Genomic DNA, 56401 nt, shown 5'->3' on the forward strand with positions numbered 1-56401 from the left:
ATTGCGCGACTCGGCGCGGCGGCGCGACATTTCCGTCACACTGCCTCCACGCGTCCGGGACCTCGTGGCCTCGGCCCGCGCACACGACACCGGCTCCGCGATCAACGACAGGCCCTTCCGGCAGATGCGCAATCACAAACGGACCGGGTTCGCGCCCCTCCTGCGGGTGCCCGCACAGCATGACGCGCGGGCCAGGGCTCCGCCGTCCCCACGGGGGACCGCCTGTAAAGGCGGCCTTGCCGTCACAGGCCCCGCTCTTCCAGCACCTTGCGCGCGTGGCGAAAGCATTCCAGTCCCTGCGGCACCCCGCAATAGATCGCCACGACATGAACGATGGCGCGAATCTCCTCCTTGGTGACGCCATTGTTCAGCGCCCCGCGACAGTGGATCTCGAATTCGTTCATCTTGCCCAGCGCCCCGATCATGCTCAGGTTCATCATGCTCCGGGTCTTGGCGTCGATCACCTCGTCGCCCCAGCCGAATCCCCAGCACCAGGCGGTCATCGCCTCCTGGAACGGCCGGGTGAAATCGTCCGCGGCGGCAAGGTTCTTCTCCACGTACTCGGCCCCCAGCGTGGCCTTCCTCTGCTCCAGCCCTTTCAGAAACAGGTCCTCATCGAACAGGCTCATTGACTATCCTTTCCGTTACAGGTCGATCGGACGCAGGGCATACAGGTCCTGCGCCGCCGTTTTGATCTTGTCATGGTCGTAAAGGCGCGCGCGCCACTCCTCGGGTATACCGCCATAGCCGTAAAGACGCCCGGCCATCTGCCCCACCACGGCGCCCACCGTGTCGGCGTCGCCGCCAAGGTTCACGCCGGCCAGCACGACATCGCGGAACGTATCGCCCTGCGTCAGCGCCCAGAACGCCGCGTGCAGCGTCTGCACAACGTAGCCGCTGGCCTCGTCCGGTGGCGCCTCCGGGCGCGGCAACAGGCTTCGGTCCCCCGTCACCAGGAACTCCGCCATGTTCGCCGCCGCCCGCTGACACAGCGGGCTGGCGTGGGTCAGGCGGCTTTGCAGGCGCGCCACCGCCATCGCGCTTTCCTTCGCCGCGCCGTAGGCGATCACCACCGGCGCCAGCCGCATGATGCCGCCGTTGCCACTCTTTTCGTCCTCCACCGCTCCGGAATACGGATTCCCTGTCTGCTGAAACCGGGTCAGGGCCGCGTCGGTCTGCATGCCGATATCGAAACACACCCGGGTCGACGACAGATAGCCGTTGTCGCGCCAGTTCACGAACCGCTTCATCGCATCTTCGGCATCCCAGCCATTGGCCGAGCGCAACATCTGCGCCAGGCACATCGCCATCGAGGTGTCATCGGTCCACTTGCCGGGGTCGAGGTTGAACGGTCCGCCGCCCACCATGTCCGTGATCGGCGCGAAGGTGCCGCGTTCGCGGAATTCCAGTGTCGTTCCAACCGCGTCGCCCACGGCCAGCCCCACCAGCATCCCCACGGCTTCGTCTTCGCTGAACGGCTTTTGCATCATGACCGTGGAGCCTCGCTGACACGAGGTTCGTGGATCGCGCAGCAGACGGCCCGCAACACCTCGCGCCCGCTTATTGACTGTCGCAATCCCGTCATGCCGCCTCCCTGTCACTCAGGACATACCCGTATTGGTGACCGGCGCTGCGGGAACGTGCAAGCCCCCTGCCTCCGGCAACTCTAAAAAGACGGAGCCTCATCGTTCCCGGAAAGCGGAACCGATTCCGTTCACCCTGCGTGGTGTAGCCGATCAAATCGGTGCCACCCAAAAACAGCGCCGCATGGCATGACGCGACCGAACGATTTCCGAAGCTGCAAACCAGCGCCTCCCAACAGATTTTTTTCTTCACGGGAATTTTTTATTCACTGCGTGATTTTTTTAATAGCAAAATGCCCAATGATTACGCATCCTGCCTTTACCCGGGCGGTCAAAAAGTCAGGCCCCACCGGACATCGGCCCCGTTCAAGAGCGGCCGGCAAATGAAATAGGTGCACCCGCCGGCGCCATCCTCCTGTCGCCTAACGGGTCGCACCACACTGGGAGGACAGTAAATTGGATACCGATATCGGTGCACTTACGGTGATCTTCACCGAGTTCTATTATTGGGTGACCGTACCGCTCATGTTCCTGATCCACGTCGGGTTCTGCATGTACGAGGTCGGCGCCAGCCGCCACAAGAACCACATGCATACCGTGATGAAGAACACCATGCTCATGCCGCTGGTGACCATCACCTTCTTCTTCTTCGGGTGGTGGATCTACTTCGCCTTCCCCAACGGCCCCGGCATCACCGGCGGCCTCACGCAATCCGACAATGCCGTGCCGTGGTCCGAACTGATGGGCACCCACCTTGGCGGCCCCGGACCGGCGCTCGAAAGCGCGCAAGGCTACGGCGCCGAACTGGGCAACGGCTTCTGGAACCGCCTGAACGGTGTATTCTGGGCGGCCTTCCTGCTGTTCAGCTGGACTGCCGCCTCGATCGTGTCGGGCGCCACCATCGAACGCATCCGGCCCACCGCCTTCTGGATCCTGGCCGTGGTCATTGGCTCGGGCACCTGGATTATCGACGCGGCCTGGGGCTGGCACCCGGATGGCTGGATGGTCACACAGTTGGGCTATCACGATGCCTATGCGTCGGGCGTGATCCACGCCATCGCGGGAGGATTTGCCCTTGGCGTGATTGTCGTGCTGGGGCCAAGGATCGGCAAGTTCGCCCCAGACGGCACCCCGCGCAACATCAACCCGCACAACAAGTGGCTGGTCACGATCGGGCTCTTCCTGATCTATTGCGGCTTCTGGGGCTTCTACGTCGCCTGCAACGTGCCGATCATCGACCACGGCACGCTGGGCGGCGCCGAAGGCGTGGTGAACTTCACCGCGACAACTATCTACCTCACGCCTACAACCCTGTCGGCCATCGTGTTCAACTTCCTGATGTCGCTCTCGGGTGGGCTTCTGGCAGGCTACGTCGTATCGAAGGGCGAAGCGTTCTGGACCTACTCCGCTGGCCTAACCGGGGTCATTACGGCCTCTGCCGGCAATGACCTCTACCACCCGATCCAGGCCATGCTGATCGGCGCGGTCGGCGCTGTCTGCGCCTACAAGCTGCATTTCTGGGTCGAACGCCGCTTCAAACTCGACGATCCGGTGGGGGCGGTGGCCGTGCACGGCTACGCGGGCTTCATCGGTCTGGTCATCTGCGGCTTCATGCTCTGGGGCCACCCGGCCACGGCGGCCTATCATGAAACAGTCGCGGTCATCACGCCCTGGGGCCAGTTTGCCGGCGCGGTCATCATGTTCGGCGTACTGGGCTTTCTGCCCGCCTTCATCGTGTCCAAGATCCTGATGGGCATGGGCATGCTGCGCGTACCACCCGCGGTCGAACTTGTCGGGCTCGACATGTCCGAGGAGATCGCCGAGGAAATGGATGCCATAGAGGTGTCCGAAGCCGACATCGCCGAGGCCAAGCGCCTTGGCCTGCTGACTTGAGGAGGGTCACGACATGTCAACGACAGCTGTAGAAACCTGGGCAGGCGCGGACCTGGCGCAGATCGGCCCGATCTATCCCATGGTCGGCACCGAAATGATTCTCGTGATCGTCGGCGTCCTGTTCTGGCTTGGGTTCCATGTCCTGCAGGCCAGGATCGAACGCCGTGAACTCGACGGCGACGAGGCGGCGGCCCGCAGTCCTGACCGCATAAAGCGGGTCTTCGAAGAGGAAGCGCGGGAGTAACACCTCCTCCGCACAGGCTGAACGCCGGCCCCTCCCAGGGCCGGCGTTCTTGGGTTTCGGGACAGACGCAATACCGACGGCGCGCCGACGCCTATGGACACCTTCCCGACCCTCTGCCACTGATCGCGCCATGACATCCCGGACCGCCCTGCCCGACGACATCCAGAACCGCACGCTCGGGCTTTTCGCCGCCTTCGGCGTCCTGGTGATCTGGTCCGGCTTCATTGTCTTCTCGCGCGCCGGCGTGCAGACGGCGCTGACGCCCGGCGATATCACCGCGCTGCGCTTCATGGTGACCGGAGTGCTGACCCTGCCCGTCGCATGGGCGTGGTGGCCGCGCCACCTGGGCCTCACCCCGATCGTTCTTATCGTGCTCTGCGGCTCCGGTGCGCTTTACGCGATGCTGGTCTACATGGGCCTCAGGTACAGCTCCGCGGCCTATGCGGGCGTTTTCACCAACGGGGCGCTGCCGTTCTTCACCGTGCTGCTGGTCACCGTCTTCACGGGGGCATTGCCCAATCGGCTGCAACTGGTCAGCCTCGTGATCGTCACCCTGGGCGCAGTCCTCGTTGCGGTCACCGGCATCCGGACCACCGGCGACGGCGCCGCGCTGGGGATCGTGCTTTTCCTGACCGCTGCGGCGATCCAGTCGATTTATATCTTCGGCGTCCGCCGCTGGCGGCTGACACCGCGACAGGCGCTGGTCGTCATCAACGTGCCCAACGCGATCGTCTTTCTGCCGTTGTGGTATTTCCTTCTACCATCCGGCCTGGCGCAGGCCGACACCGGCACAATCCTGTTCCAGGCCGCCTACCAGGGCCTGGGTCCGGGCATCCTCGCCATGGTGTGCTTCGCCATTGCCGCCAACCATCTGGGCCCGACCCACACGGCGGGCTTTTCCGCGGCCGTCCCGGCCTCTGCGACGCTTCTGGCGATCCCGGTCCTGTCGGAAATCCCCGGACCGCTGGAATGGACCGGCATCGCACTTGTCACCATCGGTCTTTTCATGCTCGTGCGGGCGCGCGACGGTTAGCGCCGGCCCCCTAGGGGCACCCGAACGGCACGAACGTACTGGCCATTCCCTCGTTCATCGTCATCTTCAGCAGGGTGTCGGCCAGCGCCCATTCCTCGGGCGTCATCGGACATATCTCGACGCGCACGGCACATTGCGCATCTATGAACTCCTGGTTGCTTGTCAGGAACGCCATCCGAAGCCCTTCCGGCCCCTGCAAGGTAATCGCGTCCCGCACGGCCTGCTGGTAGAGCTCGCATTTCCGCGCCGTCCAATCGTCCGCGAACGCCTCCGTCGCCGCCCCCTGGTCAGGCCCGGCAACCGCCAGACCCATCAGCCAGGCCAGCCAAAGGCGCGACGGCTTGATGCATGTGTTTCTCATCGCAACCGCACTTTTTGCCGGTGCGGACCCCTGCACTCGTTTCGCGGCGCGAACCTCGTCACGACCGCCGCGCCTGCCATGCCTCGGCCCGGTCCACCCAGTGACGAAAAACAAGGTCGGCGGCCTTCAGGAAATGCGGCCTGTCGAACGGATGCAGCACGTGACGCGGCAGGCGCGTTCTTGCATAAGCCGTCTCAGCGCGTGCATCCCCGACGGCCAGCCAACCCGCCTTGGCGCCAAGATACGGCGCCATCACGGTGCCCGAGCCGCTGAAGCCCATGGCGAAGCAGACGCTGTCATGTTGGCCGACATGCGGCATTTGCGCGAAACTGAACCCGGTATAGCCGCTCCAGACATGGCTCAGCTTCGCCTCTGCCAACTCGGGCCAGACCTCCACCATCGTTTGCCGTTGCCTTTGCGCCGCGATGTGCAAAGGCACGTCCCGCATGGCCGCCCGTCCGCCGAAAAGCACCCGTTTGCCATCGGGCGATATCCTGAAATAGCTGTGCCGCGCGCGGGTTTCGACCATCATGCGCCGTCCGGGTGCAAGGTGCCCGATCAGATTCTCGGGCAGTTCTTCCGTCGCAATGATGAAGCTCGGCAGCGGAAATACGCGCCGGAGGTGCCATTGAAAAGGCCGCGTCGTATAGCCGTTGGTTGCCAATACCACCTTCTCGGACCGGATCGGGCCCTTGGCTGTCTGCGCCACCAGTCGCGTGCCCTCCCGCGTCATTGCTTCGACCCGCGCGTGGCTGACGACGGGGACACCGCGCCGCCGAACCGCCTCCAGCATTCCGCGATGATACTTCGCCGGATGCAACGCCCCGTGCTGCGGAAAGAGAAGACCGCCGTGATAGAGACCCGTGTCGATCTCGCGTCCAAGGTCGGACCGCTCGACCAGTTCCACCTCCACCCGGCTTTTCTCGCGCACCTTGTCGGCCAGCCGCTTCTGCCCATCGAATTGCGAGCGCGTGTAGGCCAGTTGCACCCGGCCCGTGACCTCGAAATCGCACTGTATCTTCTCGTGCTCGATGAACGTCTTCGCCCAGTCCAGCGCGGGCGCCGCCTCGGCCAGCAGATCGTCGGCCACATCGGCGCCGAAGGCCGCCGCCATCTTGTCCCAGCTCAACCGGGGGTGCGCCCCGACCATGCCGCCATTGCGGCTCGAGGCCCCCTCGCCCGGAACGCCCGCCTCGGCCACGACCACCCTGGCGCCGCTGTCATGCGCCGCGATGGCCGCCGACAGCCCGGTATATCCCGCGCCGATGACCAGCACGTCGCAATGATCGGGCAAGCCGTCCTCGGTGGCTTCGGGCTCCACGGCCTCCCACCACCACGGACGGCCCGGGGCCGCTTCGCCTGTCCATTCGGTCATGCTCTTGCTCCTGTCGCTGGCGACAGAATGACCGGACCATGGTCAGCGTCAAGCCATGTTGCCGACATCCACCGCACCATTGCCGACCGCCATCCGCCTTTCAGCGCTCCACCCTCAGCAAAACAAGCTCCGGCGCGGGGCCGTCGACCGGCATCAGCCCCCCGGCCGCAAGCCCCCGGGCCAGCTGCGTGGCAAAGGACGTGCCGTCTCCGTAATGCGCATCCCGGCACAACAACAGGTAGTCCGCCCCGGTACGCTCCAGCGCGGCACGCAGGGTTTGCTCATCGCCATCGAACGGCACGGCACCGTTCGCGATGGCGTCCGCGCTGCGGTGATAGGGGCCGGCCAACGCCGCGTGGCCGGTCAACAGCAACAGCGGTGGCCCATAGCTGCTGGAACTCAGGATGACGCCCTCGGGCACCGAGTTCAGGCTGCGCAGGATGTGGGGTTGTCGGCACGCATCCGCATCCACAGATTGCCCGCCGGAGGCCGTCATCGTGGCGCCGGCACCGCCGCCGCCATGTGCCAGGCCATGCAGCGTCGGCGTCATCAGGGTCAGCACGACAACCAACAGCGCCGGCACCGACCCCAGCCGCCCGAAAAGGCCTTCCCTTCCCCACTCCAGCAGCGTTGCGACGACGACCCCGACCAACATCGGTATCGCCGCCGCACCCATCAATACAAGCCGGATCTGGAACAGCGCGCCGATCACGCCAAGCCAGCCAAAAAGCAGCAACACGCCCAATCTCGCCGGTGTCCCGGCGCCGGCCCTGCCCCGCAGGCTCTGCCAGCCCCAGGTCAGGCTGCCAAGCAACACGGCCATCGCCGCGGGCGCCACGAACCGGAACCCCAGGCCATTGGCCTCCCACAGGTAAGGCAAGGTCGGACGCGCCTCGATGATCCGGCCGGTTATCAGGTCCTGCACCTCTTGCGGCAGGCTGTCATAGGGTCCGCTTGCGCAGGGACCTATCAGGGGGCTCAAGGCGACGATCCCGGCCGCCGCCAGCGCCACCAGCAGCACCACGCGCAACGCCAGGTTCGGCAGGCGCGGCGACAGGGCCACCACGCCGATGCAAATCGCTGCGCCCGTCCATGCCAGCGCCAGGTAGGGCAAGGACAGTTCGTCGCATCGCGGCACCAGCCATCCGCCCGGCGCCGTTTGCCCCATGAAGAACAGCGTCGCCCCCCATGCCAGCGCCAGGCAGAAGCCGGCCACATGCCGCGCCGCGCCGTCCTGCAACATCATCGCCCGCACCGTCAGGACCAGCCCGGCCAGGGCGATCGTTATCATGGTCTCCAGCCCCACAGCCAGCGACAGCGCCGCGGCAAGGCCTCCCACTATGCCGCCGCGGGCCGAGGCGCCCGGCCAGAGCACGCTGATCAGCATCAGCGTGGTCAGCAGGATCTGCACATTGTGATGGTCGATGCGTGCGGGCGCGAAATAGGTCAGCCCCGTGGGCGGCCACAACAGCACCGCCACCACAGCCACAAGCGCCGCCATACCCCCGAAAAGCCGCCGCGCCGCCAGGCCTGTGAGCACGATCAGCGCCAGCAACAGCATTGTCGGCCAGGCCACAAGCGCAACCGCCGCCGCCTGCGCCTCGGTCATCACCAGCGACAGGGGCAGGATGATTGCCGCGATCGCAAGGTCGACATAGCGCGACCAGTGCATCTCCAGCCCCTCGGGCGGCAGCATCCGGTATTGCGTGGTGTCGTACCACCCCTGCCCCGCCAGCCAGTCGCGCACCATCAGGAAGCGCATGATGTCGTCGTTGTCCGAGACACTCAGGGTGTCTATCGGCGCCATCCCGGTCGCCATCGCCCGGAACACGACCATGCAGACCGCCAGCAGCAGCACGATTGCGAATAACCTGCTCTCTCTCGCCGTATCCTGCATCCCTCGGCCTCTCTTTTCTTGTGCTGGTCACTAACCCGACGAAGCCCCGACCGCGCAAGCCTTAATGCCCGGCCGGACGCAACACCGTCCAAAGGTGTTTCCCCTGCGCCAGAGCATTGTTTCGAAGAACCTCACAAATCCGCAGATTTGCCGCATTTTGGCCTGTTTCACCGGCTTTTCTGCATCCCGAAACCGACCGCAAGAGCGCCGCACATGTCCGTCCTTTTTCCCAGCGAATTCAACGCCGATCCGCAGGCCACCGCGGGCTCCGGCCCGCGCGTCGCCGTGCTGATCCCCTGCTTCAACGAGGCGGCCGCCATCGGCACCGTCGTGCGCGACTTCCGCGCCGCCCTTCCGCAGGCCGATATCTACGTCTACGACAACAACTCGTCCGATGGCACCGCCGAGGTCGCCGCCCGCGCCGGCGCGATCGTCCGCCGCGAACCGCGCCAGGGCAAAGGGCACGTGGTGCGCCGGATGTTCGCCGATGTAGAGGCCGACATCTTCGTGATGGTGGACGGCGACGACACCTACGACGCCACAGCAGCCCCCGCGATGGTGTCCCGGCTGGCGGATGAAGGCCTGGATCTTGTCAACGGCGTGCGGGTTGCCGGAACCGACACCGCCTACCGCCCGGGCCACAAGCTGGGGAACCAGGTCCTCTCGGGCCTCGTCCGGACGATCTTCGGTCGTGGCAGCAGCGACATGCTCTCGGGCTTCCGCGTCTTCTCGCGCCGCTTCGTCAAGACCTTCCCGATGATGTCGCGCGGCTTCGAGATCGAAACCGAACTGACCGTGCACGCGCTCGAGCTCGACATGCCCACCGCCGAGGTGCCGGGCCGCTTCAAGGACCGTCCCGACGGCTCGGAAAGCAAGCTCAACAGCATCCGCGACGGGCTGCGTATCCTCAGCACAATCACCAGGCTCCTGAAACAGGAACGCCCGTTTCTGGTATTCTCGACCATTGCCTCCGTCTTCGCGATCATGTCGCTGACACTCGCCGGCCCGGTCTTCGCCGAATATTTCGCCACCGGCCTCGTCCCGCGTCTGCCCACCGCCGTGCTGTCGGCAAGCCTGATGATCCTGGCATTCCTGATGGGGGCTGTCGGTCTCATCCTCGATACGGTCACACGCGGACGGCAGGAAGCAAAGCGGATGCAATACCTTTCGGTTCCCGGAGTGCTCGGCCTGCGCAGCGCCCGCCGCGATGAACGCGGGCCCTTGTTCACCCGGAAATGACCCGCCCCGCCCGATCCTTCGTCCGGTTTCTCGCCGTGGGCAGTGCCGGCTTCGCGATCGACGCCGGCCTGTTATGGGCGCTGATCACCCTGGGCGGCGATCCCTACCTGTCGCGGGCGGTCAGCTTTGCCGTGGCCATGACTGTTACCTGGGCGCTCAACCGGCGCTGGACATTCCGGTCAACGCGTCGGAAATCGCTGCACCACGAGTATGCCGGCTATGCGGCGGTTCAGAGCGCGGGCATAGCGGTCAACTTCGCGATCTACGCCCTGATCCTGTCTGCACTCGGCGCCACAGCCGCGACTGCCGTGGTTGCGCTGGCCGGCGGATCGGTGGTCGCACTCGCGGTCAACTATCTGGGCATGAAGCACCTGGTCTTCCGGACCGCCACCTCCTGAGCCTGTCGCGCGACAGGGGCGGCGATTGCAGCTCCGCCTTGGGACCACAGGTGATTCATCCCCCTCTGCCTTCCGTAAAGAAGCGCCCTGACAATGTGTCACAGGTTATGGGTGAGCCGTTTCAGGCGGCCGGTTGCACACAACGGCATACCCGTGCCGAAAGGCGCCCAACACTAGAGCGCGGTAAACACTCGAGAATAATCGTTCTTGTAAATTTCTTCTCAAACCATCAGCCGGGACAGGGAAATTATTTACAAATAAAAGTCAATGATCTTAATGGCTAACTATAAAATTTTACTAAACCCTTTATAACACCGCCAAAGCACGGATTGACTCGACAGGACGGCTGCGAGCGTGTCACGTGCAAAGGAGGAGACAAATGACAATGCAACCGGAAACAGAAACCCAATCCTATCCGCCGAGTTCCGATTTTGTATCCAAGGCCCATGTCGACGCGGCCAAGTACGACGAGATGTATGCGGCCTCGATCAAGGACCCCGAGGCGTTCTGGGGCGAACAGGGCAAGCGCATCGACTGGATCAAGCCTTACTCCAAGGTCAAGGACGTCGATTACACCTACGGCCAGGTCTCCATCAAGTGGTTCGAGGACGGCACGCTCAACGTCGCCGCCAACTGCATCGACCGCCACCTGGCCGAGCGCGCCGACCAGACCGCCATCATCTGGGAACCCGACGATCCCAATGACGCCGCCCAGCACATCACCTACCGCCAGCTCCATGCGGAGACCTGCCGCATGGCCAACGTGTTGAAAAACCTCGGCGTCGGCCGCGGCGACCGCGTCGTGCTCTACCTGCCGATGATCCCCGAGGCAGCCTATGCCATGCTCGCCTGTGCGCGCATCGGCGCCATCCATTCCATCGTCTTCGCCGGCTTTTCCCCCGACGCCCTCGGCGCGCGCGTCAACGGCTGCGACGCCAAGCTCGTCATCACCGCCGACACCGCCCCCCGCGGCGGACGCGTCACCAAGCTCAAGGACAACGTCAACCAGGCGCTCCTGCACGACACCACCGACGTCAAGTGCCTCGTGGTCAAGCGCACCGGCGATCCCATCGCCTGGCGCCGCGACCTTGACTTCTGGCTGCACGAAGAGGCCGAAAAGGTCGAGGACACTTGCGAGCCCGAGGAAATGAACGCCGAGGATCCGCTCTTCATCCTCTACACCTCCGGCTCCACCGGCCAGCCCAAGGGCGTCGTGCACACCACCGGCGGCTATCTCGTCTACGCCGCCATGACGCACGAGATCACCTTCGATTACCACGAGGGCGACGTCTACTGGTGCACCGCCGATGTGGGCTGGGTCACCGGCCACAGCTACATCGTTTATGGCCCGCTCGCCAACGGCGCCACCACCCTGATGTTCGAGGGCGTGCCGACCTACCCCGACGCCTCCCGCTTCTGGCAGGTCTGCGAAAAGCACAAGGTGAACCAGTTCTACACCGCCCCCACCGCCATCCGCGCCCTGATGGGCCAGGGCGACGAGTACGTCTCCAAGTGCGATCTTTCCGACCTCAAGGTCCTGGGCACCGTGGGCGAGCCGATCAACCCCGAGGCCTGGAGCTGGTACCACACCGTCGTCGGCAAGGAACGCTGCCCCATCGTCGACACCTGGTGGCAGACCGAGACGGGCGGGCACCTCATGACCCCCCTGCCCGGCGCCCATGCCACCAAGCCGGGGGCGGCGATGAAGCCCTTCTTCGGGCTGCACTTCGAGGTGCTCGATCCTGAATCGGGCAAGACGGTGGAGGGCAACCCCGCCGAGGGCGTGCTCTGCATCGCCGACAGCTGGCCGGGCCAGATGCGCACCGTCTGGGGCGACCACGAGCGCTTCATGAACACCTACTTCCAGCAGTACAAGGGCTATTACTTCACCGGCGACGGCTGCCGCCGGGACGAGGACGGCGACTACTGGATCACCGGCCGCGTCGACGACGTGATCAACGTCTCGGGCCACCGCATGGGCACGGCCGAGGTCGAATCCGCCCTCGTCGCCCACGCCAAGGTCTCCGAAGCCGCCGTGGTGGGCTACCCGCATGACATCAAGGGCCAGGGCATCTACTGCTACGTCACGCTGATGTCCGGCGAGGAACCCACCGACGAACTGCGCAAGGAACTGCAGGACTGGGTCCGCCAGGAAATCGGCCCCATCGCCAAGCCGGACCTGATCCAGTGGGCCCCCGGCCTGCCGAAAACCCGCTCCGGCAAGATCATGCGCCGCATCCTGCGCAAGATCGCCGAGGACGACTACGGCTCGCTCGGCGACACCTCAACCCTCGCAGACCCAGACGTCGTCGACGACCTCATCGACAACAGAATGAACAAGGGGGAATGATCATGGACGGCGCGAAGACACCCCGAACCGCCCCGGTCCTGATCCTGCTTGGCCCCCCGGGCGCGGGCAAGGGCACGCAGGCCCGCCTGCTGGAGGAAAAGCACGGGCTCGTCCAACTCTCCACCGGCGACCTTCTGCGCGCCGCCGTCGCCGCCGGTACGCCGGCGGGACGCGAGGCCAAGGCCGTCATGGACGCAGGCAACCTCGTCAGCGATGATATCGTCATCGCCATCCTGCGCGACCGCCTGGCCGAGCCCGACTGCGCGGGCGGCGTCATCCTCGATGGCTTTCCGCGCACGGCAGTGCAGGCAGAGGCACTCGACTCCCTGCTGGCTGAAAGCGGGCAAAAGATCGACGCCGCCATCAGCCTCGAGGTGGACGACGCGGCCATGGTCGACCGCATCTCGGGCCGCTTCACCTGCGGCGGCTGCGGCGAGGGCTATCACGACAGTTTCAAGCCCACGGCCAAGCCCGGCATCTGCGACAATTGCGGCGGCACCGACATGAAACGCCGCGCCGATGACAACGCCGAAACAGTGGCGCAACGGCTGGAGGCGTATCACGCCCAGACCGCGCCGCTGATCGAGCATTACCAATCCAAGGGCGCGCTTTCCCGCGTGCCCGCCATGGGCGCGATCGACGAGATCGCCGCCCGGCTGGACACCGTCCTGTCGCAACGGGTGGCATGACGAAACGCCGGTCGGGCCGCATGTCGCGGCCCGGCCATTTCACTAGGAGGAGGGACCCCAAACATGTCTCTGGACAAAACAAGCGCGCAGTATTGGAAAGCCAATGTGCGTCTCATCCTGATCAGCCTCGTTATCTGGGCGCTGGTCTCTTTCGGGTTCGGGATCGTCCTGCGCCCACTCATTTCGGGCATCGAGGTCGGCGGCACCGACCTTGGCTTCTGGTTCGCCCAGCAAGGCTCGATCCTCGTTTTCCTGGCGCTGATCTTTTTCTACGCCTGGCGGATGAACAAGCTCGACCGTGAATACGGCGTGGACGAGGTGTAAATCATGGATCAGTTTACTCTCAACCTGCTGTTCGTGGGCGCATCCTTCGCGCTCTATATCGGCATCGCGATCTGGGCCCGCGCGGGCTCGACCAGCGAATTCTATGCCGCCGGTCGCGGCGTGCACCCGGTCACCAACGGGATGGCCACCGCGGCCGACTGGATGTCGGCAGCGTCCTTCATCTCGATGGCGGGCCTCATCGCCTTCACCGGCTATGACAACTCCTCCTTCCTGATGGGCTGGACGGGCGGCTACGTGCTCTTGGCCCTGCTGCTGGCGCCCTACCTGCGCAAGTTCGGCAAGTTCACCGTGTCCGAGTTCATCGGCGACCGGTTCTATTCGCCCACCGCGCGCCTCGTGGCCGTGATCTGCCTGCTGGTGGCTTCCATCACCTACGTGATCGGCCAGATGCAGGGCGTGGGCATCGCCTTTGGCCGCTTCCTCGAAATCGACGCCTTCTGGGGTCTGATGATCGGGGCCTGCGTGGTGTTCGCCTACGCCGTGTTCGGCGGCATGAAGGGCGTGACCTACACCCAGGTGGCGCAATACTGCGTGCTGATCCTGGCCTACACGATCCCGGCCGTGTTCATCTCGCTGCAACTGACGGGCAACCCGATCCCGGCGCTTGGTCTTTTCGGTGACACCGCCGAAGGCGAGCCGCTGCTGGCCAAGCTGAACCAGATCGTGACCGATCTGGGCTTTGCCGAATACACGGCGGCGCACGGTTCGACCATCAACATGGTGCTCTTCACCCTGTCGCTGATGATCGGCACCGCCGGTCTGCCCCACGTCATCATGCGGTTCTTCACCGTGCCGCGCGTGTCCGACGCCCGCTGGTCCGCCGGCTGGACGCTGGTCTTCATCGCGCTGCTGTACCTGACGGCCCCGGCCGTCGGCGCGATGGCGCGGCTGAACATCTCGGAACTGATGTGGCCCAACGGCACCGACGGCGCCGCCGTCAGCGTCGAGCAGATCGAGACCGCGCCCGAATACGCCTGGATGGCCACCTGGGAACAGACCGGTCTCTTGGGTTGGGAAGACAAGAACGGCGACGGCATGATCCAGTACTACAATGATGCCAATCCGGATCTTCAGGAAAAGGCCGAGGCGAACGGCTGGGAAGGCAACGAGTTCACGAACTTCAACCGTGACATCCTCGTGCTGGCCAACCCGGAAATCGCCAACCTGCCCGGGTGGGTGATCGGCCTCGTGGCCGCCGGCGGACTTGCCGCCGCGCTCTCCACGGCGGCGGGTCTTCTGCTGGCCATTTCCTCGGCCGTCTCACACGACCTGCTGAAGGGTCAGTTGACCCCGAACATGTCCGAGAGGTCCGAGCTTATGGCGGCGCGGGTCTCGATGGCCGCCGCGATCGTGGTCGCGGTGCTTCTGGGCCTCAATCCACCGGGCTTCGCCGCCCAGACGGTGGCGCTCGCCTTCGGGCTTGCGGCGGCCTCGATCTTCCCGGCGCTGATGATGGGGATCTTCTCGACCCGCATCAACAACACCGGCGCGGTCGCGGGCATGCTGGCAGGTCTCACGGTGACGCTGCTCTACATCTTCCTGCACAAGGGTTGGTTCTTCATTCCCGACACCAACACCTTCACCGATGCCGATCCGCTTCTGGGTCCGGTCAAGTCGACCTCCTTCGGGGCGATCGGTGCCGCGGTCAACTTCGCGGTGGCGTTCTTCGTCGCCAGCATCACGAAAGAGACCCCGCAGGAGATCAAGGACCTCGTCGAAAGCGTCCGCGTCCCCCGTGGCGCCGGTGCCGCCGTCGAAGGCCACTAAGATCAACGAGTGCCCCGCCGCAATACATGCGGCGGGGCTTTCGCTTCAAATCCGGTCCGGCCCGCGCCAAGGTGGACCCGACCACCCCCTCAAGAGGCCTTGACCATGCCCCTGTCGAGCGACCTTGCGCAGTTCCTGCGCTCCGTTCACCCTTATGACAGCCTCGACGACAGCGACCTCGATGACCTGTCCACGCGCTGCGACGCCGCCGATTTTGCCGCCGGAGCGGACATCTTCAAACTGGGCGACACCGTCGACAGCCTCTACATCGTCGTCACCGGCGAGATCGAGATCTCCGACGAGGCTCACGTCCAGCTGTCCCTGCTCGGTCCCCGCAATTCTTTTGGCGAACGCGCCCTCCTGCGCGAGGATATCGCCAGTCGCACCGCCACCGCCCGCTCCGACGCCACGCTGATCGTGATGCCGGCGGACGCGCTTTTCGCCCTCATCAAATCCTCCGCCAAGGTCGCCCGCTTCTTCGACCGTCGCCGCCCGGCGCGCAGCGACCGCAAGGACCTGACCACCCTGCGCGTCTCCGAACTGATGACCCGCGACCCGCTCACCTGCACGCCCGCCACCGCGATCCGCGACGCGGCGGCGAGAATGCACGAACATCACATTTCGTCGATCTGCATCACCGAGAGCGGCGACCTGCGCGGCATCCTCACCGTGCGCGACATGAACGGCAAGGTCGTGGCTCAAGGCACCGATCCGTCGGCCCCGATCTCCAGCATCATGACCCAAAGCCCCCTGACGCTGGAACCCGATGCACTCGGCACCGACGTTTTGCACCTGATGATGGAACGCGGCATCGGCCATGTTCCTATCACCAAGGGCACCCGGCTGGTGGGCATCGTCACGCAGACCGACCTCACCCGCGTGCAGGCGCTGTCCTCGGGCGCTCTGGTGGGCCGCATCGCGCGCGCCGCCGACGCCGCTGCCATGGCCCGCGCCACCGCCGAGAACCCGCAACTCCTGGCCCAGCTTGTCGGCTCGGGCAACCGTCATGACGTGGTCACGCGGCTGATCACCGACATCGCCGACACCGTCACCCGCCGCCTGCTGACACTGGCCGAGGCGCAACTCGGCCCGGCCCCCGTCCCCTACCTCTGGCTCGCCTGCGGGTCTCAGGGTCGCCAGGAACAGACCGGCGTCTCGGATCAGGACAACTGCCTGATCCTCTCGGATGACGTGACCGACGCCCACATGCCTTACTTCGCCAGCCTCGCCAAATTCGTCAGCGACGGGCTGGACACCTGCGGCTACTTCTATTGCCCCGGCGACATGATGGCGACCAACCCGCGCTGGTGTCAGCCCCTGCGCGTCTGGCGCGGCTATTTCGACGACTGGATCGCCCGCCCGAACCCCGAGGCGCAGATGCTGGCCTCGGTCATGTTCGACCTGCGCCCCATCGGCGGCGACCCCACTCTCTTCGAATCGCTGCAAACCAACACGCTCGCAAAGGCCGCCAAAAACTCGATCTTCACCGCGCACATGATCTCCAACTCGATCAAGCACCAGCCCCCGCTGGGCCTTTTGCGCGGCCTCGCCACCATCCGCTCGGGCGAGCATCGCCGCCGCCTCGACCTCAAGCACAACGGCGTCGTGCCGATCACGGATCTGGGCCGCATATACGCACTGCAAGGCCAGCTGCGTCAGGTCAATACCCGCGCGCGGCTGGTTGCCGCACAGGTCGCCGGTCACCTCTCGACCTCGGGCGGTGCCGATCTTCTGGATGCCTACGACCTCATCGCGACAATGCGGCTCGACCACCAGGCGGCACAGGTCAAGGCGGGCGATCTGCCCGACAACTTCCTCGATCCCTCCACCCTCTCAGATTTCGAGCGCAGCCACCTGCGCGACGCCTTCGTCGTGGTCAAGACGATGCAATCCTCGGTATCGTCGGGCAAAGGCATGTTAGGGTAAGCAAATGTTCATAGAACTCCTCGCCACGATTTTCGCGGGCGTCGCCGCCGCCGGTCTTTTGATGATCGTCAACATCGCCCTGGGCCGCCGCCTGCCGCGCTGGCTCACGCCCGTGGCGGCAGGTCTCGGCATGATCGCCGCGACCATCTCCAACGAATACACCTGGTATGACCGCACCGCCGAAGCGCTGCCCGAAGGCATGCAAATCGCCGTCACGATCGACGAGCAAAGCTGGATCCGCCCTTGGACCCAGATCTGGCCCTATACCGAACGCTTCGCCGCCGTCGATACCGGCAACGCCCGGCGCAACGCCAACCAGCCCGGCCAGACCATCGCCGACATCTACTTCTTCGGCCGCTGGGCGCCGGTCAACAAGGCGCCTGTCCTCTTCGACTGCACTGCCAACCGCTCGGCCCTGCTGATCGACGGGGCCGAGTTCGCGCAAGACGGCGCCGTCACCGACGCCGACTGGCAACCCCTGCCCGAGGACGACCCGCTTCTCGGTATCGTCTGCGAGACCTGACATGCTCTCCCGCCTCAGCCTCCGCCTGCGCATCTTCCTGTTTTTCTGCCTTCTGGCGACGGGCGCGGTGGCACTGGCCGGCGCAGCGCTCTGGTTCGGCTGGTCGCGGGCCCAAGGCACGCTTCCCGCCGCGCCCTTTGTCACCGCCTTCATCGTCTTCGCACTTCTCAACACCGCGCTTCTGGCCGGTGTCTGGCTGCTGTTCGATGAAAACCTCGCCAAGCCCATCCAGATGCTCTCGACCAACCTGCGCCTGCGCGCCCATTCCGGCGTCGACAAGGACCTGTGCCCCGAAAGCACGAAATACCTCGGTGATCTCGCCACCGCCGCCGACGCCGTCACCCGCACGCTCAGCGCGGGCGTCATGGACACCGCCGCACAGGTTGCCCGCGAAACCGAACGCCTGCGCACGGAATCCAAGCGCCTGACAGCCTTGCTCACCGACATCCCCGTCGCCACGATCCTCGTGAACCCGGCCCAGGAAATCGTGCTCTACGACGGACAGGCCGCCGACATCCTCCGCCAGATCGCCCCGCCCCGCCTCAAGGCTCCGCTCGGCGACTATTTCGATGCCGCCGGCCTCGCCGCCGCCCAGGACCAAATGAGCCGGACCAAGGCCGAAATCTCCACCGAACTGCACGACCACTCCGGCGCCCGACGCTACAAGGTCCGTCTTAAACCCCTTGGCGAAGGCGGCTACATGCTCCTTCTCGACACCCAGGAAACCGAGGTCGACCCGACCAAGGCCCGCCCGCTGGTCTATGACTTCGACCTGATGGAAACCGCGCAGGCCTGCGATATCCGCGACACGCCGCTGCGGTCACTCTGCTGTGTCGCCTTCGACACCGAAACCACCGGACTTTCGCCGCAGGACGATCACGTGATCCAACTCGGTGCCGTGCGCATCCTCAATGGGCGCCTCGTCGAGGGCGAGGTCATCGACACCTATGTCGACCCCAAACGCCCGATCCCGCCCGCCTCGACGAAAATCCACCGCATCACCGACGACGACGTGCGGAACGCCCCGGATTTCGACACCGTGGGCCGCGATTTCCACCATTTCGCCCGCGACGCCGTGCTTGTCGCCCATAACGCGCCCTTCGACATCGGCTTCTTCCGCCGCTCCGCCGACCGCATGGGCGTCGCGTGGGACCACCCCGTCCTCGACACCGTGCTGCTGTCCGCCGTCGTCTTCGGCACCACCGCCGAACACTCGCTCGACGCCCTCTGCGAACGCCTCGGGATCACCATTCCACCCGACCTGCGCCACACCGCCCTCGGCGACGCGCAAGCGACGGCCGAGGCGCTGGTGAAACTCACCCCACTGCTCGAAGGCAAGGGCCTGACCACCTTCGGCCACGTCATCACCGAAACCCGCCGTCACGGCCGCCTGATCCAGGACCTCAACACCTCGCACGGCTGATCGGTGATCCGGATGGACACACCGGCCAACTGTGTTAGCACCGTGCCCGGACCCAACCGCGCGGATCACAGCCCATGAAAACCTTCCCTCCCGAACGCATCGTCTGCCTCACGGAAGAAACCGTCGAGACGCTCTACATCCTGGGCGAACAGGACCGCATCGTCGGCGTCTCGGGCTATGCCGTGCGCCCCAGGGGCGTGCGCCAGGAAAAGCCCCGCGTCTCGGCCTTCACCTCCGCCGACATCCCCAAGATCCTCGCGCTCCAGCCGGACCTCGTCCTGACCTTCTCGGACCTTCAGGCCGACATCGCCGCAGCACTTCTGCGCGAAGGCATCGCCGTCATGGGCTACAACCAGCGTGACCTGCACGGCATCCTCGCCATGATCCGCCACTTGGGCGCCACCGTCGGGCAAGAGGCCAAGGCCGCTCAACTGGTCGATCACTATCGCGACCGGCTGGCGCAGGTAGCCGCGAACGCCGCCGGCAAACCCCGCCCCCGCGTCTATTTCGAAGAATGGGACGAGCCGATGATCTCCGGGATCGGCTGGGTCTCGGACCTGATCGAGATCGCCGGCGGGCAGGACGCCTTCCCCAAACTGGCGGCCAATGACAAGGCGCGCGACCGCTTCGTCACCTCCGATCAGGTCATCGCCGCCGCCCCCGACATCATCATCGGCTCGTGGTGCGGCAAGAAGGTCCGGCCCGAGAAAATCGCCGCCCGCCCCGGATGGGACGCCATTCCCGCCGTCCGCGACAATCGCATCTTCGAGATCAAGTCGCCCCTCATCCTGCAACCCGGCCCTGCCGCGCTGACCGACGGGCTCGACGCGATCGTGGCGGCTTTGGCGTGACCCGCAAGGCCATCCTGTCAGGGAGGCCCGGTTTTGCCGCGCCGCTGACGCCGCACCGTGGCGCGACCAATCCGCGCGACGGCAAGGCCCGCACCGATTTCAGCCTGTCCCGTCCGTGAATTGCCGCTTGCAAACCGTGGCAATACACTAATTATCGTGTTGATGCGCGAAACCTCACTCAATCTCGACGAAGTCATCGTCTGCCCGCAATGCGATGCGGCCTACAGCCTGCGCCGGCCCGAAGCTGGCGAGCGGGCCAAATGCGCGCGGTGCGGCACGGCGCTGATCACGCCCCGGCGCAAGGCCGGGCTCCAGATCATCGCGCTGTCGCTCACCGTGGCGATCCTGATCGTCTCGGCGACGGTCTTTCCTTTCCTGACGATCACGGCCGCGGGCACGTCGAACTCGGTCTCGATCTTGGACGCGGCGCTGGCCTTCAGCGACGGCCCCATGATCGCCTTGGCCTTGGCCACCGCGGCACTGATCGTCTTCATCCCGCTGGCGCGGGTTCTGCTGTCGATGTACGTGCTGATCCCAATCGTGCTCGACCGTCCACCGGCGCGGGGCGCGACGCAGGCCTTTCGCCTGTCCGAGGCGATGCGCCCATGGTCCATGGCCGAGATTTTCGCCATCGGCTGCGCTGTGGCCCTGGTCAAGATCACGGACCTGGCCGATGTCGGTTTTGGGCCCGCCTTCTGGATGTTTTGCGCCCTGGTTTTTCTCGTAGTCGTTCAGGATAATTTCCTGTGCAGGTGGTCGGTATGGAACTCGCTGGACAAACCCAAGACATAAAGAGCGCCCGCGAACTGGGCCTCGTCGCCTGCACCCGCTGCACCAAGGTCTGGCCAGCCGGAACCGAGGCCTGCGGCCGGTGCGGCAAGCACCTGCAATCGCGCGACACCGGCAGCCTGCAACGGGTCTGGGCCTTCTGGATCGTCGGTTTCCTGTGTTATATCCCGGCCAACATGTACCCGATGTTGCAAACCCGCACGCTTCTGACCGTGCAGGAGGACACCATCGTCGGCGGCGCGATCGAGCTTTTCCACTACGGGTCTCCCGGTATCGCGCTCATCATCCTGATTGCCAGCGTCGCCATCCCCGTGGCCAAGTTTCTGGCCATCGCCTTTCTGGCCATCTCGGTCCGGCGCGTCTCCAGCATCTCCATGCACCAGCGGCAGCTGCTCTACGAAGTCGTTGAATACATTGGACGCTGGTCGATGATCGACATATTCGTGGTTGCCATCATGTCCTCCTTGGTGCAGTTGAATACATTGGCGGCCATCAATCCGGGTCGCGCCAGTTTGTTTTTTGCACTTTCGGTGATTTTCACGATGCTCTCTGCCCAAGCTTTCGACAGCCGCATGATCTGGGATGTCCAATCCCGCGAAGCGGACGCTCTCGACGACCACACCGGCGCAGACACCACGGACCGGACCGCCTGATGAGTGAGACACCGCCCCCCGTTCAGGTCGATAAACAGAGCAAGCCGCGGCTCAGCCGTGTCTCGATCGTGTGGATCATCCCGCTGCTCGCCATCGTGATCGCCCTTGCCGTCGCCTGGCAGACCTACAGCGAGCGTGGCCCCGTGATCGAGATCGTGTTCGAGAACGGTGCCGGCATCGCCGAGCGCGAAACCGAATTGCGCTATCGCGACGTGGCCGTCGGCATTGTCGAGGAGGTCCGCTTTTCCAAGGACCTCGAGGCGGTCGTGGCCGCCGTGCGCGTCGACAAGGACGTGGCCGACTTCATCGACGTGTCCGCCAGTTTCTGGATCGTCCGCCCCGAGGTTACGGCGCGCGGGGTGACGGGGCTCGATACCGTCCTGTCGGGCGTCTACATCGAGGGCACGTGGGACAGCAAGCCGGGCACGCCTCAGACCCGCTTCGACGGGCTTGCCGACGCGCCGCTCTTCCGGGCCGGCGGCGGTGGCCTCGAGATCGTGCTGCGGACCACGCCCGAGGGAAAGATGACCGATGACAGCCCGATCACATTCCGCGGCATCGAAGTGGGCCGCGTCGGCAAGGCCAGCATCTCGCCACAGGGCAACTACGCCGTGGCCGAGGCCCTGATCTACGAAGAGCACACCCGCCTCATCTCCAGCGCCAGCCGCTTCTGGGAAACCTCGGGCTTTACCTTTTCCGTCGGCCCCCAGGGCGCCGAGATCGACTTTTCCTCGCTCGCCACGCTGGTCAGCGGCGGTCTCACCTTCGACACGTTCGTGTCAGGCGGCGATCCCGTCTCCAACGGCACCGTCTTCGAGGTCTACGCGTCCGAAGCCGAGGCCCGCAACAGCCTCTTCCAGGCCAGCGAGGTCGAGACGTTGGAGGTTCGCGTCGTCTTCGACGAGAACGTGTCCGGCCTCGCCGTCGACGCCCCAGTCGAGATCAATGGGCTCAAGATCGGCGAGGTGCAGAACGTCCTCGGCGTCATCGACGAAGAGCAATTCGGCGACAGCCGCGTGCGCCTCAGTGTCGTGATGGCGATCCAGCCCGCCCGCCTCGGGCTGCAAGGCGATGTCACGCCGGAATCCGCCCGCGCCTTCCTGCAAGAGCGGATCGAAAACGGCCTGCGGGCCCGCCTGACCAATGCCAGCATCCTGACCGGCGGGCTCAAGGTCGACCTCACCCAGGTCGACGACGCCGAACCCGTGACACCCGACACGTCCCAGGCCGGCCTGCTGAACATTCCGACCACGGAAAGCGACATCATCGACGCCGCCGCCACGGTCGAGGGCGTGGTCACCCGCATCAACAACCTGCCGATCGAGGAACTTCTGGGAAGCGCGATCGACTTTCTCGACAGCGCCCAGGCCCTGGTGGCCAACGAGGATCTTCAGGAAACCCCTGGCGAGGTGCGTGCGATCCTGTCCGAGATTCGCGGAATCGTCGCCTCCGAGGAAGTGAAGAACATTCCCGTCGCCCTCAACGCGTCCGCCACCCGGCTCGAGTCGCTGCTGGCGGATATCGAGGAAACCGAACTGACGGAGCGCCTCGTTGCCGCCGTCGATGCCGCCGCGGAGGCCGCCAACGGGGTCAGCACCTCGGTCGAAGGCATCCCCGCCCTCGTCGAACAGATCGAGGCCGTGGCCGCCAAGGCCGAAGCGCTTCCGGTCGAGGAACTGGCCGACCAGCTGACCGAACTGGCCGCCTCGGCCGAGGCCATTCTCGACACCGACGCCGCACGCCAGCTGCCCGCCGACTTGGGCGCGGCCCTGAACGAGATCAACGCCACCCTGGCCGAACTGCGCGAGGGCGGCGCGGTCGAGAACCTGAACGCCACGCTGGGCTCGGCCCGTGACGCCGCCGATGCGGTGGCCACCTCGGCCGAGGACCTGCCGGCATTGGTCGAGCGTCTCGGCAATGTCCTGGATCAGGCCAGCGTGACGATCGCCGGCTACAACAAGGGCGACACGCTCAGCCGCGAGGCCCAGGCCGCCCTGCGGGACATCTCGCAGGCAGCGGATGCCCTGACGTCGCTGGCCCGAATGCTGGAACGCAACCCCAGCGCGCTTATCCGAGGAAGATGACCATGACCCGTATCCGACCCTTCGCCCTTGCCGCCATGACCGCGCTGGCCGCCGCCTGTGGCGGCCCCTCCGCCGATCTTTACCCGGTGGCCGCGCCCCAAGTCGCCGACACGATCCGCATCTCGTTCCGAACGGTCGAGGTGCGCGAGGTGTCGCTGCCCGCCTATGCCGCGGCCGATGAAATCGCGGTCGAGGATGAGGACGGCAAGCTTGTGACCGACGCGAATGTCCGCTGGGCGGACGCACCGGAACGCGCCGTGGCGCTCGAGATCGCGCGCAACCTTGCGCGGCTTTCCGGCGCCCGTGTCGCGTCCGAGCCCTGGCCGTTCGAGGAACTGCCCGACGCGCGCCTCGAAGTGCGCTTCGAAAGCCTGGTGGCGGGGGCCGATGGCAACTTCCGCGGATCGGGTCAGTATTTCGTCGGCGTTCTCGACGGCCGCCGCGAACGCTCGGGCATCTTCGAGCTTGCGGTGCCCTATGATCTCGAGGGCGGCACCCCCGCGCTTGCCCGCGCCCGAGGCCAGCTGGTCCTCGACGTCTCCCGCGTCATCGCCCGCGAAGGCCTGCGATAAAAGCGACTTGACCGACAGACGGCAACCCGATGGCTCGGCCAGGACCGCCAGTTTACAGTGCGCTGGGGGCCGAGGGAAGGTTCGGATGCGAAGGAAACCCGCGTCCTGAAAAGCCTGAAGCGGCCCAAGTCGGTGTTGATCGGGAAAATGGTGCCCCCACACGGACTCGAACCGCGGACCTACTGATTACAAATCAGTTGCTCTACCAGCTGAGCTATAGGGGCACTGACGGTCTGATTACGCATCCCGGGCACGAACCGCAAGACGAAATCTTGCGGTCCCCTGCACGGTGCCGAAAGCGGTTTAACTGCACGCAAAAGCCTCTATATTGCGGCGGCACGCTCATGACCGGAAAGTGACAGAATGCAAGTGGTTATCCACGCCGGGGCGCATATGACGGACGAGGATCGCCTGATCGAGACGTTGATGGCGAACCGCGAGATGCTGGCCGAAATCGGCACCGACGTCCCCGATCCGAAATCCTATCGCAAGCTTTTGCGGGATATCCTCAACACCGTGTCCGATAGAGGACTCACCGCCGAGACGCGCAACGAGGTGCTGGCCGCGGTCGACCACGATCCGGGCACTGACCGGCTCGTCCTGTCGAACCAGGCCTTTTTCGGCACGCCCAAGATGGCCGTGGGCCAAGGCATGTTCTATCCCGCCGCCGAAACGCGGATCGCGGCCTTCCAGGAGATTTTCGCCAACGATCAGCTCGAACTCTTCCTCGGCCTGCGCGATCCCGCGACCCATCTGCCCGCGCTTTTCGCGAAAACGCCGCATGACACGATGGCCGATTTCCTGAACGGCGTGGAGCCTTCGGCATTCCGGTGGTCCGAAACCATCGCGCGCTTCCGGCGCACCTTCCCCGAAATGCCCATCACCGTCTGGTGCAACGAGGACAGCCCCCTGATCTGGTCACAGGTCGTGCGCGAGATGGCGGGGCTCGATCCCCACGCCCAATTCGAAGGCGAATTCGCGCTGCTTCAGGAAATCATGACGTCTGCGGGCATGAAACGGTTCGAGACCTACCTCGCGTCGCATCCCGGCATGACCGAGATTCAGAAGCGCCGGGTCATCTCCGCCTTTCTGGACAAGTTCGTGAAGGACGAAGAGATCGAGGAAGAGCTCGACCTGCCCGGCTGGACGGCGGAACTGGTCGACACCCTGTCCGAGGCCTACGACGAAGACGTCTACGAAATCGAGCGCATCCAGGGCGTCCAGTTCATCGCGCCATAGACGCGGACCGGCGCCGTATCCCGTAGGGTGGGTGCCAACCCACGCATGCCGGCCTGAACGCGGGCCGGCTCACATCCCCAGCGCTTCCTTGTACATCTCCAGGACCGCCTCTTCCTCGGCGATATCGTCCTTGTCGCGCTTGCGCAGCGCGATCACCTTGCGCATCACCTTGGTGTCGTATCCGCGCGCCTTGGCCTCGGCCATCACCTCTTTCTGCTGTTCGGCGATGTCCTTTTTCTCCTGCTCCAGCCGTTCGAAGCGTTCGATGAACTGGCGCAGCTCGTCGGCGGTGACACGATAGCTGCTGTCGGCGCTGCTTTGCGGAATCTGATCGTCCATGACGGCTCTCCAAGGTCCGGGGGATGGCCCCCTGACTACAAGCGCGCCCCCGGCCCCGCAAGCCCGTTTTCGCACCCTGCGCCTTGCGACCCGGGGCGCGATGCGCTACCCGAAACGGCACCGGCAAGACCAACGCGGAGACCCCTGATGGAAATTCTGATCTGGCTCGGAGCCGCAGTCACGCTGGCCGGCCTCGCCCTGCTGGTATGGTGCATCCTGCGCGTGGTCCGCGCCCGCCGCGCGGGCCTGTCCGATGAAGAGCTGCGCGCCGCCCTGCAGCGCATTCTGCCGGTCAACACGGGTGCCTTGTTCCTGTCGGTCATAGGCCTGATGCTGGTAATCCTCGGGATCACCCTTGGCTAGGGCCTGGGGCCGGTGCCGAAGAACCGCCGACCGTACTTGACCATCTCCTCCAGCTCAACGGGCGGTGTCCACAGCGCCGGGGCAAGCGGCATAAGCGCCTTCATGGCCCGTAGGTAGCGCAACAGCCCGTCCGCATCCGCCACCAGGATCGGACCGCCCCGCGTTGCGTCAAACCCATAGCCCCGCACCATGCACAGGTCGATATCCGAGGCGCGCGCAGCGGTCCCGTCCTCCAGCATCCGCCCGGTTTCGGCCAGGATCGCGGCGTGCAGCGCCACGTCCAGAGGCACGTCCGGAAGATCGGGCAGATCGCGCTGCCCCTCGCGCCATGCCCCTACCCAGTCAGCCAGCCCCGGATCGGGCACCAGCACCTGCCCGTGCGATGCGTAAAAGCCTTGGCCGGGCGTCTTGCCGGCGGCTACGGCGTCGGCCCGGGCGTCCAGCAACGCCAGTTCCGGCACGCCGCCGAAGATCCGCCGCAATCGCGCCACGGTCACGCCGATCCCGTCCACCTCGACCAGTTCCAGCGGCCCGCGCGCAAATCCGAACCTGCGCGCCGCCGCCTCGACCGCCTCCGCCGGGGCCCCGGCCCGCATCAGCGCCAGCGCCGCCCGCTGCACCGCCCCCATCAGGCGGTGGCCAAGCATCCCGGGCCGGTCCGCACTGCGTACTACGCAGCGATCGGCCCCGGCAAAATACTGCCTCACCGTCATCACCGCGTCCGGGTCCGCGGTCTCCGGCACCGCGAGTTCGACCAGCGGGCGCACATGCGCGGGGCGATAGGCGCGCAGCGCCAGCACCGGAACCCCCTGCCCCAGTTGCGCCCGGCGCGATGCCGCTCGGTCGCGTCCCGATACAAGGCACCAGACCGCGCCCTTGCGCACCGGATATCCCCCGACATCGCCGCCACCGCCATCCAGGACCAAATCCGCCGCCATCAGGACCGCCGGATCGCCGCCGTGGCTCAGCTGGGCCAGCCGCGCGTCGCGCTCGGCCTCGGTCATGCGCTTGCGCGCCACCGCGCCTTCATAGACCGCCCGCGCGCGTGCCGTCATCGCCTCGCCTGCCGGGCCGGCCGCCAGGATGGCCACGCGCCGGTCGTTGTCCAGCGCATGGACCGCCAGCTCCGGCAACACCGGATCGGACCCCACCAGCACCACTGTCTTGATCTGCCGCGCCGTGCCCTGCTGCGCTTCGAGCCAGACACCGGCCCGCCGTTCCGCGGCGTAAAGATGCCGGGCCGCCCGCGCGTCGGCACGCGTCAGGCGCGCCTCGAAGGTCGCGGCCTCGAGCTGCAGCCCCTGCGCATACGGCAACAGCTGCGCCGCCTCGACGCAGCGGACGATATCGGCTTCGGCGCTGTCGCGCGTGTCGATCCTTGCGGCCACCTCGGTCACGGCCCGGCGATAGGCGGCCGGATCTGAGAATCCCCGCTCTATCTGCCAGACACGCGCGAAATCCGGCGCCTGCGCAAAGCGCCGCGCGATGCTCAGCGCGGCCTCCAGCGGCGCCTCCGTCGTCACCTCTGCGAAAAGTTTGGCCAGCCGTGGCTCTTCCACCGCGACCGACCGTCCCGTCAAAAGGAATTCCAGCGCCGCCTGTGCCCCCAGCAAACGCGGCAGGCGTTGCGTGCTGCCGCCGCTCGGCATCATGCCAAGCCCGACTTCGGGCAAGGCGACGCGGCTTCCCGCCCGCGCGACCCGCGCGTGACACGCCAGCGCCAGCTCGAACGCCGCCCCCAGTGCGCTGCCCTCCAGCGCCGCTATCACCGGCTTGGAATGGGTCTCGATCCGCTGTGTCAGAACGTCAAGCCATGGGGGCGCCAACGGGCCGTCGTATTCCGCCAAGTCGACACCCGAGCTGAACGTGCCCCCGGCTCCGGTCAAAACGACCGCCCGCACCTCTGCATCTTCCGCGGCACGGCTCAGCGCGGCGGCCAGCCCCGCGCGCATCTCGGGAGACAGGGCATTGGCCTCGCCCCGCGCCAGCCGCAGGACGGCGACGCCATCGGCCACCTCATAATTCACTTCGGACACGGCTCTTTGCGCCCCGTGGCAACTTGAAGACTGCCGCCACTAGACAGCGCGGCACCAGCTATATGCAAATGATTTGAGCCACTTGGACGCGGTTCAGACAGGCATATTCTCGAACTGTGCCTCAATCGCCTCATCCAGAAGCGTCTCGTTCAGACGCTGCATCGCGGCGGGCACCGGCTCTCCGGCGTGGCGCATCTGCCCCAGAAGCCCTGCCAGGCGCGGCTGCAGACGGTACCGTTCACCTTCGCTCAGATCCAGAATCTGACGGTGCAATTGCTTGATCTCCTGAGATAACTTTGTCATGGCAACTCCTCCCAGTGGCGGCCTGCCGCGTCCGGTCGACATGACCGCAGGCCTCGCGCCACAACCATAGCATGAACCGTCACCTCAATAGAAGCATGCCGACCCAGGAAAAGCTGGTTTTTCCCGGTTCCGGCTCGATCCCGCTCACGTTTTGGGCGCAGGCGCGCCTGGTCGGGCCGTCCATCGGCCCTCGGCCTCACCCCGCAAGGGGGTCCGGGCCGCGTCCGCCTCTGGGTGCGGCGCCTTGCATCCGGCACGGTCGGCGGGCCTGCGTCCAGACGCAAATCTTCGCCCACACAGCGCCGCGGGTCTCATGTCACCGGCGCGCCAAGGCTCGGTCCGCCCGGCATCGGCAGGTCGTCGTCTTCCCCCTCGACCTCGAACCGCGCAGCGGCGCGGGCCAGCTCTTCCTCGACCAGCGCGTCCAGTGCGCCGTCCTCCTCGCCATGCTCCCCCCGGACATCATCAAGTCCCGGCAACTCCGGCAGGTCGGTCTCACCTTCGTCAAGGTCCGGCAGGTCATCCAGGTCCGGCAGGCCAGGCAGATCGGGCAGATCCGTCAGGTCCGACAATGCGGGCGCGTCCGGATAATCGGGCAGATCCGTCTGATCCGGCGCGGCCGCGCCCTCCCCACTCGATCGACCGCCCGCCTCCTGCATGGCAGAGCCGCCGGACCCATCGCTGCGCTCGGCGACATCATCCCCGGGTTCGGATTTCAGCACCATGCGCACGGCGCGGAACCCGTTGAGCTGCCCCAGCGCCGCAGGCGCCACCTTGTGCCCTTTCGCCCCGATCACCCGCGCGCCGGTCACGGTCTCCGGCGAAAGCTTCAGAAGCGTTCCCGGCGCCCAGCCGCAAATCTCCTTCAACGGCAGGCGCAGCGGGGCCAGGACCGCGTCCAGCATCACCGGCGCGTTCATCGCGTTCTCTTCCAGCTTGCGGGCCAGCGTGGTGCCGTCATTCGTCTCTGCCTCCGGCTCGGGCGGGCGTTCGGGCAGGATCAGTTCCATCACGCCGGTCTTCGCCCCCGGCCCGAAATCCACGTTCAGACGGTAAAGGTCATAGTCCGGCGCCCAGAGCGCCAGCGCCAGGGCACGCCCGTTGTCCAGCCGGTCGCCAAAGCGGAAGCGCGCCGCCCGCGGCATCCGATCGCACGCATCCACCTGGTCGGCATACCCTTCCAGCACCGCGTTCATCAAAGGCTGGACGATCGCCGCATCGGTCGGGGTAAACGGGCGCGGTTTCGCCGCGCCTTGCCGGACCTCCCCCATGAGTTGCACCTCGATCAACGCCATCACGAACTGCAGGTCCAGCTTGATCGCGCCGGGCGGACCATCCAGACCGTCCAGCAGGATCAGCAGGCCGTCCTCGCCGGCGAGGGATTCGATCCCGGTCAGCGCCACGCCTTCATGCTCGACCATCCGCACGACAAGCGACAGTTCGAACTGCGCCGAGGCCGCCTTGGCCAGGGCCAGCCGCAACGCCTTGGACGGCGACATTTCACGCGCGTCGAATTCGTCGCGGGCCACCTTGGCCTTGCGATGGATGACAGATGCACTCTCCGCGGGCTCTGCGCTCATGACCAGTCGCGTTCCTTCCTGTGGTGTCGCGCGTATCGCCGTCATACCGCGCCGGTCAGGTCAGGCCACGCCTGCCGTTCGGGCCCGGTGATCGGCGGAAGCTAAGCGCAAGAAGGTTACGATAGGATTGATATCGGCCCGCAGGCTCCGCGAAAAAATGCGCCGGCCGCCTATTGCGCCGCCTGGGCCGCGGCGCCCTCCGCCAGCGGCAGATAGACCCGGAACGCGCCGCCATCCTGCCCGGGCAGGTATTCGATGCCCCCGCCCAGCCGCGCCATGATCTCGCGGCAGATCGCCAGCCCCAGGCCCGCGCCTCCCGCCTTGGTCTCGCTGACGCGCGCGAACTTCTCGAAGATCGTTCCCTGCTGGTCCGTGGGGATGCCGCTGCCATTGTCGATGAAATCCACCAACAGCGTTCCGTTGCGCTCGGCCACGCGGATGTCCAGCCGCGGGGCTTCGGCATCGCAATATTTCCGCGCGTTCGACATGAGGTTGATGAACACCTGCGCCAGCCGGTCCGTATCGGTGTGCACGCGCACCCGGTCGGCTTCGGCATCGCGGTGCATGACCATGCCGCCCTCGCTCAGGCCCGCCGCCACCGCCGCCCGATCGAGCAAGGGGCCAAGCTCGGCGTCCTCGAGGCTCAGGACGATCTGCGCGTTCTCCAGCACGCTCAGGTCCAGCAGGTCGTCCAGCAGCCGCGTCAGCCGGATCGCCTCGTCATGGATGATCGAGGCATAGCGCCGCTGTTCGGCCTCCGGCATGTCGCCCCCGTCGCGCAGGATTTCCGAAAACGCCCGGATCGACGTCATGGGCGTGCGCAACTCGTGGCTGATCTGGCTCAGGAAAGCGTCCTTCTGCACCGAAATCTGGGTCAGCTTCTCGTTCACCTGCCGCAGCTGCCGCGCGGTCCGGGCCTGTTCCTCGGTCTTCATCTCCAGCTGGCTGGAATATTCCATGATCTGCGCGGTCTCGTCCGCCACCGCCATCAGGTCTTGGACCGACACGCTGGCGCCACCGACGATCTGGCTGATCATCGCATGTGCCGTCGCGGCGCCCACCGAGCCCGCCAATGACCGCTCCAGCCGGCTCAGGAAATCCGGCGTCGGTTCCGGCAGGTAGCCGCCGACCCCCTGCTCGCGCGCGGCCTCGGCGAACAGCGCCTGCGCCTCCTTCGCGCCCATTATCCGCTGCGCCATGATCATCAGGTCCTCGCTCTGCGCCAGCCCCCCGGTCCAGCCGCCCGAGGTGGCGGAATGCTCGAACACGTTGACGAACTGCGCGCCCTGAAGCCGCTCCACCGGCTGCGGGAAACTGACCAGCGACACGACGACGAAAACAACGATGTTCAGCGACAGGCTCCACATGAACGCATGCACCACCGGATCCATGCCGGCGGCCCAGAACAGCGCCTGCGGCCGCAGCCACGACAGCCCCATCATCCCGTCGTCCAGAACCGCTTGCGGCATCACCGCCGACGCGCCGAAGCTGGGCAGGAACAGGCTGTACATCCAGATCGCGAAGCCCACCGACAGCCCGGCCAGCGCCCCGCGCCGGTTGGCCCCGCGCCAGAACAACCCGCCCAGCAGCGCGGGCAGGAACTGCGCCACGCCGACGAACGAGATCAGGCCGATGGCCGCCAGCGCCGTTCCGCCGCCCGACACCCGGAAATAGAGATAGCCCAAGAACAGGATCACGCCGATCGACAACCGCCGCGCGCGGATCGCCACCTGCCGCACGTCGCCCGAAATCACGGCACTTCCGCCGGACATCCACAGCCAGACCGGCATCACCACGTGGTTCGACACCATTGTCGACAGGGCAATCGCGGCCACGATCACCATCGAGGTGGCACTGCTGAACCCCCCCAGGAAGGACAGCACCGCCAGACCTTCCTGCCCGTTCTCCAACGGCAGCGTCAGCACGAATAGGTCCGGGTTGGCACCGACGGGGCTCAGGTCCAGCCCCACCGCCGCGATGGGCACCACGAAAAGGCTCATCAGCATGACGTAGGTCGGAAACGCCCAGGACGCCGTGCGCAGATGCCCCTCGTCCTCGTTTTCCACCACCATCACCTGGAACATCCGTGGCAGGCACATGAACGCCGCCGCCGAGAGCAGCGTCAGCCCCACCCAGCGGCTTCCGGGGACGTCCCAGCGGGCGATGGCGCTCTGGTCGATCCGCGCCAGGGTCTCGTCAACGCCTCCCGCAAGGCCCCAGACCACGAAGATGCCCACCGCCAGCAGCGCGCACAGCTTCACGACCGCCTCCAGCGCGATGGCCATGACCAGACCGTGATGCCGCTCGTTGGCATCGAGGTTGCGCGTCCCGAACAGGATGGTGAAAACCACCAGCCCCACCGCGACCCACAGCGCCGTCGCCGTCTCGCTGATCTCTCCGGTGTGGGTCGGATCGGCGGCGGCGAAGGCCGCAAAGGATATCGTCACCGACTGAAGCTGCAGCGCGATATAGGGTGTCGTGCCGATCACGGCGAGGAGGGTCACGAAGACCGCCAGCGCGTTCGACTTGCCGAACCGGCTGGAAATCAGGTCGGCGATCGAGGTGATCCGCTGGCTGCGCCCCACCCGCACCATCTTGCGCAGGGTCCACCACCAGCCCACCATCACCAATGTCGGCCCCAGGTAGATCGTCAGGTATTCCAGCCCCGACCGCGCGGCGAACCCCACCGCCCCGTAAAACGTCCAGGCGGTGCAGTATATGGACAGCGACAGCGTGTAGACGATGGGCGAGCGCAGCCAGGTCCCCCGGCCCCGCGCGGCGGCGCGGTCGGCGGCGAAGGCCACGCAGAACAGCAGCGCCACGTACAGCAGGCTGACCAGGACAATGACGTTCAGCGCGCCCATTCACCCCTCCCGGGACGGGCGCACCTGGTGTTCGGACGCGGTGCCGGCCCAGGGCGCGTCCGGCGCGTCCGCCGGGGACAGCCGCCGCGAGACGATCCAGCCCAGGCCGATCAGAAGAACCCAGCACAGGAAGATGTAGAACATCACGGCGACCGTGCGTGCGCCCTCGCCCGACTTCCACAGGAGCGGCAGCACGAACATGCCCGCTCCCAGCACCGGCAAGAGCCGGGCCGCATCCATCATCCGGCGCTGGAAATAGGCCCGCCGCGCCAGGAATATCGGTCCGCCGTCACGGCTCATGACGGCACCAGAGCGCGCACCGCGTCCAGGACCTCTGCATTGGAAAAAGGCTTGGTCATGTAGCGGTCCGCGCCAGCGCGCTTCGCCATTTCCACGTCCTTGGCCTGCCCGCGGGCGGACAGCATCAGAACCGGCAGCCGCTCGAACCGCGCCTCGGCGCGGATCTCGGACAGGATGTCGAAGCCGCTCTTGCCCGGCAGCATCACGTCCAGGATCACCACGTCCGGCTCTCTCGCGCGCACCGCCTCCATCGCGTTCTGGCCGTTGGCATGGGTTTTCACCTCCCAGCCGTCGCGCGACAGGATAAAGCTCACGGCCTCGATGATGTTCTGTTCGTCCTCGATCAGAAGCACGGTCTTGCCCATCTAACCGGCCTCCCCTCCGATCAATTTCGTCTCCCGTCCGACGACTATTGCGAAACTCGTGTCGCCTGTCAAAAGGTCATCACTCAGAACGCGTCCCGCAGGACGGACCGCTCACGCCGCGCTGCGCAGCCCGCGATCGGACAGATGCGGCAGGTCACCCCCACCGGCCGCGCCTGCGCCCGGTCCGTCCCCCTTGGTTCGGGAAGGATCAGCATGTAGGCCCGCATCAACGGCGGGGAGGCAAAGCTGGCAGGCACCGTCTCCTCGGCCACGGCCATCGCGCGCACGCGCAGGTCGCCCTGCAGAAGCGCCGCCTGCACCGGGCGCCCGGGCTGGCCCAGTACCTCGTAAAGAGGCCATAGCGCACAGCCCGCCCCGCTGCGCGGCGTGGTGAATCCCATGACCGTCTTGCGCAGGATCAACGCGCCCGCCCCGTCGACCACGATCAGGCCCACGGGCCCGACCATGTCCTCCGGCAGCGTGGCCAAGCGGCGGAAGACCTGCGCCAGGCTTTTGCCTGTGGCACGCGCAATCGCGTCCGGTGCCAGGCCATGCGCGTCCAGCGCGGTCTGCATGTCGTCGCGCGGCAAGGCGCGAGCGTCCTCCAGGTACTGCGTCAGCGCTGCGCGCGACAGGGCCTGCGCGGCGCGGTTCTCGACCTGCGCCAGCATCGACTCGATCCGCGACTCGGCGCCCCATCCCTCGAGCTGCGGAAAGTGAAACCCGTGCCGTTCCAGAAACGCGTGCATCTCGTCCTGCGGCGAGGTCACTTCCGCCCCGGCCTCGGGCGCGGCCTCCAGGTAGCGCATCAGCGCCTCGGCCCCCTCGGCCAGGCGCGCACCGTCCTCGTTGATGTTGCGGTGAAAGCGCATCTGCCATTCCGGCTCCAGTTCGCGCGTCTCCGCCAGGATCGACGCGGTCGAGCGGATGGATGTCACCGCCGAAATGACCTCGTGCAGCGTGGCCGACAATTCCGGGTCATGCGCCAGCCGCTCGCTCAGTGCCTTGACGGTTCTCTCCAGCGCATCGCGTTTCCGGCCCAGGTCGGCCAGCCGCCCGGCCCAGCCCGGAAACCGCCCGACGAATTCCTCGATCCGGTCCAGTTCGGGCGCGTCATGTCCCAGATCCTCCTCGGCCTCGGCGTCCCCCGCCGCCTCCTGCAAGGCCGCCAGGAGTTCGGACTCCACGCCCTCGGTCAGTGTCGCCGGTTCCACGCCCAGCGCCTCGGCGATCTGCAACAGCGTGCGACCTCCGATTCGACGCCGGTTGTGCTCGATCAGGTTGAGATAGCTGGGCGATATTCCGGCCGCCTCGGCCAGCTCGGCCTGCTTCAGCCCGGCCACCAGCCGCCGCTGCCTGATGCGTGTTCCAGCCATCCCCGGCTCGGCCATGTCCGATTCCTCTTTAATTCAATCGCTTCCGCGACGACTGAAAAGTAATTTACAGATTTCTGCGCTGCGTTGAAGATTTTATTTACAAAAAAAGTGTTTGGCCAAAGGCGCTTGTTGAACGGTTTTCACCCCCCTTCAATAATGCCAACAGCACGTTTGTGCGTCCGGCCGGGCCTGAGGAGCCCCGGCCGCGAAAAACTCAAGGGAGGGATTCAATGTCCAAAACTGACCTCACGCGTCGTGGCCTGCTGAAGACCAGCGCCATCGCGGGCGCCGGCGTCGCACTGCCGACCATCTTCACGGCAAGCTCCGCCGCGGCCTTCACCAACGAACCCACCGGCGATACCGTCACGCTGGGCTTCAACGTACCGCAATCCGGCCCCTATGCCGACGAGGGCGCCGACGAGCTGCGCGCCTACGAACTGGCGGTCGAGCACCTGAACGGCGGCGGCGACGGCGGCATGATGAGCACCTTTTCGTCCGATGCGCTGCAAGGCAACGGCATCCTGGGCAAGAAAGTCGAATACGTCACCGGCGACACCCAGACCAAGGCCGACGCGGCCCGCGCCTCGGCCAAGTCGATGATCGAGAAAGACGGCGCCGTCATGGTGACCGGCGGCTCGTCCTCGGGCGTGGCCGTGGCCGTACAGGCGCTCTGCCAGGAGGCCGGCATCATCTTCATGGCGGGCCTCACCCACTCCAACGACACCACCGGCAAGGACCGCAAGGCCAACGGCTTCCGCCACTTCTTTAACTCCTACATGTCGGGCGCCGCGCTGGCGCCGGTGCTGGCCGCCAACTACGGCACCGATCGCAAGGCCTATCACCTGACCGCCGACTACAACTGGGGCTACACCACCGAGGAAGCCGTGCGCGCCTCGACCGAGGCCATGGGCTGGGAAACCGTCGCCGCGGTGAAGACGCCGCTGACCCAGACGGACTTTTCGTCCTACATCGCGCCGGTCCTGCAATCGGGCGCCGACGTGCTGGTGCTGAACCACTACGGCGGGAACATGGTGAACTCGCTGACCAACGCGGTTCAGTTCGGCCTGCGTGAAAAGCAGGTGAACGGCAAGAACTTCGAAATCGTCGTTCCGCTCTACAGCCGCCTGATGGCCAAAGGCGCCGGCGCCAACGTGAAGGGCATCTTCGGCTCCACCAACTGGCACTGGTCGCTGCAGGACGAAGGCTCCAAGGCGTTCGTCAAATCCTTCGGCACCAAATACGGCTTCCCGCCGTCCCAGGCCGCGCATACCTGCTACGTCCAGGCGATGCTCTATGCCGATGCCGTGGAACGCGCCGGGTCGTTCAACCCCTGCGCCGTGGCCGAGGCCTTGGAAGGCTTCGAATTCGACGGCATGGGCAACGGCAAGACGCTCTACCGCGCCGAAGACCACCAGTGCTTCAAGGACGTGCTGGTCGTGCGCGGGAAAGAGAACCCTGAAAGCGAATTCGACCTGCTCGAAATCGTCGAGGTGACCCCGGTCGACCAGGTGACCTATGCCCCCGACCACCCGCAGATGGGCGGCGCAGAGGCATCCCTGGGCGAATGCAACCCGGGCGCCTGATCGCACGGATGTGACCTGACAACATCCGACGCGGGCGCGCCTGCCGCGCCCGTGTCCACCAGCAAGCCGGACCACGCGCCCCGCGCGCGTCCGTGACCATAACCGGCATCTCTGCAAATCCGAGGGGCACTTCGATGGAAGCCATCATCCTGCAAGTTCTCAATGGCCTGGACAAAGGCTCGGCCTATGCGCTGATCGCGCTCGGCCTGACGCTGATCTTCGGCACGTTGGGCGTCGTGAACTTCGCGCATGGCGCGCTGTTCATGATCGGTGCGTTCTGCGCCGTCACGCTGAGCCGTATTCTCACGCTCTCCCGTACCGTCGTCGACGAAACGCAAACCGACTTTCTCGGCAACCCGCTCGAGGTGCAGGTGCCATATGTGTACGACTGGTTCGGCCAGGCCACGGGGGACGCCATCATCGACTGGGCCGTGCCGCTGTCGATCCTCTTCGCCATTCCGGTGATGATGTTGATCGGCGTGATCATGGAACGCGGGCTGATCAAGCATTTCTACAACCGGCCCCATGCCGACCAGATCCTGGTGACTTTCGGCCTCGCCATCGTCCTTCAGGAAATCATCAAGTTCTACTACGGCGCCAACCCGATCCCGACGCCGGCGCCCGACGCCTTCCGCGGATCGTTCGATTTCGGCGCGATGCTGGGGCTCGACCCCAACGTGGTGATCTACCCCTACTGGCGCATCATCTACTTTGCCTTCGCGGCCCTCATCATCGGCGCGGTCTTCGCCTTCCTGCAATTCACCACCTTCGGGATGGTGGTTCGCGCCGGCATGGCCGACCGGGAAACCGTGCAGCTTCTGGGCATCAACATCGACCGCCGCTTCACCATCATGTTCGGCCTCGCCGCCGCGGTGGCGGGCCTCGCGGGCGTCATGTACACCCCGATCAACTCGCCGAACTACCACATGGGCATGGACTTCCTCGTGCTCAGCTTCGTGGTGGTCGTGGTCGGCGGCATGGGCTCGCTCCCGGGCGCCGTGCTGGCCGGGTTCCTTCTGGGCATCCTGGAAAGCTTCGCCTCCATGCGCGAAGTGCTCGAGGTCCTGCCCGGCATCAACCAGATCATCATCTACCTGGTTGCCATCATCATTCTGCTGACACGTCCGCGTGGCCTGATGGGTCGCAAGGGCGTCATGGAGGACTAAGCCATGCTCGGTCTCGACAAGAAAGACTTCCGCCTGCTGCTGATCGTCGTGGCGATCACCCTGCTGGCCCCCTTCATCCTGAACCCGTTCCCCGAGAACTCGGGCATGGCACAGTTCAACGCGGGCTATCCCGACCTGATGCAGCGCTTCGTGATCTACGGGATCTTCGCTATCGGCTTCAACATCCTCTTCGGCCTCACCGGATATCTCTCCTTCGGCCACGCTGCCTTTCTTGGCGTCGGCTCCTACGCCGCGATCTGGATGATGAAGCTGGTCACGTTGAACGTGATCCCGGCCATCATCCTCGGCGTGATCATCGCAGGCCTCTTCGCGCTGGCCGTGGGCTATATCTCGCTGCGGCGCTCGGGAATCTACTTCTCGATCCTGACGCTCGCCTTCGCCCAGATGTCCTATGCCCTGGCCTACTCGGTGCTGACACCAATCACCGGCGGCGAAACCGGGCTTCAGATCAAGTCCACCGACAGCCCGCTCTTGTCGAACTTGGAGCCGGGCGAGATCGGCCGCGCCAACCTTTTCGGCATGGACATGCGCGCGGGCTTTGACCTGTCCTTCGGCGACTGGCTCTTTACCATCAACGCGGGCTACTACATCGCGGCGGTCTTCATGATCATCGCCTTTTATCTCTCGATCCGCATCTTCCGCTCGCCCTTCGGCACCATGCTGCGCGCGGTGAAATCCAACCAGACCCGGATGTACTATACCGGCCTCAACGCCCGCCCCTACACGCTCGCGGCCTTCGTGATCTCGGGCATGTATGCCGGTCTCGCCGGCGGCCTTCTTGTGGCGATGGACACGCAGGCCGGCCCGGAACGCATGTTCTGGACCGCGAGCGGCGAGGTCGTCCTGATGACCATCCTCGGCGGCGCGGGCACCCTCATCGGCCCCGTCCTCGGGTCGGGCGCGATCAAGTACATGGAAAACATCCTGTCGAAGATCAACAAGGACATCCTGCACGAATGGTTCGCCTTCATGCCCGACGGGCTCGAGGATTTCGTCATCACCATCGTCTACCCCTTTATCGGCAAGGGCTGGCACCTGACGCTCGGCCTGATCTTCATGGCCGTGGTCATCTTCCTGCCCGGCGGGCTTGTCGAGGGCGGGCAACGCATCGGCCGTCTGCTCCGTGGCAAGAAAGCAAACCCGGACGACGAAAAAGCCACCCAATCCACACCGGCCGAATAAGGAGCGACGACAATGGGTATTCTTGAAGTCAAGAACGTCAACAAACGCTTCGGCGGCCTGCAGGCTCTGGGTGACGTGAACCTGTCAGTGGCGGAAAACACCTGCCACGCCATCATCGGCCCCAACGGGGCGGGCAAGTCGACCCTGCTCAACTGCCTGATCGGCAAGCTCATCCCGGATACCGGCTCGGTCATGTTCGACGGCCAGTCGGTGCTGGGCCGCAAGGCCTACCAGATCAACCAGATGGGCATTTCCCGCGTGTTCCAGACACCCGAGATCTTCGGCGACCTCACGGTGCTGGAAAACATGATGATCCCGATCTTCGCGCGCCGCGACGGGGCCTTCCGGATGCACGCGCTGGAAAGCACGATGGACGAAAAGCACATCGTCGAACAGGCCGAGGACATGCTGGAAAGCCTCAATCTCGCGGATGCCCGCCACGATCACGCGGCGGCCATGTCGCGCGGCAACAAGCGGCGTCTGGAAATCGGCATGTGCCTCGCGCAGAACCCGCGCCTGCTGTTGCTGGACGAACCGACGGCCGGCATGGCCCGGGCCGACACCAACAACACGATCGACCTGCTGAAGCAGATCAAGCAAGAGCGCGACATCACCATCTGCATCATCGAGCACGACATGCACGTGGTGTTCTCGCTCGCCGAACGCATCACCGTCCTGGCCCAGGGCACGCCCCTGGTCGAGGACACGCCGGACAAGATCAAGGGCCACCCCAAGGTCCGCGAAGCCTATCTCGGCGAAAGCGCCTGACCGCCCCGCCGATTGCGCAGCAACCCATGAGGTCCCGGATCAGGTCCGGGACGGGAGGACCCCAAAAATGAACGTCAAACCCGACTTTTCCAAACACCGCAACCACGCCGAAACCGCGCCGGCCTTCCTGTCGGTCTGGGGGATGCAGGCCTATTACGGCGAAAGCTACATCGTCCAGGACATTTCCTTCAACGTCCACGAGGGCGAGATCCTGGCGCTTCTGGGCCGCAACGGCGCGGGCAAGACCACCACGCTGCGCGCCATCGCCCGGATGGACAATCCGCAACTCGCGCATGGCGAAATCTGGCTCGACCATCAGCCGTTGCACAACATGAAATCTGCGCAGGCGGCCACCTGCGGCATCGGCCTCGTTCCCGAGGACCGCTGCATCATCCCCGGCCTCACGGTCGAGGAAAACCTGCAACTGGCCCAGATCACCCCGCCCATCGGCTGGTCCATCGACCGCCTTTACGAGCTTTTCCCGCGCCTCAAGGAACGCCGCCGCCAGGAAGGCGTGACGCTTTCGGGCGGTGAACAACAGATGCTCGCCGTCGCCCGCGCGCTGGCGCGGGACATCAAGGTGCTGCTGCTGGATGAACCCTACGAGGGCCTCGCCCCCGTCATCGTCGACGAGATCGAAAAGACCCTGCGCATCATCAAGGAACAGGGCATCACCACGATCCTCGTCGAACAGAACGCGGTCCGCGCCCTTGAACTCGCCGATCGCTGCATCATCCTCGATACGGGTGGCATCGCCTTCGACGGAACCGCGTCCGAAGTGCTGGAAAACGAAAGTCTTCGCGCCGAGTATCTGGCCATCTGACGCCAACCTCCCTAGGCTGCCACCAGGAGGATGCCCGCCCCGCCGCGATTTCGCCGCCGGGGCGGGCCTGCAAGACATTCAAGACCACCGAGGGAGGAATCATGTCCGATAAAACCTATGCCCCCAGCGCCGATTTCACGGCGAATGCCCATGTCGACGCGGCCAAGTACGACGAGATGTATGCGGCCTCGATCACCGACCCCGAGGCGTTCTGGGGCGAGCAGGGCAAGCGCATCGACTGGATCAAGCCCTATTCCAGGATCAAGGATGTCGATTACACCTACGGTCAGGTCTCGATCAAGTGGTTCGAGGACGGCACGCTCAACGTCGCCGCCAACTGCATCGACCGCCACCTGGCCGAGCGCGCCGACCAGACCGCCATCATCTGGGAACCCGACGATCCCAATGACGCCGCCCAGCACATCACCTACCGCCAGCTCCATGCGGAGACCTGCCGCATGGCCAACGTGTTGAAAAACCTCGGCGTCGGCCGCGGCGACCGCGTCGTGCTCTACCTGCCGATGATCCCCGAGGCAGCCTATGCCATGCTCGCCTGTGCGCGCATCGGCGCCATCCATTCCATCGTCTTCGCCGGCTTTTCCCCCGACGCCCTCGGCGCGCGCGTCAACGGCTGCGACGCCAAGCTCGTCATCACCGCCGACACCGCCCCCCGCGGCGGACGCGTCACCAAGCTCAAGGACAACGTCAACCAGGCGCTCCTGCACGACACCACCGACGTCAAGTGCCTCGTGGTCAAGCGCACCGGCGATCCCATCGCCTGGCGCCGCGACCTTGACTTCTGGCTGCACGAAGAGGCCGAAAAGGTCGAGGACACTTGCGAGCCCGAGGAAATGAACGCCGAGGATCCGCTCTTCATCCTCTACACCTCCGGCTCCACCGGCCAGCCCAAGGGCGTCGTGCACACCACCGGCGGCTATCTCGTCTACGCCGCCATGACGCACGAGATCACCTTCGATTACCACGAGGGCGACGTCTACTGGTGCACCGCCGATGTGGGCTGGGTCACCGGCCACAGCTACATCGTTTATGGCCCGCTCGCCAACGGCGCCACCACCCTGATGTTCGAGGGCGTGCCGACCTACCCCGACGCCTCCCGCTTCTGGCAGGTCTGCGAAAAGCACAAGGTGAACCAGTTCTACACCGCCCCCACCGCCATCCGCGCCCTGATGGGCCAGGGCGACGAGTACGTCTCCAAGTGCGATCTTTCCGACCTCAAGGTCCTGGGCACCGTGGGCGAGCCGATCAACCCCGAGGCCTGGAGCTGGTACCACACCGTCGTCGGCAAGGAACGCTGCCCCATCGTCGACACCTGGTGGCAGACCGAGACGGGCGGGCACCTCATGACCCCCCTGCCCGGCGCCCATGCCACCAAGCCGGGGGCGGCGATGAAGCCCTTCTTCGGGCTGAAGTTCGAGGTGCTCGATCCTGAATCGGGCAAGACGGTGGAGGGCAACCCCGCCGAGGGCGTGCTCTGCATCGCCGACAGCTGGCCGGGCCAGATGCGCACCGTCTGGGGCGACCACGAGCGCTTCATGAACACCTATTTCCAGCAGTACAAGGGCTATTACTTCACCGGCGACGGCTGCCGCCGGGACGAGGACGGCGACTACTGGATCACCGGCCGCGTCGACGACGTGATCAACGTCTCGGGCCACCGCATGGGCACGGCCGAGGTCGAATCCGCCCTCGTCGCCCACGCCAAGGTCTCCGAAGCCGCCGTGGTGGGCTACCCGCATGACATCAAGGGCCAGGGCATCTACTGCTACGTCACGCTGATGTCCGGCGAGGAACCCACCGACGAACTGCGCAAGGAACTGCAGGACTGGGTCCGCCAGGAAATCGGCCCCATCGCCAAGCCGGACCTGATCCAGTGGGCCCCCGGCCTGCCGAAAACCCGCTCCGGCAAGATCATGCGCCGCATCCTGCGCAAGATCGCCGAGGACGACTACGGCTCGCTCGGCGACACCTCGACCCTAGCAGACCCAGACGTCGTCGACGACCTCATCGACAACAGAATGAACAAAAGCTGACCTCGCAGGGTGGGCCTCCTGCCCACCTCACCGCGACAAGGGGGCCGGTGCCACAGGCGCCGGCTCAATTCGTTCCGCTCCCCCGTTCGTTTCAGCGCGCCGCCTTCCGCGTGGCCAGCAGAACCCCCGTTCCCGCCAGCGCCATGCCGCCCCAGGCCACGGGCGGCATCACCTCGCCCAGCATGACCCACGCGATCACCGCGGCCAGCGGCGGCACAAGGAAGAAAAGCGCCGACACCTTGGCCACGTCGCCCACCCGGATCATCGCCAGCAAAAGCCCCACCGCCACCAGCGAATTACCCACCACCAGGTAAAAGAGCACGCCCACGAACGGCCAGCTCCAGTCGATCGACAGATCCTCCTGCAACGCCAGCAAGGGCAATATTCCCACCAGCCCGGCGGCATAGCCCACGAGGTTCGAGGTGACTGGGTGGTGCTGCAACCCGAACCGCTTTTCCCACAGCGATGCGGTGACGATCCCCGCCAACCCGATGATCGCAAAGACAAAGCCCATCACGCTCGGCGGCTCCAGCGTCGAGCGCGCGCCGATCACCACCGCCGCGCCGATCAATCCCAGGATCAGCCCGCACCACTGTTTCCAACCGACGCGCTCGCCCGTCCAGCGCGGCGCGATCAGCCCCACAGCGATCGGCTGCAACGTCATCAACAGCGCCACCGTGCCCGCCGCCACACCCGCCTCCAGCGCGTAATACGTCATTCCGAAATAGACCGACTGGATCAGCAGGCCGACGATGGCCAGGTGACCCCATTCCGCCCGGGTTTTGGGCAAGGGCGGGCGCAGCGCCGCCCACAGCACCGCCATCGCCGCCACCACCAGCGCGAACCGCATCGCCAGGATGACCATCGGCGCGGCATAGCCAAGACCGACCTTGGCCACGCCATAGCCGCCCGACCACAGACAAAGAAAGATGACCGGCGCGAGCCGCAGCCAGATCGGGCGGTCGGGTGACATAAGGGGACGGGTCCTTCGGGTTGATCCACCGTCCGTTATGAGCCGTAAGCGCCCCGAGCAACAGCCTTTTCTGCCCGCACTCGACCGCCCGAACCGGCCGGTCGCCCCGCCCGGCCCGCCGATTGACGAGACCCGGTCGCAATCAGGCAAGACAGCACACGCTGTTAAAGGGGCGTCTTCAAAGCCATCCGCTCCGAAAACTGCTGTCCGCCGCAATCAGCGCCGATGCGTGGCTCTTCATCGTCGGCTCGGGGCTTTGGACCAACGGCAAAGGACTCCGGGCGACGCAACGTCGCGACGACCCCGCGTTGAGGGGCTAAAGCGTATTTCCGCCGACCGCCGTCCCGATTATGCAGATTCACGCGGATGAAAATCATGTGATCTGACTTGGAACAAGATTGCCTCTAGCTCGTTAAGGGTACAGCAAAAAGAAAGAGGACCTCATGAAAACCAAGATTACAGCCCTTGTGACCGCAGCCGCCCTGACAGTGACGGCCTGCGACAACTTGACCGACGAAGAGCAAGGCGCGCTGATCGGCGCCGGTGCCGGCGCCATCGCGGCACAGGCATTTGACGCCAACGCCGGCTGGACCGTGGTTACCGCTGCAGCTGGTGCCGCCGCCGGCGCGCTCATTGCCCGCAACCAGCGCACCAACCAGTGCGCCTATGCGGACGGCCGTGGCGGCTACGTGACGCGCCCCTGCTGAGCGCCAGAAAATTCTACGAATTTTCTCGCCCCACATTCTTCGGACGAAGAATGTGGGGTTTCTCGTTTCAACCCCGTCCGCGATAGGGCGGCACGCCCTGATCCGGCACCCAGACCCCCTGCGGCATCTCGCCGGTCTGCCAGAAGACGTCGATCGGAATCCCCCCGCGCGGATACCAGTACCCTCCGATCCGCAGCCATTGCGGCTCCAGGAACGCCATCAGCCGTCGCGCGATCGAGATGGTGCAATCCTCGTGGAACGCGCCGTGATTGCGAAAGCTTGTCAGGTAAAGCTTCAGCGACTTGCTTTCCACCAGCCACCGCCCCGGCACGTAATCAATGACCAGGTGCGCGAAATCCGGCTGCCCGGTCATCGGGCAGAGCGAAGTGAACTCCGGCGCGGTGAACCGCACGTTATAGGCCACGTCGGCCTGCGGGTTCTCGACGCGCTCCAGCTCGGCCTCCTCCGGGCTTTGCGGCACTTTCGTCTCACCGCCCAACTGTTTGAGATTCTTGTAGATATCTTCCGCCATTCCGTCCTCCGTCAGACCCCGCGCATGTTGCCCCACAGGGTCACGTGCAATTGCGGCAGCACCCGTGCGTCATACCACTTTTCTTTCGTCACCCGATCCACCAGCCAGCGCATCCGCGCCTCCAGCCCGTCGCGGTCCACCGTGGCCGTGTCGTCATCGGGCGGCGGCGGCGTATGGTTGCCCGGCTGCAGGTAAACCGGAAGTTGCGGGAACATCGCCGCGGCCTCGCGGGCATAGGCAAAATCCGCCTCGTCGAACACCACGAGTTTCAGGATCGTCTGCGTGCCCTGGCCTGCCTCGACGCATTCGGCTACAAGCCCCCAATCGGTCAGCATCCCGCTCGACGGCGGCTTGGGCGATAGCACCAGCATGTCCAACGCCTCAAACCAGCCGCGCACGACCGACCCTTGCGTCTCCATGGCAAAGTAACACCCCTGCGCCTGTCCCAGCCGGATCAGGTCCGCCATCGGCTGAATCGCCGGGTTGCCCCCCGACAGCGTCACCAGGATTGGCTTGCCTCCTGCCAGACGCGCCACGTCCTCCATGATCGCTTCGGGCGTCATTGCCTTCCACATATCGCGATAGTCGTTGTCCACCGCGTGCATGCTGTCGCACCAGGAACAGCGGAAATCGCAGCCCCCCGTGCGTACGAACACCGTCGGCTGCCCGATCAGGGCGCCCTCGCCCTGGATCGTCGGCCCGAAGATCTCGGACACGCGAATGAGGCGCTTGTCGCTCACGGCCGATACTCCGCCCATGTCTTCGGGGTCTCGCTGACCTTCGCAGCGGTGACTTCCGGCCAGCGCGCACGACACCAGTCGTGCAAATGTTTCGCCAGCCGCTCGGCGGTCACGCAATCATCCCCCAGCACATCGTTCAGGTGCCGGTGATCCAGCGTCTCGTCGACGTACCGCTTGAACGCGCCCAGATCGTGGTAATCCCGCACGAACCCGTGCTGGTTCAGATCTGCCGCCCGCAACTCGATCACAACGATGTAATTGTGCCCATGCAGCCGCGCGCATTGATGGTCCTCGGGCAGCCCGTGCAACTGGTGGCTGGCCGAGAAATGGAACTCCTTGGTGATCGTGTACATCACGCCACCCCCGTCGCCGCTTTCCAGAACTGCGCATCGGCATAGGCGGTCGGGTCTGCGACCCCGGCCAGGTGAAACGCCTCGCGCCGCTCCACGCAGGTGCCGCAGCGCCCGCAATGCACGTCCCCGCCCTTGTAGCACGACCATGTCTCGGCAAAGGGCGTTCCCCACTTCGCGCCCTCGGTCACGATATCCGCCTTCGACCCGGTCAGGAACGGCGTATACAGCTGCACCTCGGCCACGCCCTCCAGCGCCTCGTCCTGCATCGCCTGGAAAGCCTCGACAAAGCCGGGCCGGCAATCGGGGTATATGAAATGATCCCCGCCGTGGACAGCGGCCGCCACCGCCTGCGCCTTCTCCGCCGCCGCCATGCCGAACGCGATGGCCAGCATGATCGCATTGCGATTGGGCACGATGGTGATCTTCATCGTCTCTTCCGCGTAATGCCCGTCCGGCACCTCGACATCATCGGTCAGGGCCGAGCCCGACAGCGCCGCGCCCACGCCCGAGATGTCCACAACCTTGTGCGGCACGCCCAGACGGCGCGCACAGGCCGCGGCAAATTCCACTTCCTTCACATGCCGCTGGCCATAGTCGAAAGACAAGAGCCCCCGCAGCGTGCCCTCGCCCGCCACCTTGTGCGCCAGCGACACGGAATCAAGCCCGCCAGAGCAGATCACGATCGTATCCATAGATTTGGTCCTTGTTTTTTAACGCGGGTAGGCTGCGACCGCAGGGCGCTCACCTAGCGGGTTCGGCATCTTCTTGCAAGACCCGCGCCGCCACGTTGCGCGCCGACCACCACCAGAACCGCCACATCAGGAACACGCCCGCCAGCGCCAGCCCCACCGCCAGCCCCAGCCAGATGCCCACGCCGCCCCAGCCCAGCCAGAACCCCATGGCGTAACTGACCGGCACGCCGACGACCCAATAGCTGACGGCGGCGATCCACATCGGCACCCGCGTGTCCTGCACGCCCCGCAACAGCCCCAGCGCCATCACCTGCGCCGCGTCCACCAGCTGAAACAGCGCCGCCGCCGCCAACAGGCCCACGCCCACGGCGATCACCGCCGCCCGGTCGGGCTCATCGGGGTTCAGGAACGCCGCGATCATCGGCTCCGGCACCGCCAGGAACAGCACGACCGTGACCAAGGCAAAGAGGCCCGACAATGCCAGCACCACCTTCGCGCCGTCCCGCAATCCCGGCCCGTCCCCGCGCCCGAACGCGTTGCCAGCCCGGATCGTGGCCGCATTGCTCAGACCCACATGCACCATGAAGGTCAGCGAACTCACCTGCAGCGCGATCCCGTGCGCGGCCAGCGCGATCGTGCCCAGCCAGCCCATCATCACCGTCGAGGCCGCGAACAGCCCCACCTCGGCCAGGCTGGTGATCCCGATCGGCCAACCCAGGCGGAACACCTGCCCGAACGCCTCCCGATCCGGCCGCCAGACCCGGGAAAACAGGGCGTGTTCCGGCGTCACCTTCGCGGCATAGACCGCCAGCGCCACGAAACTGGCACTGGTCACCACCAGCGAGGCCACCGCGGCCCCGCGCACCCCCAGCTCCGGCGCGCCCCAATTTCCGAAAATCAGCGCGTAGTTCACCAATACGTTCAGCCCCACGGCCCCCACCGTGACCCAAAGCACCACCTGCGTGCGCTCCAGCGCCGCCAGGTGCGATTTCAACACCATGACCAACAAAGCCGGAAACAGCGCGAACCCCACGATCTCGGCATATTCCCCGGCCAGTGCGGCGGTCCCCGCCTCCTGCCCCGACGCCAGGAAAAGCGGCCCCGACCAGAGCATCACCGGCAACGCGCAGGCGGCAAAAAGCACCGAGGCCCAGCCGCCCATCCGCGTCACCCGCCGCACCTGCCTCTCGTCCCCGGCCCCTTGCGCCGCCGCCACCAGCGGCATCACCGCCCAGGCAAAGCCCGACCCGAAAATGAACAGCACGAAAAACAGCGTGCCTCCCAGCACCTCTGCCGCCAGCGCCTCGACCGAGTACCAGCCCAGCATCAGCGCGTCGGTCAGCGTGATCGCCATCTGCGCCAGGTGACTGCCCACCAGCGGCAGCCCCAGCTTCAGCGCGGCGCGCCCGTGCTCGCGATATGTCATCCCCCCGCTCATGGCACAGCCATTAGAGGCTTTTCCGCCCCGGAAAAACCCCTTTCGACCGGCCCGCCAGGTTCCGCGCACCGCCCCGCTTTTTCTTGCCGAAAATACTCATGGCGCAACGGCGGCCTACAGCACCGCCGCCACCAGCTGCAGCGACACCGCGGCGATCAGCGCCCCGGCAGCCATTTCGATCACCGGCAGGGCCTTGGCCCCCGCCCCGCCCGTCGCCAGCCGCGCCAGCACGCCTGTCCGAAGGCTGACGGCGGCCACGGCCACGACCATGGTCACGCTCGCCGTGCCCAGCCCCATGATGAAGGCGCCGGCGATGCCCGCCAGGTCGATCCCGAAGCGCCATGTCAGGATCAGCAGGAACAGCGCCCCGGTACAGGGCCGGATCGCCACCGCGCCCACCAACGCGACCGCCTCCCGCCAGCCGTGCACATTGGCCGCTTCCTCCACGCTCGGCCCGTGCCGATGCCCGCAGGTCGAACAGATACCGTCACCGAGATCATGTGTGTGCTCGTGAGCAGCTGCATGCCCCTGGCCGTGCTCCCGCGCCCGCCACAACTTCATCGCCCCGCGCAGTACCAGCCACAACCCCACCAGCGCAATCGCGCCATAGCTCACCGCCGCCAGTGTCCGGTCTGCCAGCCCCGTCACCGCCTCGCGCCCCAGCCCCAGCGCGTAAAGCCCCGCATAGACCAGCAGCACCGCCGCCGCCGCCTGCGCCAGGCTCGATGCCAGCGCCAGGCCCACCAGCCGCTTGACCGGCACCGCCCGCCCAACGCCGTACCCGCCGATCAGCAGCTTGCCATGCCCCGGCCCCGCCGCGTGAAAGAACCCGTAGGCGAAACAGATCCCCCAAAGACCCACCAGCGCCCCGGCCTCTCCGGCCCGCAGCTTTTGCAGGTAACCCGCCATCGCCTGTTGTACCTCGCGCTGCCCGTCCAGCGCCCAGGCCTGCAACGCGGACGCACCGCCAAAGCCCCACAGCCAGACCGCCAGCGCCACCACGCCAAGGCCAAGCGCCGTCACGACCCCGCGCATGTCACCTCGGCGGTAAAGGCATAGTGGACGCCGACCTTGGCCTCCTCGAAGAACATCTCGTCGTCGCTGTTGCCCATCTCGGCCACCCGCGCATCGGCGGCCTCCTTGTCCGGCGGCACGATCCGCGCCGCGCAGCCCTCGGGCAGGCCCTCCACCCCCACAAGGCTCAGCGACGCATAGTAATAGGGGTCATACGGCTCCAGCCGCAGCATCTCGCCCGCATCTAGCTCCAGCGCCTCCACCGGCCGCCGATGCCGCGTCACCAGCGCGCCGTCCCGCATCCCAACCGACAGCGCCTCGGCCGGTCCAAGCTCCAGCGCGCCCTCCGCGTGATGGGCAAAAAGCGCCCCGTCGAACCCCTCGGGCCAGTCCTCGAGGTCGAACCCCAGCAAAAGGGCTTTTTCCTCTTCTGTCAGAACAAGATCGGCATCCGGATCCAGCCCCCGGTCGCTCAGCACCAGCATGGTAAACAGCGGGTCGTAGACCCAGGTCACCTCGATCGCATCGACGCGCCCCTCGGCATCGGTCTCGAGTGTCAGCGTCACGTTGACGAAAACATGCGGATGCGCCCGCGCCATCGGCGCGGCGATCAGGCAGCAGATCAGGATCAGGCCACGCCACATGGTCCAAAGCTCTAGGTCCTGACCGCCCCCGCCGCAAGGGCGGCGTCGCACGCCACATGCCGCGACCGGAAAATGCGCATTTTCCGGCCCATTTCCTGCCCAGGAAATGGCCCCGGCCGCCCCCGTCGCGCGCCTCGGGATCACGGAGACAAACCGACGGGGCTTGCCGCCCGTCCGCCTCCTACCTCTCAGTCCCGCGCGGGCAGCAACGCCGCATCGAACTGCCCCGCGGACGCGACAAAACTCTGAACCCACAGCGCCGCCTCTTTATCGCCCGCCGCCAGGTCCAGAACCCCGTGCGACGCCGCCACCGCGTTCAGCCAGGCGATCAGCCCCCCGCGCTCCGCCGCGCCACAATAGCGCAGCGCGAACCAGTCCGGGGCAAGCTTTCCATGCGTGCGCCTCGGCCGGCGCATCACGGCGGCCCCAAACGCCAACAGGCCGGGCCTGCCCAGCTCCGGGTGATCGAAGATCGCGTCCAACGTCCCGGTCAGCACTTCCAGCGCCCAGCCGCCGCACAGCAACGTCTCCAGCAGCGCCGAGGGCGTGTAGACCGCCCCCTCCTCTGTCGTGTCGGCCCATGCGAAATGCCACATCATCGCCCGCGCCCACGCGTCCAGAACCGCGCGCTGGCCCAAAGTGAACAGCCCCGGGTTCGCCCGCACCGCATCCCCGAACCGCAAGAGTTCCGTGCCCACGCCGATGTCATCGACCAACCCGTCCTCGGCCATGATCTCCAGGTATCGCGGCAGGAACAGCCTGAGGTCGCCCGGATCCGCCGGCACCCCATGCGCCGAGTGGGAATAATCGCGGATCTGAGCCACGCTCAGCCGGTCGTTCCGCGTCGCGATGATCGCCCTGCGCGCCGCCTCGGTCATGCAGACAGGGCACAGGCACACCTCGAGCTGCGCACTCACATACCCGCGCCCGAACGCGTCATAGGCGGCCTCGACCGCCCGCAACAGCTCTGCCTTGTAGGGTCCGTCCGTCACCGGCCCGCTCTCCGGCGCAGCCGGTGCAACCGTCTCAGTGGGTCCAGGCGCCCCGGCGATTGGTGGCGAAATTCTCGCCATAGCCGCCCTTGCGAATGTTGGGCTTGCGCTTGTGCGGCTCGGCCACGACCACGTCGATGCCGTGCTCCTTGGCGTATTCCAGCGCCGCCTCCTTGCTGGCAAAGCGCAGCTTGACCTGCGCCTGCGTGTCCGACGAACTGGTCCAGCCCATCAGCGGATCGACATCGCGCCCGGACTCGTTCACATGCTCCAGCACCCAGGAATTGCTGTTGCCCTGTCCCGATTGGGTGGCAGTCCGCGCGGGCTGGTAGATGCGTGCTGGCATGGCGTCTCTCCATTCTGGTCTTGCCTCCCCGATTACCCCAAGCGCCCCTCATGTCACAAGAGGCCATTTGCGCGCGCCCCCCGGCTTTTTCTTGCTGAAAATACTCGAATCCCGACGCTTGCCCCTGACAAAACCCGTCACCATTGCGGGCGCCGCACCCGGCCCGCCTTGAACTCGGGCGCGCAGGCAACAACTCTAGGACAAGTCTCAAGGATTTGCCCCATGCCCTACGCCCATTCCGACAAGTCCACCGCCCTGATGCACGCGCCCGCACCCGACGTGAAGGCGCGCGAGAAACTCGAGGGCGGCAAGCGGTTTGAGATGGTGACCGAGTTCTCGCCCGCTGGCGACCAGCCCACCGCGATCGCCGAGCTGTCCGCGGGCGTCGACGACGGCGAGCGCGACCAGGTCCTTCTGGGCGCCACCGGCACCGGCAAGACCTACACCATGGCCAAGGTGATCGAGGAAACCCAGCGCCCCGCCATCATCCTCGCCCCCAACAAGACCCTCGCGGCCCAGCTCTACGGCGAGTTCAAGAACTTCTTTCCCAACAACGCCGTCGAGTATTTCGTCAGCTACTACGACTACTACCAGCCCGAGGCCTACGTGCCGCGCTCGGACACCTACATCGAGAAGGAATCCCAGATCAACGAACAGATCGACCGGATGCGCCACTCCGCCACCCGCGCGCTTCTGGAACGCGACGACGTGATCATCGTGGCCTCGGTCTCCTGCATCTACGGCATCGGCAGCGTCGAGACCTACGGCGCCATGACGCAGGACCTCAAGGTCGGCTCCGACTACGACCAGCGCGCCGTCATGGCCGATCTTGTGGCCCAGCAATACCGCCGCAACGACCAAGCGTTCCAGCGTGGCTCGTTCCGGGTGCGCGGGGATTCTCTGGAGATCTTCCCGGCCCACCTGGAAGACCGCGCATGGAAGTTGAGCTTCTTCGGAGAAGAACTTGAATCCATTACAGAATTCGATCCCCTGACGGGTGAGAAAACCGGCAGTTTCGACCAGATCCGCGTCTATGCCAACTCGCACTACGTGACGCCCAAACCGACGATGCAACAAGCCATCATCGGCATCAAAAAAGAGCTGCGCACGCGCCTCGACCAGCTTGTGGGCGAAGGCAAACTTCTCGAAGCTCAGCGGTTGGAGCAACGCACAAATTTCGACCTCGAAATGCTCGAGGCGACCGGCGTCTGCAACGGCATCGAGAACTACTCGCGTTACCTGACGGGCCGCGCCCCGGGCGAGCCGCCCCCCACGCTCTTCGAGTTCATCCCCGACAATGCCATTGTTTTCGCGGACGAATCCCACGTCTCCGTCCCGCAGATCGGCGGCATGTACAAAGGCGACTACCGCCGCAAATTCACCCTGGCCGAACACGGCTTCCGCCTGCCCAGCTGCATGGACAACCGGCCCCTCAAGTTCGAGGAATGGGACGCCATGCGCCCGCAATCGGTCTTTGTCTCCGCCACCCCGGCGAAGTGGGAGATCGAGCAGACCGGCGGCGTCTTCACCGAACAGGTCATCCGCCCCACCGGCCTCTTGGATCCGCAGGTCGAAATTCGCCCGGTCGAGATGCAGGTCGACGACCTGCTCGACGAGGTGCGCAAGGTCTCACAGGCCGGCTACCGCACGCTGGTGACCACTTTGACCAAGCGCATGGCCGAGGACCTGACCGAGTACCTGCACGAACAGGGAATCCGCGTGCGCTACATGCACTCCGACATCGATACCATTGAAAGGATTGAGATTCTCCGCGACCTGCGTCTCGGCGCTTTCGACGTCCTGATCGGCATCAACCTCTTGCGCGAGGGGCTGGATATCCCCGAATGCGGCCTCGTCGCCATTCTCGATGCGGACAAGGAAGGCTTCCTGCGCTCCGAGACCTCGCTGATCCAGACCATCGGCCGCGCCGCACGCAACGCCGAGGGCCGCGTCATCATGTATGCCGACCGCATGACCGGCAGCATGGAACGCGCCATCGGAGAGACCAACCGCCGCCGCGAAAAGCAGATCGCTTATAATGAAGAACATGGCATAACCCCCGAAACAATCAGGAAAAATGTCGAGGACATCCTCGCCGGACTCTACCAGGGCGACGTCGACATGAACCGCGTGACCGCCAAGGTCGACAAGCCCCTCGTCGGCGCCAACCTCCAGGCCCATCTCGACGGGTTGCGCACCGAGATGCGCAAGGCCGCCGAGAACCTCGAATTCGAAGAAGCCGCCCGCCTGCGTGACGAGGTCAAACGCCTCGAAGCCGTCGACCTCGCCGTCCACGACGACCCCCTGGCCCGTCAGTCGGCGGTCGAGGCCGCGTCGGACGCCGCCACGAAGTCGCAGGGGCGCTCGACGGCAGGCAGGCCGGGGCAACGGGGTGGGAATGTGAAGCGGAAGAAGCGGTGAAATAATATTCTGAGAACTGTACAGGAAAACCTTAATTTGCTTAAATAAGGGCATGGTGAAACGTTCTGTAATCTCGTTGTGTATCGCTACCGCTTTTACGACTTTTGGCTTTGCAGATGAGTATGACGAGAGAAAGCTCTTTGCAAAGGGCGCTTGGGAAGTAGAACTCACCCACAATACGTCTTCTGGATCGCTTTGGTGCAGCGCTGATACTTTTAATCGCAATTCCCAAAGCATGAGCATTGTTGCTTATGAAAACAACTCATTGGCACTGTTCTTGTTCGATCAAGATTGGAGCCTGACACCGAGGCCTGTAAGATTCTTTCTAGACATTGATTACTCGCGTTGGGATATGACCGGAAATGCGGAAGACATTGGCGTCTCTTTGCAAATGACAGATGCACAAGCTGCTATCAAATTTCTTAAAGAGTTGAAGAAAGGTTCTGCCGTAGCGGTTTATACGGTCGAAGAAAGACGCTTAGCTACTTTTTCACTTAGCGGTTCTTCGGCGGCGATCACATCTCTTTTTGAATGCTGGAAATACATTACTAAAGATAAGGATCCTTTCGGAGGAAACGCAGACCCCTTTGGATCATCAGCAGACCCATTCCACTAGTATCCGCGTCAATTGAGCTTGAGTTCTAAATTGAAGAATCGAAGCGCCGAAGAGGTTTTTTCAAAACACCCCCGCCACCTCGTACATCACCGGCTCAAACCGCGAGCACATCCCCGCGAATTCCCGGTTCCGCCGCCGCATCTCGTCACTCCGCAGCATCGCCTGGAAATCCTCCCGACGCTCCCATTGCGAGTAATTGGCGATCCGCGTCTGGGCGTCGTTCACATGCAGCGCCGCCGCAATGAACCCCTTCTGTTTCGAGATGAACTCCGCATAGGCCGCCTCCAGCGCTTCCAGCAAATCCGCACAGGTTCCGGGCGAGCATTCGAACGTGGTGACGACAGTCTGGCACGTGGCCCCGGCCTCGATCTTCAACATGGGCGATTCCTCCTCGCGTAAAGCCTAGCACAGCGCCGCCTCAAAACGAGATCGTATCCACCGGCCGCACCCGCACGCCCTCGATCACCTGCTCCTGCCCCTGCACGCGCGCGACCCTCGGCGTTGCCCCGCGACAGCGCTCACCACCGCCTCCAAACCGCGCACCGTATCATGACGGCACATTTCCGCCGATTATTGACCTGCGCGGGAACCGGCCATGCCGATACGCGGTTATGTCGCCGAACGCCTGGAGCGGTGCGCCACGGGGCCACCCGACGTTCGCAAAGAAGGAGTTGAATGATGAAATCGTTTCTCAGAACCACCGCGCTGACAGCCGTGCTGTCCCTGCCGCTCGCCGCGACCGCCGCAGAAACCGCCGTGTCCGACATTTCCGTCGAGGCGGACCTGAGCTCCATCCAGAACGCCACCGCCGCCAGTGTCTGGGCCAACCTGCCCGCCGACCTGCAAAACACCCTCGCCGTCCGACTGGCCAACCAGATCGCCCCCGAGGGCGAGGACGGCGCCGACATCATGATCGACATCACCTCGGTCGAACTGGCCTCGTCATTCGAGAACGCGGCGAATCTCGCCGATTCTCGGATCACCGGCGACGTCATCATCGAACGGGCCGGCTCCGACTATGACGAGGCCTACACGCTGACCGTCAGCGCCGAGCAGGCCGCTGTCCTGCTGCCGGCGGGTGCGGATATCATGCTGCTCACCCCCGGCAGCATGGAATTCTACACCGCGATGGTTGACGCGTTCGCCGGCAACATCGTCGAGAAGTTGCAGTAAGGCACCGAACCCCGGATGCGCCGCCCGCCCCGCGATGGCTCCGGGGCGGGCGGTGCCGCTTCAGACCCGCAGCGCCCGGTCCGACAGCTTTTGGAAATAAGGCGCATGATGGTGCAGGTAGTCCCGCAGATGCGGCGCGGTCTCGACCAGCGCCTCGAATTCCATTTCCTTGCGCAGCATCTCTTCGGGGTCCGCTGTGCGGATGCCCGATGACGTGCTGGCCTCTTCGTGCCAGGCGCTGACATGCTCCCAGTCCTCGGGCGGCGCCTGCCAGTTGAACGCGGCCTCGGTATAGTCCAGCCCGATCCGGGCCCAGAGCGCGCGCATGATGCCCTTGGGGTCGGCCCGCACCGCCTCGGCCTCGATCACCACCGGCGACAGGTCCGCGTCCTCCGCCGCCTGGTAAAGCTGCCATTGCGCCTCGATACCGACTTCCTCGCGCGTGAAATCCGGGTCCAGCTTGTGATAGCTCAGAAGCGACGCCACCGGCGGACGCACCAGGAACACATGCGTGATACGGCGCAGCATCTCCGGGTCGTCCAGCATCCGCGGCACCACGTAGAACGCCATGTCCTTGAAAAAGACCGGCCCGCTCTCGGCCCGTTCCCGCAGCATGTCGCAGATGCCCTCATAGGTGGTCGGATGCCCCGGCACCGGCTCGAAGCCGGGAAAGTCACGCCCTTGGCCCACGTAATAGTCATACATGAACGGCTCGTGCAGCACGTCCAGATCGCCGCGTTCGCGCATGATCCGTTCCGTCGCCGTGGACATCGAGCGGGGATGCGCCCAAAGCGCGATGATCTTGTGCATACGAAAGCCCTCCTGCCCGGACCCTACAAAGAGCGCGCGGCAGGTGCTAGGGCTTTGTCGCGCCGGGATTTCCTGTCAGAGCGATCCCTCGTCGGTCAGTGACATGGGCCGCGTGGTCGAGCCATCGCGATAGGCGATGCACTGCCACGGCGCCTGCCCCGGCCCCACGCCCACGATCACCTCGGTACCGGCCTCGGAAAACGCCGAACTCAGCAGGACCACGTCGGCGTTGCCCGTCTCTTCCGTCACCGCTTTCAGGCACGCCTGCGCGGCGGCATCCGGCATGTCCGTGGCCTGCGCAGCCGCACCGGTCGTGCCTGTCGTGCCTGCCGAAGGGTCGTCGCTGCCCTCCACAAGGTAGTCGCCCGCGGCCCATCCCTCGACCCCCGGATCGGCCAGCGTCGCCACCCGGCACCAGCGCCGCGCCTCTTCCATCCGGCACCCGAGGTTGCGGACGTTCTGCCCGTTGTTCAGCACCGTCACCACGGCAGCGCCGCCCGACGGGGCCGCACGCAGGTTCAGCACGCCACCGCCCGAGGTCGCCACGCGATAGAAATCCGGCCCGCCCTGCAGCCCGTCGGCATAGTCGTTGCGGA

56 protein-coding genes and 1 tRNA gene (1 of these 57 running past the window's edge) are annotated in these 56401 nt (G+C 65.5%); 30 read left to right on the plus strand and 27 right to left on the minus strand.

Annotated features, from left to right (window positions below; all coding sequences use genetic code 11):
• Positions 1-242 precede the first annotated feature (242 nt).
• Positions 243-629: a carboxymuconolactone decarboxylase family protein gene (locus tag FIU85_RS03850; protein WP_152495916.1), complete on the minus strand. Its 387-nt coding sequence runs from the start codon at positions 627-629 to the stop codon at positions 243-245.
• A gap of 15 nt (positions 630-644) precedes the next feature.
• Entirely contained in the window at positions 645-1490 is an 846-nt protein-coding gene (locus FIU85_RS03855) for an ADP-ribosylglycohydrolase family protein (protein WP_216648889.1), read from the minus strand.
• A gap of 549 nt (positions 1491-2039) precedes the next feature.
• Between FIU85_RS03855 and FIU85_RS03860 the strand changes: the two genes are divergently transcribed.
• The 3 genes from FIU85_RS03860 (at position 2040) to FIU85_RS03870 (ending at position 4753) form a co-directional block, all read left to right on the plus strand.
• Positions 2040-3476, plus strand: a complete 1437-nt coding sequence (locus FIU85_RS03860; protein ID WP_152495917.1) for an ammonium transporter — start codon at positions 2040-2042, stop codon at positions 3474-3476.
• Positions 3477-3489: 13 nt separating this feature from the next.
• Positions 3490-3720 (plus strand): hypothetical protein, encoded by a 231-nt coding sequence (locus FIU85_RS03865; RefSeq protein ID WP_152495918.1) that lies wholly within the window; start codon positions 3490-3492, stop codon positions 3718-3720.
• Between the two features lie 130 nt (positions 3721-3850).
• Entirely contained in the window at positions 3851-4753 is a 903-nt protein-coding gene (locus tag FIU85_RS03870; RefSeq protein WP_152495919.1) for a DMT family transporter, read from the plus strand.
• Positions 4754-4763: 10 nt separating this feature from the next.
• Here the strand turns inward: FIU85_RS03870 and FIU85_RS03875 are convergent, their stop codons facing one another.
• The 3 genes from FIU85_RS03875 to FIU85_RS03885 form a co-directional block, all read right to left on the minus strand.
• Positions 4764-5114, minus strand: coding sequence for a hypothetical protein (locus tag FIU85_RS03875; RefSeq protein ID WP_152495920.1), 351 nt, complete (start codon positions 5112-5114; stop codon positions 4764-4766).
• Positions 5115-5172: 58 nt separating this feature from the next.
• Complete coding sequence (locus FIU85_RS03880; protein ID WP_152495921.1) at positions 5173-6489, minus strand: FAD-binding oxidoreductase; 1317 nt, start codon at positions 6487-6489, stop codon at positions 5173-5175.
• 100 nt (positions 6490-6589) lie between these two features.
• The gene (locus FIU85_RS03885) at positions 6590-8347 is read right to left on the minus strand and encodes a hypothetical protein (protein WP_172978788.1); all 1758 of its coding nucleotides are present in this window, start codon (positions 8345-8347) and stop codon (positions 6590-6592) included.
• 252 nt (positions 8348-8599) lie between these two features.
• Here FIU85_RS03885 and FIU85_RS03890 point away from each other — a divergent pair, with 252 nt between their 5' ends.
• The 15 genes from FIU85_RS03890 (at position 8600) to FIU85_RS03955 (ending at position 23995) form a co-directional block, all read left to right on the plus strand.
• Positions 8600-9625, plus strand: coding sequence for a glycosyltransferase family 2 protein (locus FIU85_RS03890; protein ID WP_152495923.1), 1026 nt, complete (start codon positions 8600-8602; stop codon positions 9623-9625).
• Entirely contained in the window at positions 9622-10023 is a 402-nt protein-coding gene (locus FIU85_RS03895; RefSeq protein ID WP_152495924.1) for a GtrA family protein, read from the plus strand. The genes FIU85_RS03890 and FIU85_RS03895 overlap by 4 nt, the downstream gene beginning before the upstream one ends.
• Positions 10024-10402: 379 nt before the next feature.
• Entirely contained in the window at positions 10403-12373 is a 1971-nt protein-coding gene (acs, locus tag FIU85_RS03900) for an acetate--CoA ligase (protein ID WP_152495925.1), read from the plus strand.
• A 2-nt stretch (positions 12374-12375) separates the two neighbouring features.
• Positions 12376-13062 (plus strand): adenylate kinase, encoded by a 687-nt coding sequence (locus FIU85_RS03905; protein ID WP_152495926.1) that lies wholly within the window; start codon positions 12376-12378, stop codon positions 13060-13062.
• Positions 13063-13125: 63 nt separating this feature from the next.
• Entirely contained in the window at positions 13126-13386 is a 261-nt protein-coding gene (locus tag FIU85_RS03910) for a DUF4212 domain-containing protein (RefSeq protein WP_152475359.1), read from the plus strand.
• Between the two features lie 3 nt (positions 13387-13389).
• On the plus strand, positions 13390-15174 hold the full coding sequence (locus tag FIU85_RS03915) for a sodium:solute symporter family protein (protein WP_152495927.1): 1785 nt from the start codon (positions 13390-13392) through the stop codon (positions 15172-15174).
• 105 nt (positions 15175-15279) lie between these two features.
• Positions 15280-17100, plus strand: a complete 1821-nt coding sequence (locus tag FIU85_RS03920; RefSeq protein ID WP_152495928.1) for a DUF294 nucleotidyltransferase-like domain-containing protein — start codon at positions 15280-15282, stop codon at positions 17098-17100.
• Between the two features lie 4 nt (positions 17101-17104).
• Positions 17105-17623 (plus strand): hypothetical protein, encoded by a 519-nt coding sequence (locus tag FIU85_RS03925; protein WP_152495929.1) that lies wholly within the window; start codon positions 17105-17107, stop codon positions 17621-17623.
• 1 nt (position 17624) lies between these two features.
• The gene (locus tag FIU85_RS03930; RefSeq protein WP_152495930.1) at positions 17625-19046 is read left to right on the plus strand and encodes a 3'-5' exonuclease; all 1422 of its coding nucleotides are present in this window, start codon (positions 17625-17627) and stop codon (positions 19044-19046) included.
• 74 nt (positions 19047-19120) lie between these two features.
• The gene (locus tag FIU85_RS03935) at positions 19121-19897 is read left to right on the plus strand and encodes a cobalamin-binding protein (RefSeq protein WP_152495931.1); all 777 of its coding nucleotides are present in this window, start codon (positions 19121-19123) and stop codon (positions 19895-19897) included.
• Positions 19894-20016 (plus strand): hypothetical protein, encoded by a 123-nt coding sequence (locus FIU85_RS22485; RefSeq protein WP_302849010.1) that lies wholly within the window; start codon positions 19894-19896, stop codon positions 20014-20016. Before FIU85_RS03935 ends, FIU85_RS22485 begins: the two co-directional genes overlap by 4 nt.
• 43 nt (positions 20017-20059) lie before the next feature.
• The gene (locus FIU85_RS03940) at positions 20060-20689 is read left to right on the plus strand and encodes a paraquat-inducible protein A (protein ID WP_152491981.1); all 630 of its coding nucleotides are present in this window, start codon (positions 20060-20062) and stop codon (positions 20687-20689) included.
• A complete protein-coding gene (locus FIU85_RS03945; protein WP_172978789.1) occupies positions 20659-21339 on the plus strand; it encodes a paraquat-inducible protein A in 681 nt (226 codons plus the stop codon). The genes FIU85_RS03940 and FIU85_RS03945 overlap by 31 nt, the downstream gene beginning before the upstream one ends.
• A complete protein-coding gene (locus tag FIU85_RS03950) occupies positions 21339-23423 on the plus strand; it encodes an MlaD family protein (RefSeq protein WP_152495932.1) in 2085 nt (694 codons plus the stop codon). Before FIU85_RS03945 ends, FIU85_RS03950 begins: the two co-directional genes overlap by 1 nt.
• 2 nt (positions 23424-23425) lie before the next feature.
• A complete protein-coding gene (locus FIU85_RS03955; RefSeq protein WP_152491979.1) occupies positions 23426-23995 on the plus strand; it encodes a membrane integrity-associated transporter subunit PqiC in 570 nt (189 codons plus the stop codon).
• Positions 23996-24143: 148 nt separating this feature from the next.
• Here FIU85_RS03955 and FIU85_RS03960 read toward each other — a convergent pair.
• Positions 24144-24219, minus strand: a tRNA-Thr gene (locus FIU85_RS03960).
• A gap of 139 nt (positions 24220-24358) precedes the next feature.
• Between FIU85_RS03960 and FIU85_RS03965 the strand changes: the two genes are divergently transcribed.
• A complete protein-coding gene (locus FIU85_RS03965) occupies positions 24359-25234 on the plus strand; it encodes a hypothetical protein (protein WP_152491978.1) in 876 nt (291 codons plus the stop codon).
• 69 nt (positions 25235-25303) lie between these two features.
• Here the strand turns inward: FIU85_RS03965 and FIU85_RS03970 are convergent, their stop codons facing one another.
• Entirely contained in the window at positions 25304-25573 is a 270-nt protein-coding gene (locus FIU85_RS03970; protein ID WP_152491977.1) for a DUF2312 domain-containing protein, read from the minus strand.
• Between the two features lie 147 nt (positions 25574-25720).
• Here FIU85_RS03970 and FIU85_RS03975 point away from each other — a divergent pair, with 147 nt between their 5' ends.
• On the plus strand, positions 25721-25936 hold the full coding sequence (locus FIU85_RS03975) for a hypothetical protein (RefSeq protein ID WP_152491976.1): 216 nt from the start codon (positions 25721-25723) through the stop codon (positions 25934-25936).
• Here FIU85_RS03975 and FIU85_RS03980 read toward each other — a convergent pair.
• From FIU85_RS03980 to FIU85_RS04010, 7 genes are all read right to left on the minus strand, one after another.
• Positions 25933-27972: an enoyl-CoA hydratase/isomerase family protein gene (locus FIU85_RS03980; RefSeq protein ID WP_152495933.1), complete on the minus strand. Its 2040-nt coding sequence runs from the start codon at positions 27970-27972 to the stop codon at positions 25933-25935. The two genes, FIU85_RS03975 and FIU85_RS03980, sit on opposite strands and share 4 nt — an antisense overlap.
• Before the next feature lie 93 nt (positions 27973-28065).
• Complete coding sequence (locus FIU85_RS03985) at positions 28066-28275, minus strand: hypothetical protein (protein WP_152491974.1); 210 nt, start codon at positions 28273-28275, stop codon at positions 28066-28068.
• Between the two features lie 311 nt (positions 28276-28586).
• Positions 28587-29855: a FliM/FliN family flagellar motor switch protein gene (locus tag FIU85_RS03990; protein WP_152491973.1), complete on the minus strand. Its 1269-nt coding sequence runs from the start codon at positions 29853-29855 to the stop codon at positions 28587-28589.
• Between the two features lie 170 nt (positions 29856-30025).
• Positions 30026-32719 (minus strand): sensor histidine kinase, encoded by a 2694-nt coding sequence (locus FIU85_RS03995; protein ID WP_152495934.1) that lies wholly within the window; start codon positions 32717-32719, stop codon positions 30026-30028.
• A complete protein-coding gene (locus tag FIU85_RS04000; protein WP_216648890.1) occupies positions 32720-33019 on the minus strand; it encodes a hypothetical protein in 300 nt (99 codons plus the stop codon). It lies immediately after the preceding gene.
• Positions 33016-33384 (minus strand): response regulator transcription factor, encoded by a 369-nt coding sequence (locus FIU85_RS04005; protein WP_152491971.1) that lies wholly within the window; start codon positions 33382-33384, stop codon positions 33016-33018. Before FIU85_RS04005 ends, FIU85_RS04000 begins: the two co-directional genes overlap by 4 nt.
• Before the next feature lie 83 nt (positions 33385-33467).
• Positions 33468-34775, minus strand: coding sequence for a helix-turn-helix domain-containing protein (locus tag FIU85_RS04010; protein ID WP_152495935.1), 1308 nt, complete (start codon positions 34773-34775; stop codon positions 33468-33470).
• Between the two features lie 215 nt (positions 34776-34990).
• Here FIU85_RS04010 and FIU85_RS04015 point away from each other — a divergent pair, with 215 nt between their 5' ends.
• The 6 genes from FIU85_RS04015 to acs (FIU85_RS04040) all read left to right on the plus strand — a co-directional run bounded on the left by FIU85_RS04015 (position 34991) and on the right by acs (FIU85_RS04040) (position 42354).
• The gene (locus FIU85_RS04015) at positions 34991-36343 is read left to right on the plus strand and encodes a substrate-binding protein (protein ID WP_152495936.1); all 1353 of its coding nucleotides are present in this window, start codon (positions 34991-34993) and stop codon (positions 36341-36343) included.
• Positions 36344-36477: 134 nt separating this feature from the next.
• Positions 36478-37509: a branched-chain amino acid ABC transporter permease gene (locus FIU85_RS04020; RefSeq protein ID WP_152495937.1), complete on the plus strand. Its 1032-nt coding sequence runs from the start codon at positions 36478-36480 to the stop codon at positions 37507-37509.
• 3 nt (positions 37510-37512) lie between these two features.
• Positions 37513-38712: a branched-chain amino acid ABC transporter permease gene (locus FIU85_RS04025; RefSeq protein ID WP_152491967.1), complete on the plus strand. Its 1200-nt coding sequence runs from the start codon at positions 37513-37515 to the stop codon at positions 38710-38712.
• 12 nt (positions 38713-38724) lie between these two features.
• Complete coding sequence (locus FIU85_RS04030) at positions 38725-39480, plus strand: ABC transporter ATP-binding protein (RefSeq protein ID WP_152491966.1); 756 nt, start codon at positions 38725-38727, stop codon at positions 39478-39480.
• Between the two features lie 67 nt (positions 39481-39547).
• Entirely contained in the window at positions 39548-40303 is a 756-nt protein-coding gene (locus tag FIU85_RS04035) for an ABC transporter ATP-binding protein (RefSeq protein ID WP_152495938.1), read from the plus strand.
• 101 nt (positions 40304-40404) lie between these two features.
• Positions 40405-42354, plus strand: coding sequence for an acetate--CoA ligase (gene acs / locus FIU85_RS04040; protein ID WP_152495939.1), 1950 nt, complete (start codon positions 40405-40407; stop codon positions 42352-42354).
• Positions 42355-42445: 91 nt separating this feature from the next.
• Here acs (FIU85_RS04040) and FIU85_RS04045 read toward each other — a convergent pair whose 3' ends face one another.
• Positions 42446-43327 carry a DMT family transporter gene (locus FIU85_RS04045; RefSeq protein ID WP_152495940.1) on the minus strand — a complete coding sequence of 294 codons (882 nt, stop codon included), beginning with the start codon at positions 43325-43327 and terminating at the stop codon, positions 42446-42448.
• Positions 43328-43770: 443 nt separating this feature from the next.
• Between FIU85_RS04045 and FIU85_RS04050 the strand changes: the two genes are divergently transcribed.
• Positions 43771-44034: a glycine zipper 2TM domain-containing protein gene (locus FIU85_RS04050; protein WP_152495941.1), complete on the plus strand. Its 264-nt coding sequence runs from the start codon at positions 43771-43773 to the stop codon at positions 44032-44034.
• Between the two features lie 67 nt (positions 44035-44101).
• Here FIU85_RS04050 and queF read toward each other — a convergent pair whose 3' ends face one another.
• From queF to FIU85_RS04095, 9 genes are all read right to left on the minus strand, one after another.
• Positions 44102-44566 (minus strand): preQ(1) synthase, encoded by a 465-nt coding sequence (gene queF, locus FIU85_RS04055; RefSeq protein WP_152495942.1) that lies wholly within the window; start codon positions 44564-44566, stop codon positions 44102-44104.
• Positions 44567-44577: 11 nt separating this feature from the next.
• Positions 44578-45324 (minus strand): 7-carboxy-7-deazaguanine synthase QueE, encoded by a 747-nt coding sequence (gene queE / locus FIU85_RS04060; protein WP_152495943.1) that lies wholly within the window; start codon positions 45322-45324, stop codon positions 44578-44580.
• A complete protein-coding gene (locus tag FIU85_RS04065; protein ID WP_152495944.1) occupies positions 45303-45659 on the minus strand; it encodes a 6-pyruvoyl tetrahydropterin synthase family protein in 357 nt (118 codons plus the stop codon). Before FIU85_RS04065 ends, queE begins: the two co-directional genes overlap by 22 nt.
• Positions 45659-46351, minus strand: coding sequence for a 7-cyano-7-deazaguanine synthase QueC (queC, locus tag FIU85_RS04070; protein ID WP_152495945.1), 693 nt, complete (start codon positions 46349-46351; stop codon positions 45659-45661). Before queC ends, FIU85_RS04065 begins: the two co-directional genes overlap by 1 nt.
• 49 nt (positions 46352-46400) lie before the next feature.
• Positions 46401-47777: an MATE family efflux transporter gene (locus tag FIU85_RS04075; RefSeq protein WP_254702999.1), complete on the minus strand. Its 1377-nt coding sequence runs from the start codon at positions 47775-47777 to the stop codon at positions 46401-46403.
• 126 nt (positions 47778-47903) lie between these two features.
• Entirely contained in the window at positions 47904-48824 is a 921-nt protein-coding gene (locus FIU85_RS04080; RefSeq protein ID WP_152495947.1) for a nickel/cobalt transporter, read from the minus strand.
• Positions 48809-49498, minus strand: coding sequence for a DUF1007 family protein (locus FIU85_RS04085; RefSeq protein WP_172978056.1), 690 nt, complete (start codon positions 49496-49498; stop codon positions 48809-48811). Before FIU85_RS04085 ends, FIU85_RS04080 begins: the two co-directional genes overlap by 16 nt.
• 137 nt (positions 49499-49635) lie before the next feature.
• Positions 49636-50439, minus strand: a complete 804-nt coding sequence (locus FIU85_RS04090) for a hypothetical protein (protein WP_152495948.1) — start codon at positions 50437-50439, stop codon at positions 49636-49638.
• A gap of 34 nt (positions 50440-50473) precedes the next feature.
• Positions 50474-50785, minus strand: a complete 312-nt coding sequence (locus tag FIU85_RS04095; protein WP_152495949.1) for an ETC complex I subunit — start codon at positions 50783-50785, stop codon at positions 50474-50476.
• A 222-nt stretch (positions 50786-51007) separates the two neighbouring features.
• Between FIU85_RS04095 and uvrB the strand changes: the two genes are divergently transcribed.
• Both uvrB and FIU85_RS04105 read left to right on the plus strand, forming a co-directional pair.
• Positions 51008-53206: an excinuclease ABC subunit UvrB gene (gene uvrB / locus FIU85_RS04100; RefSeq protein WP_152495950.1), complete on the plus strand. Its 2199-nt coding sequence runs from the start codon at positions 51008-51010 to the stop codon at positions 53204-53206.
• A gap of 52 nt (positions 53207-53258) precedes the next feature.
• Positions 53259-53822, plus strand: coding sequence for a hypothetical protein (locus FIU85_RS04105; RefSeq protein WP_172978790.1), 564 nt, complete (start codon positions 53259-53261; stop codon positions 53820-53822).
• Between the two features lie 60 nt (positions 53823-53882).
• On the opposite strand, the gene FIU85_RS04110 is transcribed toward FIU85_RS04105, so the two are convergent.
• Positions 53883-54200 (minus strand): antibiotic biosynthesis monooxygenase, encoded by a 318-nt coding sequence (locus tag FIU85_RS04110; RefSeq protein ID WP_152495952.1) that lies wholly within the window; start codon positions 54198-54200, stop codon positions 53883-53885.
• A gap of 300 nt (positions 54201-54500) precedes the next feature.
• Between FIU85_RS04110 and FIU85_RS04115 the strand changes: the two genes are divergently transcribed.
• The gene (locus FIU85_RS04115; protein WP_152495953.1) at positions 54501-54995 is read left to right on the plus strand and encodes a hypothetical protein; all 495 of its coding nucleotides are present in this window, start codon (positions 54501-54503) and stop codon (positions 54993-54995) included.
• Positions 54996-55055: 60 nt separating this feature from the next.
• Here FIU85_RS04115 and FIU85_RS04120 read toward each other — a convergent pair whose 3' ends face one another.
• Positions 55056-55805, minus strand: coding sequence for a hypothetical protein (locus tag FIU85_RS04120; RefSeq protein WP_152495954.1), 750 nt, complete (start codon positions 55803-55805; stop codon positions 55056-55058).
• Between the two features lie 75 nt (positions 55806-55880).
• Positions 55881-56401 carry the 3' portion of an SH3 domain-containing protein gene (locus FIU85_RS04125; RefSeq protein ID WP_172978791.1) on the minus strand. Its footprint extends 448 nt past the window's final position, so only the last 521 of its 969 coding nucleotides appear in the window; its start codon lies beyond the right edge, outside the window; the stop codon is at positions 55881-55883.

This window comes from Roseovarius sp. THAF8 (genome assembly GCF_009363735.1).
Classification (GTDB): domain Bacteria; phylum Pseudomonadota; class Alphaproteobacteria; order Rhodobacterales; family Rhodobacteraceae; genus Roseovarius.

Excerpts from the sequence above, each read along its gene's own strand:
- FIU85_RS03930 (WP_152495930.1), top strand. The coding sequence starts at position 17,625 with ATGCTCTCCCGCCTCAGCCTCCGCCTGCGCATCTTCCTGTTTTTCTGC.
- FIU85_RS03950 (WP_152495932.1), top strand. The coding sequence starts at position 21,339 with ATGAGTGAGACACCGCCCCCCGTTCAGGTCGATAAACAGAGCAAGCCG.
- FIU85_RS04035 (WP_152495938.1), top strand. The coding sequence starts at position 39,548 with ATGAACGTCAAACCCGACTTTTCCAAACACCGCAACCACGCCGAAACC.
- FIU85_RS03875 (WP_152495920.1), bottom strand. The coding sequence starts at position 5,114 with ATGAGAAACACATGCATCAAGCCGTCGCGCCTTTGGCTGGCCTGGCTG.
- FIU85_RS04120 (WP_152495954.1), bottom strand. The coding sequence starts at position 55,805 with ATGCACAAGATCATCGCGCTTTGGGCGCATCCCCGCTCGATGTCCACG.
- uvrB (WP_152495950.1), top strand. The coding sequence starts at position 51,008 with ATGCCCTACGCCCATTCCGACAAGTCCACCGCCCTGATGCACGCGCCC.
- FIU85_RS04050 (WP_152495941.1), top strand. The coding sequence starts at position 43,771 with ATGAAAACCAAGATTACAGCCCTTGTGACCGCAGCCGCCCTGACAGTG.
- acs (WP_152495939.1), top strand. The coding sequence starts at position 40,405 with ATGTCCGATAAAACCTATGCCCCCAGCGCCGATTTCACGGCGAATGCC.
- FIU85_RS03970 (WP_152491977.1), bottom strand. The coding sequence starts at position 25,573 with ATGGACGATCAGATTCCGCAAAGCAGCGCCGACAGCAGCTATCGTGTC.
- FIU85_RS03955 (WP_152491979.1), top strand. The coding sequence starts at position 23,426 with ATGACCCGTATCCGACCCTTCGCCCTTGCCGCCATGACCGCGCTGGCC.
- FIU85_RS03890 (WP_152495923.1), top strand. The coding sequence starts at position 8,600 with ATGTCCGTCCTTTTTCCCAGCGAATTCAACGCCGATCCGCAGGCCACC.
- FIU85_RS04065 (WP_152495944.1), bottom strand. The coding sequence starts at position 45,659 with ATGTACACGATCACCAAGGAGTTCCATTTCTCGGCCAGCCACCAGTTG.
- FIU85_RS04080 (WP_152495947.1), bottom strand. The coding sequence starts at position 48,824 with ATGCGCGGGGTCGTGACGGCGCTTGGCCTTGGCGTGGTGGCGCTGGCG.
- FIU85_RS03935 (WP_152495931.1), top strand. The coding sequence starts at position 19,121 with ATGAAAACCTTCCCTCCCGAACGCATCGTCTGCCTCACGGAAGAAACC.
- FIU85_RS03915 (WP_152495927.1), top strand. The coding sequence starts at position 13,390 with ATGGATCAGTTTACTCTCAACCTGCTGTTCGTGGGCGCATCCTTCGCG.
- FIU85_RS04095 (WP_152495949.1), bottom strand. The coding sequence starts at position 50,785 with ATGCCAGCACGCATCTACCAGCCCGCGCGGACTGCCACCCAATCGGGA.
- FIU85_RS03895 (WP_152495924.1), top strand. The coding sequence starts at position 9,622 with ATGACCCGCCCCGCCCGATCCTTCGTCCGGTTTCTCGCCGTGGGCAGT.
- FIU85_RS03990 (WP_152491973.1), bottom strand. The coding sequence starts at position 29,855 with ATGAGCGCAGAGCCCGCGGAGAGTGCATCTGTCATCCATCGCAAGGCC.
- FIU85_RS04105 (WP_172978790.1), top strand. The coding sequence starts at position 53,259 with ATGGTGAAACGTTCTGTAATCTCGTTGTGTATCGCTACCGCTTTTACG.
- FIU85_RS03870 (WP_152495919.1), top strand. The coding sequence starts at position 3,851 with ATGACATCCCGGACCGCCCTGCCCGACGACATCCAGAACCGCACGCTC.
- FIU85_RS03910 (WP_152475359.1), top strand. The coding sequence starts at position 13,126 with ATGTCTCTGGACAAAACAAGCGCGCAGTATTGGAAAGCCAATGTGCGT.
- queC (WP_152495945.1), bottom strand. The coding sequence starts at position 46,351 with ATGGATACGATCGTGATCTGCTCTGGCGGGCTTGATTCCGTGTCGCTG.
- FIU85_RS04010 (WP_152495935.1), bottom strand. The coding sequence starts at position 34,775 with ATGGCCGAGCCGGGGATGGCTGGAACACGCATCAGGCAGCGGCGGCTG.
- FIU85_RS03975 (WP_152491976.1), top strand. The coding sequence starts at position 25,721 with ATGGAAATTCTGATCTGGCTCGGAGCCGCAGTCACGCTGGCCGGCCTC.
- FIU85_RS04020 (WP_152495937.1), top strand. The coding sequence starts at position 36,478 with ATGGAAGCCATCATCCTGCAAGTTCTCAATGGCCTGGACAAAGGCTCG.
- FIU85_RS03850 (WP_152495916.1), bottom strand. The coding sequence starts at position 629 with ATGAGCCTGTTCGATGAGGACCTGTTTCTGAAAGGGCTGGAGCAGAGG.
- FIU85_RS03880 (WP_152495921.1), bottom strand. The coding sequence starts at position 6,489 with ATGACCGAATGGACAGGCGAAGCGGCCCCGGGCCGTCCGTGGTGGTGG.
- queE (WP_152495943.1), bottom strand. The coding sequence starts at position 45,324 with ATGGGCGGAGTATCGGCCGTGAGCGACAAGCGCCTCATTCGCGTGTCC.
- FIU85_RS04005 (WP_152491971.1), bottom strand. The coding sequence starts at position 33,384 with ATGGGCAAGACCGTGCTTCTGATCGAGGACGAACAGAACATCATCGAG.
- FIU85_RS04000 (WP_216648890.1), bottom strand. The coding sequence starts at position 33,019 with ATGAGCCGTGACGGCGGACCGATATTCCTGGCGCGGCGGGCCTATTTC.
- FIU85_RS04110 (WP_152495952.1), bottom strand. The coding sequence starts at position 54,200 with ATGTTGAAGATCGAGGCCGGGGCCACGTGCCAGACTGTCGTCACCACG.
- FIU85_RS04115 (WP_152495953.1), top strand. The coding sequence starts at position 54,501 with ATGAAATCGTTTCTCAGAACCACCGCGCTGACAGCCGTGCTGTCCCTG.
- FIU85_RS03865 (WP_152495918.1), top strand. The coding sequence starts at position 3,490 with ATGTCAACGACAGCTGTAGAAACCTGGGCAGGCGCGGACCTGGCGCAG.
- FIU85_RS03855 (WP_216648889.1), bottom strand. The coding sequence starts at position 1,490 with ATGATGCAAAAGCCGTTCAGCGAAGACGAAGCCGTGGGGATGCTGGTG.
- FIU85_RS03920 (WP_152495928.1), top strand. The coding sequence starts at position 15,280 with ATGCCCCTGTCGAGCGACCTTGCGCAGTTCCTGCGCTCCGTTCACCCT.
- FIU85_RS03905 (WP_152495926.1), top strand. The coding sequence starts at position 12,376 with ATGGACGGCGCGAAGACACCCCGAACCGCCCCGGTCCTGATCCTGCTT.
- FIU85_RS03965 (WP_152491978.1), top strand. The coding sequence starts at position 24,359 with ATGCAAGTGGTTATCCACGCCGGGGCGCATATGACGGACGAGGATCGC.
- FIU85_RS04025 (WP_152491967.1), top strand. The coding sequence starts at position 37,513 with ATGCTCGGTCTCGACAAGAAAGACTTCCGCCTGCTGCTGATCGTCGTG.
- FIU85_RS03995 (WP_152495934.1), bottom strand. The coding sequence starts at position 32,719 with ATGGGCGCGCTGAACGTCATTGTCCTGGTCAGCCTGCTGTACGTGGCG.
- FIU85_RS03945 (WP_172978789.1), top strand. The coding sequence starts at position 20,659 with ATGGAACTCGCTGGACAAACCCAAGACATAAAGAGCGCCCGCGAACTG.
- FIU85_RS04075 (WP_254702999.1), bottom strand. The coding sequence starts at position 47,777 with ATGACATATCGCGAGCACGGGCGCGCCGCGCTGAAGCTGGGGCTGCCG.
- FIU85_RS04015 (WP_152495936.1), top strand. The coding sequence starts at position 34,991 with ATGTCCAAAACTGACCTCACGCGTCGTGGCCTGCTGAAGACCAGCGCC.
- FIU85_RS04045 (WP_152495940.1), bottom strand. The coding sequence starts at position 43,327 with ATGTCACCCGACCGCCCGATCTGGCTGCGGCTCGCGCCGGTCATCTTT.
- FIU85_RS04030 (WP_152491966.1), top strand. The coding sequence starts at position 38,725 with ATGGGTATTCTTGAAGTCAAGAACGTCAACAAACGCTTCGGCGGCCTG.
- FIU85_RS03925 (WP_152495929.1), top strand. The coding sequence starts at position 17,105 with ATGTTCATAGAACTCCTCGCCACGATTTTCGCGGGCGTCGCCGCCGCC.
- queF (WP_152495942.1), bottom strand. The coding sequence starts at position 44,566 with ATGGCGGAAGATATCTACAAGAATCTCAAACAGTTGGGCGGTGAGACG.
- FIU85_RS03985 (WP_152491974.1), bottom strand. The coding sequence starts at position 28,275 with ATGACAAAGTTATCTCAGGAGATCAAGCAATTGCACCGTCAGATTCTG.
- FIU85_RS03940 (WP_152491981.1), top strand. The coding sequence starts at position 20,060 with ATGCGCGAAACCTCACTCAATCTCGACGAAGTCATCGTCTGCCCGCAA.
- acs (WP_152495925.1), top strand. The coding sequence starts at position 10,403 with ATGACAATGCAACCGGAAACAGAAACCCAATCCTATCCGCCGAGTTCC.